We start from the raw sequence: 57,671 nt of genomic DNA on the forward strand, positions 1-57,671 counted from the left end.
GAATTGTTACGATGAGTAATTTGGATCTTTTCATATTGTTTTCCTAACGTTCACAAAGGTTATACGCCCGGCGGACGAAAATCACTCAAAATATTTCAGCGACTTTCCCAGCTTCTCGCGCAACTGCTGCCGCGCCCGGTAAATCCGCATCTCGACCGCCTTCGCAGAACAGTTCAGAATCAACGCGATTTCCGCCTGCGAACGCTCTTCATATTCTGCGAGGATGAGCGGCGCGCGTAATTCTTCCGACAACGAGGCCAACGCCTGCCGCACGGCAACAGCCCGCTCCTGGGCTTGCAACGCTTCCGCGGGTGTCGTTTGTGGCGTGGCGAGGGTATCTTTCAAACCAGCGCCCGTCTCCGCGCTTTCAGCATCGAGTGAAATGTGCGGATGCCGTGACCGCCAGCGAAGGTGGTCGCGCGCCAGGTTTGTCGCGATCGAGTAAAGCCAGGTGGAAAATTTCTGACGGGGGTTGAACTTCGCGCGGTTTTGATAAACGCGAACGAAGCTTTCCTGCGCTACGTCGGCCGCTTCGGTTTCGTTTTGCAAGGAACGGATGAGATAATGAAACAACCTTTCCGCATGACGCTGCATCAAATCATTCAGCGAAGCATCCTGACCAGCGGCCAAGCGATCCATATCGCGGGCGTCCTGCTCATCGCTGGTCGTGGCGGTCATGGGCGGGCGTCGGCGTTAGTGTTGTTCACTCATGGTGCTGTCCTGCAAGAAGGTCTTTTCCTGGACCCAGGCGAGATAACGTTTGCCCTGCTCGGGCGGCATCGTGTGGCTGACTTCAAAAAAATGCCTGAGCATTGCGCTCTCGCATTCCGCCCTCAGTTTCGCGCGTTCGGCCAGAACGTTCTCGATTTGTGGAGTCAGGTCTGCGGCCGATGCCAGCAATTTCCTGAGTTTCTCATCCTGCTCGGCAATGCGCCGGCACCGTTCCATGCAGTGTGGTCGGTAGGCCGCGTGCAACTGGGATATGCGGGCAAACTCCGCCTCGCTCAAATTGAATTCTTTTTTCAGCCAGAACAATTCCGGGGTCTGGCTGTGCAACACGCCCCGATACGGCGCGGTGCCGGCAAGATAAAAACCGCAATAAGCCACGACCGCCGCGAGAAGCCCGATCATCAACACGATCAGCGGTCGTTTCATAGACTCAGTGTGAGGAAGTCTGATAGGGGTCAATCGACTGGACATAGCGCAAGCCCAGCGTTTCGTCGAGATGCGCCGTCTCCTTGCGCACCTGCCAATAGCCGGCGCTCAACCCCAGCACCAGCAAAACGGACACGTAGGAAATGGCAAGTGCCGGTCGCGGCAAGGACGTTTCGAACCAATCCAGCAGCAGTATCCACAGCGTGGTTCTGGGTTGCGACTCCAGGCGCTCGATTCCTTGCCAGACGCGCTCCTGGAATCGTGGCGGCAAGGCTGGGGTCACGACCCAACCGTGCAATGCCTTGCGAAGCGCCTCGTCGTCGTTGTTCATTTTTGTATTCTTGGTATTCATGGCGCGAGGGGCGGCAATCGAGCCTTGCCGCCCGCGAATGTTCACACAACTGTCAAACGGTCGCCAGCCTATTTCAACGGGGCGACTTCAAATGTTTTTCCACGCAGGTCGCGCATGGGGTTCTTGCCGGCCAGGTAGGGAACTCCATGCACCAGATCCGGGTCGTTTTTCGAACTGCCCGCGATCATTGTCGGTCTCGCGGACTGTGCCTTGGCCGCCGCGCCAAGAAGCTGGCCGCGCACCAGATCGGGATCGGTGTTGATGCCTGGCACCCGGGTGATTTGATTTGCCTTGCCGCGAGGTGAGAGCAACGGTTCATCCGCTTTGGCTGCTTGCGCCAAGTTGAAGCCAACGGCCACTGCCGATACGAGTAATATTTTGTTGAAGGATTTCATATTTTTGTCTTTCCAGCGGTCTTGACCGCCCTTTGTTTACTGCTGCTCTTAATACGCCTGGGTGAGACGTATCCCTCAAAGTTTTTGAACGCGTTGGAAGATTGATGAAAGGAGCAGCCCTCCCGCGGGCAGGAGTGTTAAAGACTGCATCTGACTGGATCAAACCGTTGACTAATGCCCGACGCGCCGGTTTTCCAGAATCAACCGGCCACCCTTCGCATCGATGGTCACTCGCTCGAAGCGGGCCAGCAGACCAATGCCCAACAATCCGCTTTCACCGGCGAAGAGTTCGGTGTCATGCAGGCCCGTGGGCACCGCCTCGAACAGAGTATCGCCAAGTTGGACTGTCGTGGTAGCTTGTGTAATTTTGAGGTCAGCAAGACCAATTGAAACTTTTCCCCCAAGTTCTGCGGGGAGCGCGCCCGCCACAACCCATTGCAAGGCCGATGCGCAACCCGTGTCCAGCCGCGTCCATCGGGCCGGCGCGCCGTTGACGCGCACCATCGTTTGCAGCGAACGACGGCGGTTTTCTAACGGCAACACTTCGCCATCCGCCTTCAATTCGCCAGACTCCAACAATCGAATCTTCCGCGTCTCGAAATCAAGCTGCACAATGCGAGCTTGGAAAAAATCAGCTCCGATCAACCCATCCACGTGGCAAACACAGGCGTCCGACAATTTTTGCAGATCCACCGCCAGATATTTTTTCGGCAACACCACCTCATTGACGCGCGCGGCCAATTGCTGCGGCCAATAGCCGGTCGCCTGTGCGCTCACACCCCGAACTGCGACGCGTTCACCCAACCGGACCTTCAAACGGTGGGCCGTCTTCAGGTCGATCACGCTGACGCCTGCACCGGAATCCAACAGGAAATTGAGTGGCTCAGGTGAATTCGCAACGCTCACTCGGACCCAGATCAGACCGTCGCGAAATTCAAAGGGAAAGTCCTGGCCAGCCTGGGCCTTGAATTGGACCCCGGCGACAATCAAAAGAAACATCGCGTAACGGCAAAACCGCATCACGAGGTTCAAGCAATTGCCATACCCTGGAATTTCAAACCAGTGCGACTCGCTAAATCACAAGGCCATGCAAATTTCCCCTCTGAAACTATCCGCAATTGTATTGAGCGATTCTAGCCAGCGGGGTTAATTTTCGTCACTTCATCGCGCATTGCCTTTCCAAAAACTGTTCAAGGCAGTGTGTCCAGCTACCGTAACACTTTGAGCGATGGCTTGCGTGATGTATTGCTTGGCCCTTCTCACGGATTCGGACAGTTCGCAACCAAGCGCCAGATACCCGGCAATCGCCGCCGAGTACGTGCAGCCCGTACCGTGCAGGTGGAGGCCGCGAATGAACGTCGAGGTCAGAAGCAACTCTTGCTTTCCGTCATAATAAATGTCCACGGCTTCTCGCACCCCACCCAGATGACCGCCCTTGACCAACGCCGCGCAACCGTAACGTTTCTTGATTCCCTTCGCCGCTGCGCGCAGATCCTCGACCGACTTGATTTTCCGGCCAGTCAGAATCTCCGCTTCATCCACGTTGGGGGTCGCCAGGGTTGCCAGCGGCAGCAACTCCCGTTGCAAAATCCTCACGGCGGACGGTTTGAGCAGGCGCGCTCCGCTGGTGGCCACCATTACGGGATCAACGATCAGCGGCGGTCGGTGACCGCGTTCGAAAAATGCGACGACCACCCGGATGATTTCCGTGGAAAACAACATGCCGGTCTTGACCGCCGCCGGGCGCAGTTCCTCAAACACCTCTTCGAGCTGGCCGAGCACGATTGCCGGTTTGCAGGACTGGATGGCACGGACACCACGCGGAGTTTGCGCGGTGATGCAGGTGATGGCGCTCGCTCCGTGAACGCCCAGCGACGCGAACGTTTTCAAGTCCGCCTGAATCCCGGCCCCGCCGCCGCTGTCCGAGCCAGCGATGGTGAGCGCGCAAGAACACTTTTTTTTCATCTGGAGAACGCAAGCCCGAACATAACGGCGGCAAAACAAATTTAATTCGGCACCGTGGCGTGTTGACGTAGCCAGGCTAAATCCTGGTATGGCGAAAACGCAAAGTTAAGATGCGTGACAAATCCTGACTTGGCCATGTCGAACGTGTAAGCATCTACCCAGCGGTGCAAATCCACGTGTCCATCCGCAAAGGAGACAACTCCGGACGGGCCATGCTGCAGTGATGGGAATTGATAATACATCGAGGTCATCGCAATCCCAAACGCGGAGTGGCACAGCCAGTTCGGGGCCACGTCCACGAACAGCAAAAGCTCCGACGGTTTGGCCGCGGCGACATCTCCCGTCTTGTGGAAGTTGACGTAGTTGGTGGTCATCGAGAAATCGCCGCCGCCCTCAGGTGTTGCCCAATTCATCCAGGAGTTAAGAGCGTAGGTGCGGATGTTCGCGCTGCGGTCTGCCGGACACTTATAGACGCCACGGGCCTTGTGGTAAGATGCGAAGACCGCGTACTCAGGATTGATCAAACACTCCACGTTGTTGAAGACCGCTTGATCCGCGGCAAATGTCTTATGGGTCGAGCCAAGCACCCACAGCCTGTTGTCGCCAATGGAAGTAAAAGTGCCGTACCCGTTGGGGACCAAAACTCCGCTGCTGTCATCGGCGTAAAGTTGCCAGGTTAATCCGAGCTGCCGCAGGTTGTTCATACAGGCGACGCGGTGCGCTTTGGCCTTGGCCTGGAAAAACGCGGGCAACAGCAACGCCGCCAGAATGGCGATGATGGCAATGACCACCAGCAATTCAATCAACGTGAAGGCCGCGCGCGGTCGGCTCCGCATTTGAAACTGTCGCAGTCGCCATTCTGATGTTGAGAAGCGCATTCGTCTGGCTCGACTTTTTCCAAGAATAACATCGAAGTCACCTCGATGGAAACAGATGTTTTTGTTTTGCCTTTGCATCACGCGCGGGGACTGGTCGCGAGCCAACTTTGAACTTTGAACTTTGAACCCGGAACTTCATATTCCCGCCATGGATAAGGAAAAAGTCGCGGAAATCTTGTTGGAGATCGGCACGTTGCTCGAACTCAAGGGCGAGAATCCTTTCAAGACCCGCGCCTATTCCAATGCGGCGCGCGCGCTGGAAAGCCTCGCCGAACCACTCGCCAAAATCGTGGCCGAAGAACGCCTCAACGAAATCAAGGGCATCGGGGAAGGCATTGCCAAAAAAATCGCTGAGTTGGTCACGACCGGGAAACTGGCGTACTACGACGAGCTTAAAGCTTCCATCCCGCCCGGCTTGGTCGAAATGCTCTCGATTCCCGGGCTCGGTCCAAAAAAAATCCAGGCGTTGAATAAAAAACTCGGCGTGGACTCGGTCGAGAAACTCGAAGCCGCCTGTAAAGCCGGCCAGGTCGCCGAACTCGATGGCTTTGGCGAAAAGACGCAGACGAATCTGCTCGAAGGCATCGCCCGGCGGCGGATGTATGCGGAGAAACATCTTCTGGCCGAGGCATTGCGCGTGGCCGACCCGTTGTTGGAAAGTTTGCGTTCGCACCCTAACGTGATCCGTTGCAGCGCGGCAGGGAGTCTGCGGCGACACAAGGAAGTCATCGGCGACATTGACTTGCTCGCGTCCTCAAAAAAACCGGCGGAAGTCATTGAGTCATTCACTCGGCAACCCGGCATCATCAAAGTCACTGCGAAGGGCGACACCAAGGCGAGCGTGATTCTGGAAGGCGGCATCCAGTCGGACTTGCGCGTCGTGAGCGACAAGGAGTTTCCGTTCGCGCTGATGTATTTCACGGGCAACAAGGAACACAACATCATCATGCGCCAGCGGGCCATTGCTCGCGGACTGCGGCTCAACGAATACGGTTTGTTCAAGTCCAAGGAGGAAACGCGCGACCCAAAACTCCTCGTGTCGTGCAAGGACGAGGCGGAGATTTTCAGCAAACTCGACTTGCCATACATCGAGCCAGAGCTGCGTGAGGACCACGGCGAATTCGACGCCGCGGAGAAGGGTGAGCTACCGAAGCTCATCGAATGGACCGACCTGCGCGGCGCGTTGCACAATCACTCGACCTGGAGCGACGGCCACAATCGGACAGAGGAAATCGCGAAGTTCATGGAAAACCTCGGCCTTGAATACTGGGCCATCACCGACCATTCCAAGTCGTCGTTCCAGGCGAACGGCCTCGACGCGAAACGAGTTCGTGAGCAGCTCAAGGAAATCAAAAAGATCAACGACCGGCTCGCCGAACGCGGCAGCGACTTCCGCCTGCTCACCGGCTGCGAAGTGGACATTCTCAAGGACGGACTGGATTTCGACGACGACCTGCTCGCGGAACTGGACGTGGTCGTCGCCAGCCTCCATGTGCCGGCGAACAACGAAGCCGACAACACCAAGCGCCTGATCCGCGCCGCGCAGAACAAGTTTGTCCACATGCTCGGGCATCTGACGGGACGGCTGTTGCTGGAGCGCGAGCCGTATCCGGTGAATCAGCAGGCGGTCATCGACGCCTGCGCGGAAACCGGCACGTGGGTCGAGCTGAATTGCAATCCCTATCGCTTCGACCTGGATTGGCGGTTGTGGCCTTACGCGAAAAGCAAAGGCGTGAAGTGCGTCATTAACCCCGACGCGCACCGCAACGAACACGCGAAATTTTTGCGCCTCGGTGCCGGCATCGCGCGCAAAGGCTGGCTCACGAAGGCCGACGTGATCAACACGCTGCCGCTGGGGAAGCTTATGAAAGAGTTGAAGCGGAAACAGGCCGGGTGGAAAAAGTGATTGGACTGCGTTCGCTGGTGACGGGGGCTTGGGGGCGCCGGTTGGCGGCAAAAAAATCCTTAATCGATCCGCCGCACCCCCCCAAGCAGGAGCGCTCCCGGCCGTTTGCACGGACATTGATGATTCCGTACCAATCGCACCCAATCACCGGTGCGATAGCGGATAATCGGGCGGCCAATGCGTCCCAGCGTGGTGAGCACCAGTTCGCCGGCCTCGCCATCTTTCAGCGGTTGTTCCGTGTCGGGCTGAATCACTTCGGCGATGAATTCCGTTTCGAGCAGGTGCATCGCGCCGGTGTGCGCCAGGCACTCGCTTGCGACCGAACCCGCTTCGGTCAGGCCGTAACGATCAAAACACTGCGCGCCCCAGGTCGACTCGCTTTGTTCACGCAGAGCCGTCGCGCGCGAATTGGTCTGGCCGGGAGCGATGATTTTTCTGACGCTCATGGTTTTCAACGTGATGCCGGCTCGGCGGGCTGTGCCGGCGAGCGCGAGAATTGTCTCGGTTTTCCCAATCAGCACATCGGGATCAAATCGGCGCAGCAGTTGCAATTGTTCTTCATCACTGGCGTCACCGCCCGGAAAGCAACAGCAGCCAAGCCGGCACGCGCCTTCGAACATGATCGACGGGCCGGAGGCAGCGCCCGGCGTCAGAGCAAAAAAAATGCGCTGGCCCGGCTCAATGCCGGAAAGTAGATAGAGCCGCTGGCTGCAATCCATGACCCAGCGCCAGTTCAACGTCGTGTCCGCCCAGTAAATGGGCGCGTGCGTGGTGCCCGAGGAACGATGAATCCGTTTATAAGTGCCGGGGGGATAAGTCAGGTTGGTGCCCAGCGGCGGCGCGGCGGATTGATCGGAAACCAATTCGTCGCGCGTGGTGACAGGGAACGCAGAGAGTTGGCTGAGCGAGGAGAGCCGATGGACGGTCACGCCCGCCGCTTGCCATTTGCGGGTGTAGAATGGATTTTGCTCCCAGACCTCACTGAAAAGGCGATTCAGTTTGTCGAGCTGGAGGTGCTCGAGGTCGGGCGTTTGCATTTCATGTGTAGCGGACGCCCTGATGCGCCGGCAAATAAAAGTCCGGCAGCAACCAGTCCACCTCCAGCAGCCCTTCGCGCGTCAGCCGGACGGTGTCGCCTTCGATTTCCAGAAGGCCTTTGTTGAGCAGCGTCTCGAACTGCGGTTCCAAATGATCGACCAGATCCACGCCGAATTTGTCGCGGAAATAGCCCGCGTCCAACTGGCCGGTCTTCAAATGGAGAATCACTTCCCGGCGCAATTTTTCCTCGGGCGTCAGCCGGAGCGCGCGGCGCAGCGGCAGTTTGTCCTTTTGGAGCCACTCCGCGTAGCGTTCAAAGGTGTCGACGTTTTGATAGTGAACCCCGCGCAGATGGCCGAACGCGGTTTCGCCCAGCGCCAGCAAGTCCGCCCCGTGCCAGAAATGTTCGACGGTGTAAACGAAGCGCCAACGCTTCGGATTGCGGATCGCCATGTAACCGCTGCCGATGACGTAACCCGCCGCCTCGCACATGTGGAAGCCTTCGGCCACCATGGCGCGTTTGGCGGGCCAGGAGGGCAACGGCAGTTCCCGTCCCGACTTCAACGAGGCATAGAGGCGGGAGTTATAGGTCAGTTCCAGTTGATAAATGGTCACGCAATCCGGCATCAGTTCCAGCACCTGATCCATCGTGCGCTGCCACGTGCCTTCCGTTTCACCGGCCAACCCGGCGAGCAGGTCCACGTTGATTTCATCGAATCCCGCCTCCCGCGCCTGACGGAAAGCCCGCAGGCAATCTTCGACGCGGACATCGCGACCGCTGCGGCGTAAAATATCGTCATGGAGCGTTTGAAAGCCGAGGCTCAGGCGGGTGACGCCAAGGTCTTTCAGGGTTTGAAGTTTTTCCGGCGTCACGGTGCCCGGCTCGCATTCGAAGGTGCATTCCTCGACCGCATCCCAACGGCTGCGTTGCTGCAAGCCGCCGAGCAGCCGGCGAATCTGGTCCGACGTCGGATAAGAAGGCGAGCCGCCGCCGAAATAGACCGAACTGAAGGCGCGGTTCTGAAACGCCGGGAAATTCAGATAAAGTGAAAATTCCTTGAGCACGGAATCGATGTAAAGATTCACATCCTCCGCGCTGCGCCGGGGATAGACGCGAAAATAACAATAATGGCAGCGTTGCCGGCAAAACGGGAGGTGGACGTAAAGACCAAGCGGGCCAGGCGCAGCATCGGCTGAAAGCGCGTGAAGCAGCTTGGGAATTTCAGCCGGCTGCCAGCAGGAAAACGGCGGATAGTTGGAAATGAAGTAGTTGCCGACCTCGGTGCGGACCGGTGGCGATTCGAGAGTTGATTTCATGCTGGCAGCTTTTCGGATGATGATCAGGTGTAGCGCACTTCCTGAAATTGCGGATGGTAAAAAAGCGGCAGCAAGCGATCGACCTGCAACAATCCTTCGCCAGTCAGGAGCACGGAGGAATTGGAAAACTTGAGCAATCCCGCCGCCGCCAGCGCCTGGAGTTGCGTCCCGAAAACTTCGATGATGTCCTCGCCAAATTTGTTGCGGAAATCGGCGGCGTTAATGCTTCCGAATTTGAGTTGCAGAATGAATTCGCGCACGAACTGGTCGTGAGGGGATAGTCGATAGGCGCGTGTGAGCGGCAACGCGCCTTGTTCCACATGCGCCACGTAGGCTTCGAGGGTGACCGCGTTCTGGAAATGCACGCCGCCCAGGTAACCGAAGGAAGCCACTCCCAAACCGAGCATGTCTTCGCCCCGCCAGAGATGATCCTGATAGCGAAAACGATGGCGCACCGGGTCCTTGACGGCCGCATAGGCGTTGACCACGGTGTAGCCCGCCTGATCCAGTTTGCCGAAGGCGTAATTCAAGCGCTCCCGCTTTTCCGCCCATGAAACGACCGTCCCCGGCAGGCGGTTCGATTTCAAATCGGAATAAAGCCGCGTGTTGCAGGGAATCTCCGTCTGGTAGATGGTCACGCTGTCCGGCGACAGTCCGATCATCTGGCGGACAGAATCCTCCCACTGCGTCCGCGTCTCGCCGATCAGGCCGACCATCAAGTCCAGATTCACCCAATCAAACCCGGCCTGTTGAATCTGCGTGTAGGCGCGGCGCACATCTTCGGCGAGATGGATGCGGCCGTTCAGTTTCAACAGGGCGTTGTCGAAACTCTGCACGCCCATGCTCACCCGGGTGACGCCCAGTTCAATGAGCGCTTCCAGAAAGTCGCGGCGGACCGATCGAGGAGCGCACTCGAACGTTACTTCCTCGACGCTGTCCCAGGCAAGCGCGCTGCGTAGCCCGTTCCCCAATCGACGGACTTGGGACGATGTAAGTGTCGAAGGTGTACCGCCGCCAAAATAGACAAATGAAACCGGCCGGGTCTGCACGCCCGGCCGCCCGGCATAGAGCGCCATCTCCCGCAGGACGGCCTCGACGTATCGATCCACCACCTCGGGTTTCTGGCCGATGTAGGAAAGGTAATAACAGTAATCGCATTTCTTCTGGCAAAACGGAACGTGCACATAAATCCCCACCGGCGAACCGGACACTGCCCGATTCAATTCCTGTTCGACTTCCGAAACCTCTGCGGGACTCCACACCGAAAATGGCGGATAAGCCGCGACAAAGTAATTACCCACCACCGGTTCTTCCGCCGGAACGGGCAACGCAACCGAGGCTGTGGCTGTGGCAGTCATGCTAATGTATAAAACGTTGATACCTCAACGCGGATTCGCCCACCTTGACCGGCATCAAGGTATGATTCAATTGCGCCTGAAGCGCTTGCGTAAAATCGCGAGCAAAAGATGCAAAGCCTTTGCCAAGAAGCGTGTGGTTGCTGCTCCGCTTCGCGGGCAAACTGTCGCAAGTTATGAGAGCAACGGATCGAGTTGAGTTCAGTGGCAGCGAAAATGAATTGTGCGCGGTCTGCCCATTGAACCGCGTCAAGGCCGGCGTGGCCGTCCGCATCAAACGGCTTTGCGCTTCGCCGGAGGTCAGTCATCAGTTGCGTGAAATTGGTTTTTGCGAAGACCAGATCATCAAGTTGCTCACGAGCCAGAACAACATCATCTGCCTGGTTTGCAATGCCCGTCTCGCCATCAGTTCCCAACTCGCTCAAACCATCCTGGTCGAACCGTTGCTTCAGCCGCAGGCGGCTTGAAGCTCCGAGTGAGGCCGATGAGATTCGAGGGAAACGCTTTTCGAGTGCGTGAAATCGCCGATTTTGTTTTCCAATGCCTTCAGCCATAACGGGTGCTCGTTCAAACAGGGAATCAACTTGAGTTCCTGACCCCCGGCCTGAAGAAAAGTATCCCGACCGCGTATCCCGATTTCTTCGAGAGTTTCCAGACAGTCCGAGACGAAGGCCGGGCAGATCACGAGAATTTTCTTTGCTCCATTCTCCGCCAAACCTTGGATGACGTGATCGGTGTACGGTTTGAGCCAGGGATCACGTCCAAGGCGTGATTGAAAAGCGATCGAATATTTTTCCTTCGGCACGCGGGCTTTTTCGACGAAGGCTTTGACAGTCTTGAAACACTGCGCGCGGTAACAGGTCGCCTGCGCCGGACTGCTCACTTCGCAGCAGTTCGTCACACGCAAACAATGACCGCAGGTCGGATCGGCTTTGGTCAGATGCCGCTCCGGCAAGCCGTGAAAGCTGAACAGCAGATGATCGTAATCCCGCTTGAGATAATCCTCCGCGCTGCCGGCCAGCGCGGCGATATAATCCGGCTCGTTAAAACAAGGGGGCGTGACCTTCAGCGACATTTGCGGCGCGTGTTTCGTCATCACTTCCTTCACTCGCTCCACTGCGGTTTCAAAGCTCGACATGGCATAATGCGGGAACATCGGGATGAGCAGAAGCTCGCTCACGCCCTGCTGGTGGAGATTCCGAACGGCGCTTTCGATGGAAGGGTTCTGGTAGCGCATCGCCAGTTCGACCGGGACGCTCACGCGTCGTTGCAATTCCTGTTGAACTCTCCTGCTGGTGACGACGAGAGGTGAGCCTTCGTCCGTCCAGATTTTTCGATAGGCGTGCGCGGATGCTTTTGGACGATTGATGAGAATCATGCCGACGATGAAACGACGCAGCGGCCACGCGACATCGATCACGCGACCGTCCATCAGGAATTCATTCAAGTAACGGCGGACCGCTGGAACCGTGGGCGAATCCGGTGAACCGAGGTTGACCAACAGAACGCCTTGCTTGCTCATGCGGCCACGAGAGGCTGAAGGTTGGCGTCGGCCACCGGTTTTCCATTTGGAATCGTCGCGAAACACTTTTCGATTCGCTCCGCCGTTTGACAACCCGACACGATGGAATCTGCCAGCGAAATCCCGTCGCGATAATGGCCGGCGAGAAATAGGCCGGGCGCTTTGGCTTCAATCTCCGTCATCAGGCTCTTGAACCGGCCATAGCCAACCTCGTATTGCGGAATGGCGTGACGGAACAGGACGTGGTTGATGAACGTCGGTTTCCCGGTCACGCCCAGGATGGTGCGCAGGTCGGCGAGCGTCAGCTCCACAAGTGCATTCGTGTCCAGCGTCGCCAGTTCCGGCGCGCGCGTGCCGCCGACATAACTTGTCAACGTCACGTGCCCTTCTGGTGCTCGATTTGGAAAGAGCGTCGAGGAGAAAAGCGTTCCCAGAATCTTGAACCCTTCAACTTCGGGAATGAGCATTCCAAAACCGTCGAGCGGGTGCGCGACGTCTTCCCGCCGAAAACCCAACACCACACTGGCGACCGGCGGATAATGTATTTCAGAGAGTGGCGAGCAGTTAATGTAGCGCTCGGTCGTTAGTTGAATTTCCGGTAGTTTATAGGCCGGCCCGGCGAAAATCACCGCCGCATGTCGCTCTGATTGCTCACGGTTACTGACGCGAGTTGTCACCTCCCAGCCTTCCTCAGTCTGACGCAAGCGAATGACCGGCGAGTTGAGTTTGACGTCGTCGGCGAGACGATGGTGCAGCGCGGATGTGAGCACTTGCAGTCCGTTGTCGAACGAAATCTTCTTGGCGTTTTGCTTGGAGGTTTCAGCCCGCCGCTTTCGTTCGCGCGCGCCCAGAAACTGGCCGACGAGCAGCGAGCCGTAGCGTTGTTCCAACGCATGGAGTTTGGGGAAGGCGTGTTTAACGGAAAGATGGGCCGGGTCGCCCGCATAGACACCGGCCACAAACGGATTGATGGCGTAATCGAGAAATTCTTGACCGATCCGGCGTCGGACAAATTCCGCCAGGTTCTCCTCCTGCGATTCCTGGGCGCGTGGAATGAACGGCTCGGCTAGCAAGCGCAGTTTGGCCGCGGAGGAAAACAGTGGCGTGGTCAGAAACGCCAGCGTCGATGCCGGCAACTCAACCGGCTTGCCGTCGCGCACGATGTAGCGCTTTTCCGCGCGCGGGTCGGAGTAACGACGACGATGCTCCAGACCGAGATCGTGAATGAGCGCGCCGATTTTCGGCGACGTCTCCAGAATCGAGTTCGGCCCATATTCGGCGAGGTAGCCATCGCGGCTGATGGATTGGATGACGCCGCCGACCCGGCTGCCGGCCTCGTAAAGCATCACGGGAATGCTTTTTTGCCGAAGTTGAAAGGCCGCGGTCAGACCCGTGATGCCGCCACCGATGATGGCCACTGTTTTCATATTGTTTTGGAAAATCGTTTCTCCTGGTTGCTCGAATTGTAGGCGTCAAAGCGCATCGCGATGTTGCGAATGAACAATCGTCCGGTGTCGGTGACGACCAGACCGTCCTTGGTTTTCTGCACCAGGCCGTCCGCCTCAAAATCCGACAGCGAGTTCAGTTCGCGTTCAAAGTATCGTTGGAAATCGACACCCAGTTTCCGGGACATCGCGGCGTAGTCGAGCCCCAAATCGCACATCAACCGCATGATGGTTTGACGCCGGATTTTGTCTTCATCCGTTAGAATATAGCCTTTGGCCAGTGGACTCCGCCCTTCGTCGAGCGCGGCGTAATATTGCGGCAGTTCCTTCAGGTTCTGCCAATAGATGCCGTCCGCCTGTGAAATGGACGACAGGCCAAAGGCATAAATGTCCGCGCCGCCGCGCGTGCTGTAGCCTTGGAAATTCCGCTGCAATGTTTTCTGCCGCTGCGCCACTGCCAGTTCATCGTCCGCGCGCGCGAAGTGGTCCATGCCGATATACACGTAACCACCGGCCGTCAGCTTCTCGATGGTGAGCTTGAGCAATTGCAGTTTGACTTCGGCGCTCGGCAGGATTTTGTCTGCCAAAATCTTTTGCGCCGGTTTGATCCACGGCACGTGCGCGTAGCTGAACACGGCCAGGCGGTCAGGATTAAGCGCCAGGGTTTCGTCCAGCGTCTTTTCAAATGATGCGGCCGTTTGATGCGGCAGACCGTAAATCAGGTCGATGTTGAGCGACGTGAATCCTGCATTGCGAATCCAATCAACCACCATCTTGGTTTGCGCAAAGGGTTGAATGCGATGGACGGCTTTTTGGACGAGCGGATTGTGGTCCTGCACGCCGATGGACGCGCGGTTGAATCCAATTTCCCGCAAGGCTTGAACGTGATCGCGTGTCACGCGGCGCGGGTCGATCTCCACGCCGGCCTCTGCATCGACGGCCAGCTTAAAGTGAGTGTGGATCAGCTTGCCGAGTGCGCGAAGTTCGTCCGGGGAAAGAAACGTCGGCGTGCCACCGCCGAAATGCAATTGAACGACCTTCCGCTTTGGGTTCAGCCACGGCGACATCAGCGCGAGTTCCTTCTCGAGATAGTTCAGATAGGTCGCGCTCATGCGCCGATCAGTAGTAATGACGGTAGTGCAACCGCAGAACCAGCAGAGCGACTGGCAGAACGGGAGGTGAAAGTAAAGCGAGAGGTCGCGGTCGGTCTCGCTATTCGCGCGAATTTTTTCCAGCAATCTTTCAGCGGGCACGGTATCGGTGAACTGCGTGGCTGGCGGATAGGACGTGTAACGTGGGCCAGGCACGTTGTATTTCTGAACGAGATCCAGATTAACTTTGAGCGCGCTCATGAAAAATTTCGGACGGTGGCGACCAGGCTTTCGATGCACTCCAGCTTTGCGTTGGGCGGCACGCCGTGGCCGAGATTGAAGATGTGACCGTTGTGGCCGCGCAATGTTTCGAGGATTCGCGCCGTCTCCGCGGCCACAACGGCGGGGGTGGTGTTCAGCAAAAAGGGATCGAGGTTGCCCTGCAAGGCGATGTTCGCCGGCAGACACTTCCGCACCTCGGCCAGCGATACCGTCCAATCGACGCCGACCGCTTGCGCACCCGTCTGCGCGATGGTGTCCCAACAGCCATGCGTTCCCTTGCTGAATACGATGACGGGCACCTGGCCTTTCAATGCGGTGATGATTTGTTTGATCGAGCGGGCGGAGGCGGCTTCGTAAGCATTGGCTGCCAAAGCTCCACCGAGACTGTCGAACATCTGAATGGCGTCCACGCCAGAATCGATTTGGAGTTGCAAGAAGTCGGTGACCGCAACCGTGAGTTTCTTGATCAACCGTGAAAATAATTCCGGTTCTGAATAAAAGAGTGCTTTGGCTTTCGTGTACTCTTTGGCGCTGCCACCTTCCATCATGAAATTGGCGAGCGTCCACGGCGAGCCGGCAAAACCAAGCAGCGCGGTCCGGCTGCCGAGGGAACTTTTGATCATCGGCAACGCTTTGGCGACGTATTGCAACCGCTCGGTGACCGCCTGGGTTTCCAACCGGTCGATGTCCGCCGCCGACCGAAGCACAAATTCCATCTCGATGCCGCCTTGGTCGCGGAAGTGGTAGCCCTGGCCCAAAGCTTCCGCGACTACCAGGATGTCGCTGAACAGAATCGCGGCGTCGAAATCGAACCGGCGGATGGGTTGCAGCGTGACTTCCGCCGCCAGTTCGGGTGTTTGGACAAGTTGAAGGAAGGAATATTTTTCCTTCAGTTTGCGGTATTCCGGCAGCGCACGTCCCGCCTGACGCATCAGCCAGACCGGGGGACGATCCACGGGGCGGCAGCGGCAGGCGCTCAAAAAGCGCTGACGGCGGGTCCGTTCAATGGCCGGGTTTTTCACGGCAACAAAGCATTCTTCGCTTTGGGCTGCGACCGATTTAACCACGTTCGATTCGGTGAATTCCATACTGTTCTTGCAGAAGCATCCGTTCTTTCGCGCGAAGGAGCTAACCATTCCTTGCCTTCTTCCTCTCGGATTTTGGCAAGTCTGCTTTTGGGGAGGGGGCTGCCAAGCCAGCAATTCTCAATGGAAGCTATTCCCCGATTCATCGGTCAAGCCTGGAGCCATGGAAAACCCGACGAGTTGCGTTATCGGCTGGTTGGCCGCAATCAACGCACGAAAAGCTCTACGCAGTTGCCGCAAGAAATGTCCACTTATTAGCAACGGCTGTGTAGTGCATGAGGATTGTCTCTGTCAGATTTCAAACGAGAAAGCGGAGAAGCTGAAGCTATGGAAGCAAAGAAAAACATCGGGAATGGAAAACCAACGAAGGTTCTGAGCGGCGCAAGTCGTCGAACCTCTGCCCGGCGCGCAGCGGATGACGAGGTGATTGAGTTGGTGCCGTCCCTCCTGAAGTTGCAAACCATCCTGGTGCCGACGGATTTCTCCAAGGAATCAAAAAAGGCGCTGCTTTACGCCATCCCGTTCGCCCGACAGTTCAACGCCGGTATCATTTTGCTCCATGTGGTGCAGCCACATTACATCGGGGGTGAATTTGGGGTCGTGGATTTCCCGGTGATCGAGGCTGACCTGCAAACACGCAGCCAAAAGGAACTGGCGACCTTGGCCGCCAAAAGCGTGCGTGACCTGGTGCCGGTCAAAACCCTGGTCCGCGCCGGTTCGCCGGTGAACGAAATTGTCGAGGCCGCCAAAGAATCAAAGGCCGATCTGGTCATTCTGTCCACTCACGGGCGCACGGGCCTCAAGCACGTTCTGCTGGGCAGCGTGGCGGAGAATGTGGTGCGCCACGCTCCCTGTCCGGTGTTGATCGTTCGGGCACGTGAGCGCGAATTTGTGAATCCAGAACCAAGATTTTGAAGTGAAAAACACAGGAGGAAATATGATGGCAACTATCGAGTCCGAAACAAAAAAAAGAGCGCCGGTTAAACCTCTCCGACCGTTCAACACGGCGTTCGGCTGCCCGCGCGAGTTCCTCGACAATCAATTCGTTTACGTCGTCATTTCCCCGCGTGCCGGAGGTTTGTCCGTGGGAGTCAACATGAACCCGGACAAGAATTGCAACTTTGATTGCGGCTATTGTGAGGTGGATCGTAAGACGCCCGGGCGGAGTCAGGGATTGGACGTGGAGGTCATGGCGGCTGAATTGGTGCAGACACTGAACCGCGTCCAGCAAGGCCGCTTGCGGCAGTTGCCGCTCTATCGCAATCTGCCCGACGAATTGCTTCAGCTCCGGCACGTCGCCCTCAGTGGCGACGGCGAGCCGACACTGTGCCCCAACTTCGCCGAGGCGGTCCAAGCCGTCGTGCATGTGCGCGCCCTCGGCAGTTTTCCCTTCTTCAAGATCGTGCTCATCACCAATACCACCGGTTTGGATTTGCCCGAAGTCCGATACGGTCTGAAATTCCTCACCAAACGCGACGAGATCTGGGCCAAGCTCGATGCCGGCACACAGGCTTACATGGACAAGGTCAACAAATCTGAAATCCCTCTCGAAGTCATCCTGGCCAATATCCTGACGCTGGCGCGTGAACGCCCCGTCATCATCCAGAGCCTCTTTCCACAACTCAACGGCCAGGAGCCGCCCGAGGAGGAAATTCAGCATTACGCGCAACGGTTGTTGGAATTGAAAAACCGCGGCGCACAAATTCCGCTCGTGCAGATTTACTCCGCCACCCGACCCACTCCTCACTCCGAGTGCGGACACTTGCCGCTCAAAACCCTCTCGCGCATCGCCGCAACCGTCCGCAAAACCACAGGCTTGAAAGTCGAGGTCTTTTGATTCAAGAATGGAAGGCATGAAAATGGAAAATGCCATCCGCATCCTCGCCGGCACCATGGTTCTCATCAGCCTCAGTCTGGCCCATTGGGTCAACTCCTGGTGGTTGCTGCTGGCGGTCTTCGTCAGCGTAAACCTCATCCAATCCGCTCTCACCGGCTTCTGCCCGGCTGAAATTGTTTTGAAAAAGCTGGGTGTCGGGAGAGACGGCGCCCCGTGCTGCAAATAATCGTTGGCGTTGTTATCGGAGCGGTATTATTGACCGAGCCATGAAACTCCGATTACTGTTCCTTGCGCTTGGGGTGGCGTGGTGCGCGAACCTCCCGCTGGCGGCAGCCGAGCCGTGGACGCTCGAACGCGCCATCAGCGTGGCGCTGACGAATAATCCGGACGCCCGCATCGCGCAACATCGCATCGCCGCCGCCCGCGCCGGACTTGACGCGACTCGCGCGGCGTATTGGCCTCAGGCGCAATTTCAATCCAGCTACACCCGCACCGACAACCCCATCGGTGTTTTCGGCGCCGCCCTTAATCAACGATCGTACACTTCGTCGCTGAATTTCAACGACGTCCCCGATGCGGACAACCTCAATGTAAAGGGCCTTCTCACCGTGCCGCTTTACAACGGCGGTCGCACCAAAGCCGGGCGCGACGCGGCCAGGGCCAACACCGAAGCCGCCCGCCAAAACGCTCAAGCCGTCCGCAACACGCTCGAATTCGAAGTGGCCCGCGCTTTCCACACCGTGCTGAAAACCCGTGAGTTCGTTCGTGCCACCAAAAGTTCGGTCCACTCATTTGAAGGCAACCTCAACATTGCCAGCAACCGCTTCAATGCCAGTACGATCCTCAAAATCGAACTCCTCGATATGGAAGTGCGCCTGGCGCAAGCGCGCGAAGACCTTGTGCGCGCCCGCAACGCCAGCAATTTGGCGACGCGCTCATTGGGCAATCTGCTCGGCGTCGAGGACGCCGACTTCACGGTGGCGACCACAGCACCTGAGAGCGTCGTGCCCGACGGGAAGGATTTCTCTCAACGTTCCGAACTGGCAGCTAGTCGCGAACAACGGCGCGCAGCCGAGGCCGAAGTTCGCCGGGCGCACGGCGGCTATTTCCCGCGCCTGAACGCCTTCGGCAGTCTCGATTACGATCGCGGCTGGAAGTTCAATGGCGACGGCCACAGCTACACCGCCGGCGTCCTCGTGCAGTGGAACTTGTGGGACGGGCAGTTGACTCGCGCCAAAGTCAGCGGCGCCCGCGCGGACCTCGACACCGCGCGCGAAGATGAACGCAAGCTCCGCCTCGCGCTTGATCTCGAAGTTGAACAGGCGCGACTCAGTTTGCAAGAAGCCAGCGAACGTCTCGCGGTCACCGGCAAGTCCGTGGCTCAAGCCACCGAAAGCGCGGAACTGACGCGCGCCCGGTTTGAGCAAGGGCTGGCCATCGCGACTCAACTTATCGACTCTGAAACCGCCCTCGCCGTCGCGCGTGTCCGCCGTGCCGAAGCCGAGGCTTATCGGAGCATCGCCATCGCCGCCTTGCGAAAAGCCGTCGGCCTGTCACTACTCTCTCCGACGCAGATCAGCCGATGATATGAAGACCAACCGAACCCTCTTTGGAATGAGTCTCCTCATTGCAGCAGCGATGTTGACCGATGGCTGTGGCAAAAAGAAACAGGAGGGCGCGAACTCACAGAATCTTCCGACCGCCGCCGTTCGCGTGCAAACCGTCGAGAGCAAATCGAGCGCGGCGACGGACGAAGTCGTTGGCACAGTGCGCGCCAAACTGCGCGCCAGCATCGAAGCAAAGGCAAGCGGGCACATCGAGAAAATGCCCGTGGCGTTGGGTCAATTGGTCAAGACCGGCGATCTACTGGCGCAACTCGACACGCGCGAGATTCAAGCCCGGCTCGACCAGGCGCTCGCCGCGCGCCAACCGGCGGAGAATGATTTGAAACGGCTGACCGTGCTGTTGAAGCAGGGAGCAGTGACACAGGCGGAGTTTGATGCCGCGCAAGCGCGACAGCGCGCAGCATCAGCCGCGGTTACCGAAGCGGAATCGCAACTGGGCTACATGACGATTGTCGCGCCGTTTGACGGTGTCATCAGCCGCAAGTTCGCCGACGTGGGCGACCTTGCGTTGCCGGGCCGCCCGCTGCTCGAAATAGAAAAGCCTGACCAGCTTCGTTTCGAGGCCGACGTGCCCGAAGCCTTGATCGGATATATCCACCTTGGTGACAGGTTGACAGTGCGGACGGGCGCTCAAGACGCTGGCGTCCAGGGTGTCGTCAGTGAAATCTCGCCCATCGCCGACCCCGCGAGTCGCACGTCCGTTGCGAAGCTTGATTTGCCCGCCAACGCCGGATTGCGGGTCGGTCAATTTGCCCGCGCGCTCGTGGTGGTGGCCGAGAGGAAAGCTCTGATTGTGCCGGCGTCCGCTGTCGTTCAACGCGGCCAGATGGAGTTGGTGTTCGTCGTCGCGAACAAACTCGCGCAATTACGGATCGTGAAAACCGGCAGGCGGACCGGCAATGAGGTCGAACTGGTGTCCGGCGTCAGTGCGGGTGAACGGATCGCCGTCAAGGGCGCGGAACAATTGCGCGACGGCCAACCGGTCGCAGCGCAGCCATGAATGTGCCCGCGGAGAAATCAACCGCCGCCGGCATGGGCGTCGCCGGCCGCATCGCCCGCGCGTTCATCGACTCGCAGCTCACGCCGTTGATCATCATTTCGTCCGTGCTGCTTGGCGTGGCGGCCGTCTGGCTGTTGCCGCGCGAGGAAGAGCCGCAGATCAAGGTGCCGATGGTGGACGTGCTCGTTGCCATGCCCGGCTTCAGCGCCAAGGAGGTCGAGGAACGCGCCACGCGGCCGATGGAAAAACTCCTCTGGGAAGTTCCCGGTGTTGAATACATCTATTCCACGTCGCGACCCGGCGAGAGTCTCGTCATCGTGCGTTTCAAAGTGGGCGAGGACGTTGAGAAAAGTCTCGTCAAGCTCTCCGAAAAACTGCGTTCCAACTTCGACCGCATTCCGCACGGCGTTTCGTTTCCGCTCATCAAACCGCGCTCCATTGACGACGTGCCGATACTCGCGCTGACCTTTCACAGCGACCGTTACGATCATCTCACCCTCCGGCGTCTCGTCGCACAAGTGGACGATGCCGTGAAACAAGTCCCGCTCGTTGCCGAAACCGCCGTCATCGGCGGCGCGCGGCGTGAAGTGCGCGTGCTGCTCGATCCCGCTCGTCTGGCCTCGCGCAAACTCAGCCCGGTCGCGCTCGTGCCGATGTTGCGCCTGGCCAATCGCCAGTTCGGCTCCGGCAACCTGACGAGTGACAACCGCGAAGTCATTGTTGAAACCGGCGGATTTTTGACGAGCGCAAAAGAACTCGGCAATGTTGTCGTGGGCGTGTTCAGCGGCAAACCGGTCTATCTGCGCGAAGTCGCTGAAATCGTCGATGGCGCCGAGGAACCGTCGCAATACGTTTTCTTTGGAGAAGGCGCGGCACGATCCGTGAATGCGAATGAGCAACCCGCCGTGACGCTCAGCATCGCGAAACGGCCGGGCGCGAATGCCGTTTCAGTCGCCCGCCAGGTCCAGAAAAAAGTCGAGACGCTGAAAGGCACTTTGATTCCGGACGATGTTCACGTCTCCGTCACGCGCAATTATGGCGAGACGGCGTCGGAAAAGTCGAACGAACTTCTCTTTCACATGCTGCTCGCGGTACTGGGCGTTTCGATATTGATCTTGCTGACTCTGGGCTGGCGTGAATCGGGCATCGTAGGCATCGCCATTCCCTCGACGCTGGCGTTGACGTTGCTGATTTTTTATCTCTACGGCTACACACTGAACCGCATCACGCTTTTCGCGCTGATTTTTTCCATCGGCATTCTGGTGGACGATGCCATCGTGGTCATCGAAAACATCGTCCGCCATTTTCGACTGCCGCAGAACAAAAACCGCGCCTTGTCCAGCGTCGCCGTCGAGGCCGTCAACGAAGTTGGCAATCCAACCATCCTCGCTACGTTTGCGGTGATCGCAGCGGTGCTCCCGATGGCGTTTGTGGGCGGCTTGATGGGACCTTACATGCGACCGATTCCGATTGGTGCGGGCGCAGCCATGTTCTTCTCGCTGGCCATCGCCTTCATCGTCACGCCCTGGGCTGCGATCCGCCTTCTCAAACGGACCGATGGAGCGAAAGAAAATCCCCAAGACTCCACCACTCCATCACTCTATTCCGAAGACTTCTTCACGCGCATTTACCGGCGCATCATGGGGCCGCTGATTTCCCATCGGCGTTGGCGCTTTGTTTTCCTTGGGAGTATCATCGGCCTGTTGTTGCTGGCGTTCGCCCTAGTTGGTATCGGCTGGGTGAAGGTGAAAATGCTGCCGTTCGACAACAAGAGCGAGTTTCAGATCATCCTCAACATGCCCGAAGGTAGTTCGCTCGAACGCACCGCTCAAGCCGCGCGGGAAATTGCCGCGGCCATCCGCGTCGAACCGGAGGTGACGGATTACCAGATTTACGCCGGTGTGGCCGCGCCCTTTAATTTCAACGGGCTGGTGCGCCATTACTTTATGCGTCGGGGCGCGCACATCGCCGACCTTCAAATCAATCTGGTCAACAAGCACGACCGCAAGGCGCAGAGTCATGACATTGCCAAACGAGTGCGGCCAAGGGTAGCGCAGATTGCGGCGAAGTTTGACGCGCGCGTGGCTGTGGCCGAAGTGCCGCCCGGCCCACCGGTGTTGCAAACGCTGGTCGCCGAGATCTATGGACCGACTGAAGAATCACGACTAGCCCTCGCCGGCGCCGTGCGTGACATTTTCAAGAACACTGCGGGCGTGGTCGATGTTGATTGGTACGTCGAAGCGAACCAACCGAAGACAAAATTCATCATCGACAAGGAAAAGGCCGCGTTGCACGGCATCAGCGCCGAAACGATTTCCCAGACCCTCCGCATCGCCGTCGGCGGGGAATCCATCGACTTGCTGCACCAGCCGCGCGAGAAGGAAGATGTGAACATCGTGCTTCAACTTCCCCGCGCCAGCCGCACCACGCCGGAAGAACTTCTCGCGTTGCGTGTCCGTTCCGGTGACGCCAATGCCCTGCCGGAACCGGGAGCAGCGGTTGGAAGCGTTCCGCTGGTGCCGTTGCGTGAACTGGTGACTATCGAACACACGATCACCGACAAAAGCATTTATCACAAAAATCTTTTGCCGGTGACGTATGTCATCGGCGACGTGGCGGGTGTCGTCGAAAGTCCGGTCTATGCGATCCGCAAAATGAACCAGGCGATTGCAATGCTGGATGCGAGCGAGTTCATCAATGTTGGTAGCAGCGGACATGAGTCCGCTCCATCTGCACTCCGAAATCCGAAATCCGAAATCCGAAGTAGTCAGAGCCGACTGACGTCGGCTGCTACGGGGGTGAAAATCTACAACGCCAATCTTCCATTTACTGATGCGCAACCTGCCTTGAAGTGGGACGGCGAGTGGCATATCACCATCGAAGTCTTTCGCGACCTTGGCCTGGCTTTCGCCGCCGTGTTGGTGCTGATCTATGTGCTGATGGTTGGTTGGTTTCGCTCGTTGCTCACTCCATTGGTCGTCATGGCAGCCATCCCGTTTTCGCTCGTCGGCATTCTGCCGGCGCACGGCGTGCTCGGCGCTTTTTTCACCGCGACCTCAATGATTGGTTTCATGGCCGGCGCCGGCATCGTAGTTCGCAACTCCATCATCCTTGTTGATTTCATCGAGCAACGATTGAGCGAAGGGATGCCGCTGGCCGAGGCGGTGGTGGACGCGGGCGCGGTACGGTTCCGGCCCATGCTGTTGACTGCGCTCGCGGTCGTGGTCGGCGCCAGCGTTATTTTGTTTGACCCGATTTTTCAGGGACTGGCCATCGCCTTGATGGCCGGCGAAATCGCGTCCTTGCTCATCAGCCGCATGGCTGTGCCCGTGCTTTATTTCATGGCCTACGACAAACCATAGCTTGCCTTCCCAAAAATTCTGGATCGACTCTTGACCCGGTTGAGCTAACCTCACCGTGTTGGTTTCAATCGCCGGTTGCGTCGGTAGCTCAATTGGATAGAGCTTCTGACTTCGGATCAGAAGGTTACAGGTTCAAGTCCTGTCCGACGCACCACCTCGACAAATAATCTCTGTCCTCCGGATATTGCGTCGATTGACGCGAACGAATGCTGGACGGATTGAATTGCAAAATCACCCGGCTTTGTGTCTCGAATCGCAAGGACCAGTATCAAGGACTCCACTGTTCTTTGTCCGCATCATCACCCGCAATACGATGTGCCGGCGCTCCGTATTATTTCTTCGATGACTTGTTTCTGGTCGTTGCGTTAAGGGACACGAAGCATGGCAGGAACCAGTCGAGCGATTCCTCTAGGAGCGAAAGTTGTTCAACCTCCTATCCCATTTCAGGACGATCGAGTCGGAAACGGTCGTGCCCTCAGTCTCATTTCCATCCGATGGGTCAAGTTTTGGAACTGCTTATCGCAATGGCACATGTGCTGCTAAAATCGCCTTGCCATTTGATTACGCGATGGAAAAAAGAGGAAATGATTGCCACGAAAAGTCGGATTTCGGAGGTGCACGTTTACTGAAAGAGTCTTTCACAGTGGCCCTGGCTGTTGCTTTGAACGTGATGCCTGTGCTGCGACTTCGCGGTGAGAACCACTTCGACTACAAGTTCGAGAATTACCAGGAGGAGAACGGGCGCATCCACGTGCAGACGCAAGGAGCGTTGTTTGGTTACCAGGTTCATCCATCGGTCTCGCTCGAAGGGGAATTCGTTTACGATTCGATTTCCGGCGCGACTCCGAATGGCGTGCTGCCTCCGCCCGGCACCGACCAGGTTGTGCTCCAACAGATGGAAGACACGCGTTGGGCTGGCAATTTGCAGGCCGGGTTGCATTGGGGTCGGAACACGACGACGCCACAATTCGCCTACAGCTTGGAGAGTGACTACGAATCCATAGGTCTGGCGTTAAACCATACGATCGATTTCAACGAGAAGAATACCACAGTGGCGTTCGGGGTCGCCTACACGCATGACACCATCATGCCAATATTTTGGGGTGGCGACAGGAAGTACAAAAACGGCGCTGACTTCCTAATCGGGCTGACGCAATTGCTGGGATCGAAGACCATCTTGACGGCAAATCTCACCTATGGCACCGCGCACGGCTTTCTGAGCGATCCTTACAAAGTGGTTCATGTGCCTTACTACCCCGACCCGCTCAACCCGGACCCTTTCGCGTATAGAAATGAACAACGACCAAATTACCGCAACAAGTACATTGGGTTTCTTGCATTGACGCAATTCGTGACGCCGCTCAACGGCAGCGCGGAGTTGGGTTATCGCCTCTACCACGACTCGTACGGCATCCTGAGTCATACGGCGTCGCTGACCTGGTATCAGAAAATAGGAAAAAACATCATCGTCTCCCCGACGTTCCGATTCACGGACCAGAGCGCGGCCGACTTTTACATTTTGCAGCTTCCCGGTGATCCGGCGGGCGATCCTCCTTTTTTTGCTCCCCTTCCTAAACATTTCTCGGCGGACTACCGCTTGTCCGCACTGCAAACTTTCACCTACGGAATTGGTGTCACTTGGAAAATCAAGGACCGCGTCTCCCTCGACCTTGCCTATAAGCGCTACGAAATGGTGGGCAAGGACAACAAGACCTCGGCGAGCGCTTATCCTTCCGCAAACGTTTTCTCCGCAGGATTGCGCGTATGGTTATAACCGCAAACAGTGTTTTCGATCGCATCAACGCTTCGGTGCATGAGCTGCCCGTGGTCAACGCGCGAAAATTTGCATTCCGCGCAATGGGCACGTTGTGCCAGATCACTTTTTCAACAGGGGCTCGGGTCGCGGGCGAGCAATTCAAGCTGGCCGCCGTCCGTTGGGTCGCCGACTTCGAGGCGCGTTATTCCCGATTCATTCCTGAAAGCCTGATTGGACGGATCAATCGAAGTGCTGGCCGAGATTGGGTCGAAGTGGACGAAGAGACGGAACGAATGTTCGCGCTTTGCAACGAGCTATATTTCTGTACGCGGGGCGCATTTGATCCCACGGCATTGCCTTTGATCAAGTTGTGGGATTGGAAGGCTGAGCCGCCGGTCATTCCGGATGCAACTGCCATAAACGCTGCGCGCGAGTTGGTCGGTTGGCCGAAAGTGCAACGGAAGAAGGGCGCGATTTTTCTTCCGCGCGCCGGCATGAGCATTGACCTGGGTGGGATTGGCAAGGAGTACGCGGTGGACCGCGTCGTGCAATTGGCCGCAGAGCACGGCATCGAAAATGTGCTGGTGGATTTCGGTCAGGACCTGCGCGTGCAGGGCCAGCCATCCGGAAAGAAGGCCTGGCACATCGGTCTGGAAGATCCGATGAATCCCGGCAAATGTTGGACAGGCGTGGCCGTCAAAGACAAGGCGGTCGCCACGTCGGGCGATTACTTGCGCAACTTTCAAGCGGGCGGCCGGCGCTACGGGCACATTTTGGATCCGCGATCCGGCTACCCAGTGGACAACAGTTGTCGGGCCGTTTCGGTGGTGGCTCCCACTTGCACGATTGCCGGCATTCTTTCCACCACGGCTTTCATTTTAGGTCCAACGGAGGGCTTGAACCTCATCAGCACGTATATGGGTGCCGATGGGTGCATCATCACTGAACATAACCGTTATCAAACCAGGAGATTCCATGAATATGTCACACGTTAAGAAATCGCTATTGGTCGGCGCGCTCGCGCTGAGTTTTTGCAACCTGTCAGTTGTCGCAGGCGACAAAGGCATCAAGGTCGGGGATGCGTTCCCTGATCTCGGCAGCTTTTCGCTCGAAGGCAAAATGCCGGAGACGACGAAAGGCAAGGTCGTGCTCGTGGACTTTTGGGCTTCGTGGTGCGGACCCTGCAAGGAATCGTTTCCCGTAATGGAGGAGTTGCAAAAACAATACGGGCCAAAAGGCTTAATCATCCTGGCGGTCAACTTGGATGATGACGCGGCCGCGATGCAGGACTTTCTCAAGTCACATCCGGTCAGCTTCACGGTCGTGCGCGACGCCAAGAAGAAAATGGTCAGCACGGTGAACATCGCTTCGATGCCCAGTTCATTTGTGCTCGGACCGGACGGCAAAGTGGCGGCGATTCACAAAGGTTTTTACGGCAAGGAAACCAGCAAACAGTACGCGAAGGAGATCGAAGGTCTTTTGAGCGGCGGTCTGGCCAGTAAGTAGTCATGAATAAGAAACACTTCATCGCAGCCAGCCTGGGTTGTCTCTTGTTGGGCGCCGGCTGCGCCCACGTGAAACCGTGGGAGCGCAACACCCTGGCCGATTACACCATGCGCTCCGACCGCGATCCATTGGCAAACGCGTTCGCGGAGCACATGTGGTTTTCGCGGGAGGCAGCTTCGGGCGGGCGCGGTGTAGGTGGCGGGGGTTGCGGTTGTAACTGAAAAATAGTTGTTGTCTTGTCGTATGAAAAAACTGGCAAAGGTTTTATTGGCCTGTCTTCCGGGGATATTTGCATTGGTGGTTCACGCGCAAAGTCCGTTCTCGGTCTTGCCGCGCGCGGAATTCAATAACGGTGGAGTGGTGGTGCAGGTTGCGTTTGATTTTCCGACCAACCACGTTCTGTACGCGGACAAACTTCACCTGGAACTTTCCGGCCAGGAGTCGCCGGCCACGTTCAATCTGGCCGAACCACGACTCGTTCAGGACAAGTTCAGTGGCAAACAGAAGCGCGTGTTCACTCAGCCGTTCAAGGCGAGTTGCGAATTGGCTGCAGTGCCGTCAGCCAATCTCATGCTGAAGGTTCATTTACAAGGTTGCGACGAGGCGAATTGTTTCTTCCCGGAAGATAAGATGTTTACGATCACTCCGGGCGGTTCGATTACCGAGGTTGACTTGCCCCGTGGAGTAGCGGTGGGTTCATCGCCGAGAGTGGGTGGTGGCTTTACTCCACGGGGCGAGCCGGCAGAAGCAAGTTTCTCGGCGGCACCACGCGAATGGCGTGCATTGGCGGAAGGTTTCACCGTGGCGGATCGCGGCAGCGGTTACATGAACGAAAAGGAGTTCCTCGGATTTCTCAACAAGGCCCAATCCGGCCAGGTGGTGGCAGAGACGCAACAAACTCGGAGCGGATTCCTGGGTGTGCTGCTGACCATGTCGCTGATCTTGCTCGGCGGCGTGGCGCTGAATCTTACGCCGTGCATTCTGCCGATGATCCCGATCAATCTCGCCATCATCGGGGCGGGCGCGCAGGCGGGATCGAAGCGGCGCGGATTTGCCTTGGGCGCCACGTACGCCGCGGGTATGGCCATCGCTTACGGTGTGCTGGGTCTGTTCGTTGTCCTGACCGGCTCGAAGTTCGGCACGCTGAATTCGTCGCCCTGGTTCAATCTCGGCATCGCCATAGTTTTCGTGCTCTTGGCACTCGCCATGTTCGACGTGGTTTCGATTGATCTTTCCCGTTTTCAAAGTGGATCAACGCGCAACTCCGCCGCGTCCAGAAGCAAATTTGTCGTGGCTTACACCATGGGAACCGTCGCTGCGTTGCTGGCCGGCGCGTGCGTGGCGCCGGTCGTGATTTCCGTGTTGCTTCAAGCGACGGCGTTGCACGCCAAAGGTCTTACCATTGGTCTGCTGCTGCCGTTTCTCCTCGGCGTCGGCATGGGTTTGCCCTGGCCGTTTGCCGGTGCGGGACTTTCATTCTTACCCAAGCCGGGCAAATGGATGATGCGGGTGAAATACGGGTTTGGCGTAATGATTGTTCTTTTTGCCGCGTACTATGGTCATCTGGCATTCGGTCTTTTCCAATCCGAATCAATGATCCTGGCTCGCGCAGCCGGCAAGTCTGCGGATGAGACCGAAGTCTTCAGCGAACGGTTAACTCAGGCGTTGCGCGAGTCCCGCACCGATGGTCGGCCGGTGTTCATCGATTTCTGGGCGAGTTGGTGCAAGAACTGTTCCGCGATGGAGCATACGACATTTGCCTCGGCGGCCGTGAAACGTCGTCTCGCTGATTTCCATGAAGTGCGTCTGCAAACCGAGAGGCCCAATCAAGCTCCTGCCAAAGAGGTGCTCGACCACTTCAAGGTGATGGGATTGCCGTCCTTTGTCGTATTGACGCCAAAGAATTCCAACTCGTCACCTGTGGCTAAATCCGCAGTCACCGCAGTTGTATCGCGGCGTGCCGATGATTAATTCAAATATTTTCAGGACGTACCATGAAGATTATCAAGCTTCCCTCTTTGTTATTGACGGCTGCACTGCAAGTTCTGCCAATTACTCGCGTGTTTGTCGCCACGAGTCCGGCGACTGGATCGAGCTTTGCCATCGTTTCGACCTGGATCGCCGGTGCTGTCGCGCTGCTGGGCAGTTACGATGCGATGTCCGGAGCTTCAACTGTCATCACCAGTCCCAAGACTGCAACCGCAACAAACGGTGTGCCGTTTTCTTACCGGATCACCACGGGGCCGGAAGTGGCAAATACTTTTGCCGCGACTCCGTTGCCTCCTGCTCTCACCGTCAGCAGCACCTCTGGAAGAATTACCGGAACACCGACGGTGGATGGAGTGTTTGTCATCCATCTGACAGCTTCCGACAACAACATGCCGAGTCGGACGGTCACAGCCGACCTCTCTTTGACAATCCTTCCGCCGGTCACAAGTGGAACCGCACCATCAATCACTTCGCAACCGACTAGCCAGACGGTGACGGCGGGTGGCAACGCAACTTTTAGCGTCACTGCTACAGGGACCGCGCCGTTGAGCTATCAATGGCGGTGGAACGGAACAAGTCTTGGTGGTGCCAATGGTGCGACGCTGAATCTCACCAGTGTTACCACCAACCAAGCCGGCACATATACCGTGTTGATCAGCAACTCAGTTGGCTCGGTCACCAGCAGCTCGGCCATCCTGACCGTAAGCCCGGCCGCCGTTGCTCCCGCGATCGCGACGCAGCCGGCGAGTCAGACGATAACCGAAGGCGGCAACGCAAGTTTCAGCGTCACTGCCACTGCCACGGCGCCTTTGAGCTATCAATGGCGGTTGAATGGGGCAAATCTTGGAGGAGCCAACGGCGCGACGCTGAACTTGACCAGCGTCACCACCAACCAAGCAGGCACTTACACTGTGTTGATCAGTAGCTCAGCCGGCTCGGTCACCAGCAGCCCGGCCATCCTGACGGTAATCCCGTTGACTGTAGCTCCGACGATCACAACGCAACCGGCCAGTCAGATGGTCACGGCGGGTGGGACCGCAACTTTCAGTGTCGCCGCCACCGGCACGGCACCATTGAGTTATCAATGGCGGTGGAATGGGTCGAATCTCGGCGGTGCAACCGGTTCGACATTGAACCTGACTGGTGTGACCACCAATCAAGCCGGTAATTATACGGTGATCGTCAGCAACATGGTCGGATCGGTCACCAGCACTCCGGCCATCCTCACCGTGAATCTGGCGGCGGTGGCCCCGACCATCATGACTCCTCCGGCGAATCAGACCGTAAACGCGGGTGGGAACGCAACTTTCAGTGTCACCGCCGCGGGCACCGCGCCGTTGAGCTATCAATGGCGGTTAAATGGATCGAATCTTGGCGGTGCAACGAGTTCGACAGTGAATCTGAACGGCGTGACCACCAACCAAGCCGGCGCTTACACCGTAGTGGTGAGTAATCCAGCCGGCTCGGTCACTAGCAGTCCAGCCATCCTAACCGTAAACTTGGTGGCCCCGACCATCACGACCCAACCAGCCAATCAGAACGTGACGGCAGGCGGTAACGCAACTTTCAGCATTACCGCCGCGGGCACCGCGCCGTTGAGTTATCAATGGCGGTTAAATGGATCGAATCTTGGCGGTGCAACGAGTTCGACAGTGAATCTGAGCGGCGTGACCACCAACCAAGCCGGCAGCTACGCGGTGCTCGTCAGCAACCCGGCCGGTTCGGTGACCAGCAGTCCGGCCGTGCTCTCCGTCACCGTCGTTGTGGTAAATCACGCGCCGACAATCTCAGCGATCGCGAACCAGACTGTCTTGATGGACATGGTAACCGCACCAATCGCATTCACGATCAGTGACCTCGAGACGCCGGCGGCGAATCTCTCGCTTGCCGCCAGTTCAACCAACGAAAGCCTTTTGCCAGCGACAAGCGTCGTCTTCGGCGGAAGCAGCAGCAATCGCACGGTGACGCTAACACCGTCGGCCGGCCAGTTTGGTAACACGGAGATCACGATTGTGGTGAGTGATGGCAGCGCCACCGCAGCCATCAAATTCCTGTTGAGTGTGCAACCGCCGGTCATTTCGACCAATCAACTGACCCTCATCAAGAATGGATTGGGAAGCGTGACACCGGACTTGACCAAAACGCTCCTGACCCTCGGTCGAGTTTACACCATCACCGCCATTCCTGACGCCGGTCAGTTGTTCGCCAATTGGAGCGGGAGTCTCGCCTCATCCTCACCGACGATCAGTTTTCTCCTGACTTCAAATCTTGTGCTCCAGGCCAACTTCATCCCAAGTCCCTATCCTTCCGCCCAAGGCGACTACGCCGGTTTGTTCTATGAAAATGATGCGGTGCGACAGTCGAGCGCCGGCTTCTTCACGGCATCGTTGACGTCGCGCGGCACATATTCCGGCAGTCTGCAGATGGGCGCAAACCGTTACTCCTTCAACGGCCAATTCAATCTTCCGGGTCAGGCCACCAGCGTCATCGCCCGTTCCGGCGACAACCCTTTGACCATGGACTTCCAGATCGGTGTCGGATCTCAGTCCGATCAAATCACCGGCCGCGTCACTGACGGCAAGTGGGTTTCACCATTGCTTGGCCATCGGGCCGTGTTTAATTCCAAAACCAGACCGTCACCGTACGCGGGCCAATACACACTGGTCATCCCTGGACGCGCCAACGATCCGTCCGTTCCGGCTGGCGATGGTTTCGGCAGCGTGCGCGTTGACAGCAGCGGCAAACTGAAGTTTACCGGCTTGCTGGCTGATGGTACCAAAATCAGCCAGGGCGTTGGCCTCTCGAAAAATGGTCTCTGGCCGCTGTACGTCCCGCTCTACTCTGGTCAAGGCTCGCTGGTAAGTTGGCTCACTTTCACCAACCAGCCCAAGAGTGATCTGAAAGGCACCGTTAGTTGGATCAAGCCCGCCAATCGGAACTCGCGGCTTTATCCGAATGGCTTTAACCACGGCTGCGAAGTGCTCGGCTCGGTTTACACCGCGCCGGTCGGCGGCAGAGGCCACGTGTTGAACCTCGCCAATGCCTCGGTGATGTTCAGCGGTGGAAACCTGGCTTCGAGCTTCACCAATGCCGTGACGATGGCGTCGAACAATCGGGTCGCCAATCTGAGCGCCAATCGTCTGTCACTGATTTTCTCCAGTGCGACGGGGACGTTCAAGGGCAGCGTGGAAGATCCAGCGAGCAGGGCCACGTGGACCTTCAGCGGTACCGTATTGCAGAAACTCAACGTCGGCTGTGGCTTCCTGCTCGGCAACAACCAGAGTAGTCAAGTCGGCATCGCGCCGTAATCACTCACCGCGGCTTGGCTTCTTTTTCACCGCGCCGAAGGAACTTCTCCATTACCTCCGGGTCGTCCAGTTGGAAATGGTAACGGCCGGGCTTTTAATTCTGCGATGGCGATGCCGGATTCGCCGGCCACCGAATAGAGCAGATAGACGCGGCCTTGCTCGACGAAGATGGCGGGATCCCGCAGCGCGTTCTCCTGGCCTTTCACCGCGCCGGCAGCCGACTTCTTCAGCGGCAGACGCGCGCCTTCCCATTCGGTTTCGGGTCGCAAAACTTCTTCCGGCACCGAGGTCCTCCAGGTCTTCCAGTCGCCGGTCATTTCGAGGTGGCAACGCACGAGGTGTTCGGGTTCATCGCCGATGTTCGAGTAATAAATCCACAGGCGATTGCCTGACCGGTGCAGCGCAACGTGGCGGGGTCCGGGACTGTTATATTCTTTGTCCCGCAGTTCGCTGCCGGGAAATGGATTCGGACCTTCCTCAAAATCCTTCAGTCCATCACGCGAACGGTAGAGCAGTCCACCCTTGCCCATGGCGTACCACCAGCCGTTCCATCGGAAAACGCGCCAGTAGAAAATCCCCAGGATCTCATCAGTTGCTTTGAAGCGGAGACCATCAGGGGAAACGGCGACAAATGTTTTCTGACCCCGGGCGGCTTTGGCCGGGCCGTGGAAATACATCCGAATTTCCCTCCGCTGCTCGTCCACATGAACATCGGGTGAAGCAATGTGACCCTTGCAACCAGGCGCTTCCTCCAGTCGCAGTGTGCCCGGCTCGTAAATCTTCCACGGCCCTTCAAGCGTGTCGGCACAGGCGAGCCGAATGTACTTGCCGCTGTGGTGGGCGAAGTAGAGATAGTAATTTCCCAACCGGTTGGTGACCCACAAGGGCACGCGAATGAGCGAGGGACCGTTGATGTTATTGCCATCACCGCCCGGCAGCATTTCCGGCCGGATGATGGGGTTGTGGTCGAAGCGGCGAACTTGCAAGGGTTCGCCACTCGCGGCCGGGAAAATGACGGCCAAGACAAACAAAAGCGCCAGCGCCAGCCGCGCAGCATTGCAGTGGGTGGCGGAGCCGACTTCCTCGAAGCGCACAGTTACAGGATACAAGTCATTGCCGGAATGCATTCGAGGGAGAATTGAATATTCTCTAATCCTGATCCAGGCAAAAGGGAGGTGGGTTCACATCCAAGGCAACACATTCAAGGCATTCGTGCTAAACTTAAAATCCACCGCTTCCGAGTGGCCGTCGGCGAAGTTGGCATTGCCTTTTTTATTGTGCCGGATCGATAGATTGTTATTCCCTGAGTAAAGCGAGATCGGGAACCCACCTGCCAACTCGGGTATCCACCGGCCATCGTCCGCCGTCTTGTTCCTTGCTGGAGGGAAGTCATTCGGACCAGTAACTTCTTCGACCAGCATGATTTTACCTGACGGTTTGAGGACAGTACCCAGCTTGCTTGGCTCAAATACATTGCCATTATACTGGGACGCGATCCACGTATTGAGCGTATAGCTGTAGGGATAGCTGGTTCGGCCAGTGCCGTCTCGATCCATTGGGCAGCGGAAGAGCGGCGCAGGATCTTTCATGCCCAGGAGTCGAACCACGGAGCTTTCCGAGACCGGATGGGCCGGTTCATTTCGGAAATAGATCCAATCCTCGGAATGCCAGCCCTGGCTTCCGGAAGCGTAACCCGGCATGACATCGTTGTATTCGCCCACATAAAGCATCATCCCCAGTCCCAGTTGTTTGAGATTGCTCAAGCATTTTATCTGGTAGGCTTTGGCTTTCGCCTTGCTAAGTGCGGGCAAAAGCAATCCAGCCAGGATGGCGATGATCGCAATGACCACCAGCAGTTCGATGAGTGTGAAGGCCCGCTGCAAGAGGAGCGTGGCGCGAGTTTCGTTTCGTTTCACGACATAACGCCGATCCGCCACTGTCTCGCTCCTCTGCCGGACCGATGGGTCCAAGACCGTTGCTTTGGTTGTTCCCGCGGCTAAGTATTTCATGTGAGTGTCCTGGAAGCGCGGGCAGTGACCACGCTTCAGAGGATACCCCCAGGTCATGGATAAACTTTTTGTACCCGGTAGAACAGCGCACTGTCCGAAGATGCGGTGTTCGTGTAACTGGTGGTAAAGCCGCCGGTCGTGTTGGTGGAAATGGAGGTCCAAGTATTGAAGTCGGTGGAGGTTTGCACCACGTATTCGCAAACATCAACCGCGGTCGATTCCCACGTAATGATGTTGTCCCCCGTGGAGTTGTCTCGTTCGAAACCGGTAATGTTAAATCCGTAATAGGCCTTCAAATTGGAGACAGTAAAACTGCCCGGATTGTAACCAAAGAAGTGCTCATTAGCTCCCGTTCCGAACAGACAAAAGCCAAAGACGTTGACATTGGTCCAAGGTGAAGTACCGACCGGTGAGATTCCGCCATTATGGTCGTCGCCAGTGCCTCCTGGAACTGGTGCGAAAGCGGCGTGATTGATGGCCGGGCCGGCGCTATTGCTCCAAACAGAGTCCACCTGAAGGCCCGAAGGAGTTCGTTCTACAGAAAATCTGATGTGTTGCACGGTTGTTGTGTCCACTCCCATGCCAACGCCGTTTGGAGCGCTGCCCCCACCTACGCTGGAGCCATTGAAGTCGCCGAAACTGCCAAAGCTGTAGTTCGTTGGATTGTTCGGATTTGTCAGGTCGGGGGGCATGAATAAGTAGAAGCCCGTTCCCGAATCGACCCAGTTGGTATCCTGCGTCATCGTCGAATCATAGCGAAAGGTCGAGCCACTCGTTGTCCCCATACCCAAAAACTCGCCCCATGCGTTATTGCAATTGGTGTCGCCCATCGAGAATCGGAATGAACCGACGTTGGTTGAATCGGCCAGGTCATTGAATTTCACGTCGAAGGAAAAGGTGACCCGCTGACCGTTGTTGGTAATCGGCTGTCCGGCAAAAATTGTATAGAGGCGCGGCAGGTATTGGCTTTTGGACGGATACCCGGTGTAAGCGGGATAGTCCGGCCCAACAGCAATTCCGTTACTGCTAACCGTTGCGGTAAAGCCACTCGAGCTCTCCCCAGTGAGAGAGAGCAACCCGGCGGAAAAGCCTTGTTGTTCTTGCAGGTCATATTGGCCCCAAGTGCTGGACAAGGAGATCGGCTGAGCCTGAGTGGGTGTGGGCAGGAGAGCCGCCAGCAACAGACTGGCAGCGATGAGCAAAGGGAATCTTTTCATGGTTTTGGGTTTTTGTTTTTTTTGGACTTATTGGAGCAAGATTAGCATGGCGATGGCGGTCCCGCACAATACCTCAATTGAGGTATGAGTCGGTGCACCCCTTCGGAGGCGGGCAAGGGGTTGGTCGGCGGTTTCCGTCCAGTGGATAATGGAATTTACAACGGCAGGATGCAGTCGAAACGGATCGTGGCATTGGCGCCGCCGAACACCAACACAACCGCGGAGAATGAAAGCTCATACTGTTTGCCAAAATTAATTTTCGGATTGCCCCTCACCCCTTCCCTCTCCCCATCCGATGGGGAGAGGGTGGTCGAAGACCGGGTGAGGGGTCTGCGTGTTTCTATCCGGAAATTTATTTTGGCAACCGATCTATTCGTAACGCCTTTGAGCGACGCCTTGGTCGTGGGTTCCTCGCCAAAAGGCCAGGCGATTCACAATCTCCAACCTTTACGATAGGCGGGGTGAATATAGGTATTGGCGGCCTCGTGGTTGGTGAATCGGGTCCGTTTGTCATCCCACTTCAGTGTCTGACCCGGGAAACGAATGGCGATCAGCCCGAGCAAAGCCAGTTGCGTGAGGGGGCCGCCGTAATCGAAATTAGACCCGGCTTGACGGCCCGTGCGAATCGCTTCCGCCCAATCCCAATGATGGTTTTTGACACGGGTGAGTTGTTGTGCCGGCGCATTTTTTCCGGAGTACTGCGCCATGAGGTTGTCCGGGATAATATAGCAACCACCGGCGCCGTGCGAACCGTGAACGATCATTCCCTTGTCGCCAAAAAGAATTGCGCCGGTGCCGGGAAGTTTGTCATCCGGCGTAAAATCCTTGGGTCTGGGAATCGTGCTGTTGCCATCAAACCAGACCAATTTGACCGGGCCGCGCGCTTTTTTTGCTGGAAACTCAAAGGTGATCTTCGTGGCCGGCGGGTACGTCAGACCCTGTTTCGCGGGATCATAGTCCGTCACCTCCGCCTGCACGGTTGTGGGCGCGTCGAGATTCAAAGCCCAGAAGGACGGGTCCACGACATGGCAAATCCAATCCCCAACCGCGCCACCGCCGAATGGCATCCAGCCGCGCCAATTCCACGGCACCCAGAGCGGTGAGTAGGGCCGGAATGGCACCGGACCGATCCAGAGATCGTAATCGAGTCCTGTAGGCACGTCGTGGTGCTCCTCCACTTTGGCTAGGTTGGGAATCTGGCAATACACATTCTTGAACGCATCGCAGCCAGCATGAATGGTGTGGACCTGGCCAATGGCACCCGCCCAGACCCACTCGCAAAGCCGGCGGATGGTATCAGTGGAGTGCCCCTGATTGCCGAGTTGGGTGATAACCTTATACTTGTGGGTGGCCGCCATCAGGCCGCGCACTTCATGGATGGAGTGGGCCAGCGGCTTTTCGCAATAGACATGTTTGCCGCGCCGCATGGCCTCCATTGCAATGACGGCGTGGGTATGATCCGGTGTGCCGATGATTACTCCATCAATCCCCTTGCTCATTTTGTCGAGCATCACGCGGTAGTCCGTGAATCGCCTGGCGTCCGGATATTTCGCGAATTCCTTCGCGGCGTAATGTTCGTCCACATCGCACAAGGCCACTAGGTTATGGCCCAGCTTGGCCAGTTCACCCACATCGGCTCCGCCGCGGCTGCCGATGCCGATGCCGGCCAGGTTGAGCTTCTCGTTTGGTGAAAGACGTTCCGCGCCGCGCAGCACGCTGCCGGGAAGAATGTTGAACAGGGCCACACCCGCGCCCGCGCCACGAATAAACTGTCTGCGGTTGATCGAACTGGATTTGTGTTTTTTCATAGTGCGATTTTAGTCCCGCATTCCGATTTCTTACTGACAACCTTTCCGTTCGCCTGTTCCCATCGAAACCGGGATCACTCCCAATACCAGAGGAAGCTCTCCCATTTTGCAAGCCCCACGTTGCACGTTGCGCCAGGAGGAAGAGATCCAGGCTTATGGGCTGGCCCGGCTTGGCCAGGTTCGGACTTTGTCGGCCAATGCAATCAAACCGGGATCATCGTACTTCAGACCGTAGTAACAAAGCGCGAGCGCAACCTCGCCGTAGTTCACCTTCTTGATTCCACCGCCAAAGGATTTTTCCTGACCAAGGCCCGTGCGGGTATTGCCGGTGAGGAGCACCTCGCCCGTGGGCAGAATCCGTGTGCGCTGCCAGACCATGGAGCGTTCGAGGGCCTCCTCCAGTTTCGGCGCCGGCTGATGCAGGGCCAGCACCTGCCCCATCAGCAGCGAGACGGCGTTGTAGCTGGAGTCCCGGCCACCGCGTTCAATGAACACCCCGTCGGTATCGCGCCGCTGCAGCGCGGCGGCCACCAGTTTCCGCGACGACGCCTTAAGTCCCTCGTCCTTGAGCACCACGCCGCAAAGTCCAAAGGCCTTGGCCGCGATAAGCAGACGATTGGCCGTGTGACCCGCCTTGGGAATAATGCCATCGTAACCAGCCTGCAGGAAGGCACACGCGCGGCGCAGCCGCGGTTCCAAAGCGATGAGGCGCTCGTGAAAATGCGGTTCCAGTGGCGAAGCCCGCACGACCAGAATCGCGTGGCCGAGTTCCTGCAAATAAAAAAAGGCGGTCTCCACCCGCTCCGGTTGCGTGGGTTCGTGGGTGTCCCCGGGTTTGCGCACGGAACGAAACCCACCGTCTTCGAGCTGATGCGCGAACGTCGTCTCAATGGATTTCCAGGCCGCATCGGCTCGCGGCACATCGCCGGCGACCACTGCGCCGATCAACATCCAGCAGCCGCCGCGTTGCATACCGGCTTCATACCACGAGCTGTTGCGTTTATGGAAACCAATGAAGCCCTGGGCGTCGGGTTCACCGCCCGTCAAGGTGGCCAGAATGTTGGTCGGAAACTGCCGGAGCAGTTCATACTCCGAGGCGAACGTGGCGGCGGTCAGGTTCGATCCGAAACCGGACGTCAGCCAACAAATCAACAGGAAGGAGATCAACTTCATAGGGGTGATGGTATTGGGAATTAATCAAATCGAAGGTGGTCGGTTTGGCGCGCCGCCCGGCAACCCGCTTTTGTCGGCCATGAATTTCAACACGGCCTCGGAGCGGGAACGCACATGCAGCTTCTCGTAAATGTGTTTGGTGTGAACCCGGACGGTGTGGTAACTGATCGCAAGCTGGTCGGCGATCTCCTTGCTCACCTTGCCTTGGGAAAGCAGCTCGAGGATTTCTTGTTCCCGTGCGGAAAGTGTCGCCCCATCACCTGCGCCAGGAGTTGGAGACTGAAAGGTCATCACAATCTTGCGGGCAATCTCACTGGTCATCGGCGCGCCCCCGGTTTGCACGGTGGTCAGTGCCTCCAGGATTTCGCCGGGCGAAGCGCGTTTCAGAAGATAGCCACAGGCTCCGGCCTTCAGGGCGCTGAAGATGTTGGCCGTGTCTTCGTAAACGGTCAGCATGATGACCTGCATGGCGGGCATCCGCAACTTGAGGCGGGCGGTGCATTCGATGCCCGATGCGCCGGGAAGGTTGATGTCCATCAAAACCACGTCGGGCTGGGCGCGGGGAATTTGTTCCAGCGCTTCTTCCGCCGTGCCGCAGGCGCAAACACAGCGGACGCCGCGCGCCCGGCGCAACATGCGTTCCAGATTGCGGCGCATCGACGCGCTGTCTTCAACCAAGGCGACCGTGATCATACCATCCTCCTGAGCGGCCAGCGCCGGCCCTTGAGCTTCCTGAGCATCCGCGTTCATAGATGATAAGCGATTGAGACGAGAAATTATTTTCGCCCCGATGCTCACGGTGTGCTGCTTTCATTAGGTTCACAATACCTCAATTGAGGTATCCGGTTATCTGATTGCGGACGCCTGCAGCGGAATTTTGAAAGTGACCATCGTGCCCTTTTCCACGTTGCCGGTCAGCTCACAACAACCTCCAAGCTGCTGCAACCGCCGCTGCATATTGTCCAATCCGTCCGCCCCGTTCCGCTGGCGCGGAGCGTCTGGAGTCAGTCCGCAGCCGTTGTCGCTGACCGTTACCGCGAGCGTTCCGTCGTTGGCGGCAATGCCAAGCCACAAATCCGTCGCACCGGAATGTTGCACGACGTTGCTGAGCGCTTCCTTGAACGCGAGGAACAGGCTGTGGCGTTGTTCGGCGTTCAGCGGCGCAGCCGGGAGGTCCCTGGCCACGTCCAGATGGCACCGCACGGACGTCGCCTTCATAAAATGCTGCGCAAACTGGCAAAAGTAGCTGGCCAGCGACGACACATTGTCGTGCTTGGGATTGACGGCCCAGACAATTTCGTCCAGCGCGGTCACCATCTCGCGCGCCCGCGTGCCGATCTCCCGTGTGTGTTCGCGCACTTCGTCCGGGCCGAGCGCCGCGTCTTGCGCCAATTCGCTGCCAAAGTTGATTTCGACAAGTCCCGCGCCCAAATCGTCATGCAGGTCCTGCGCGATGCGCGTCCGCTCGCGCTCTAAGACCTGCTGCTGTTCCAGCCGCTCGAGCTTGCGCCGATACCGCCGCCGCATGCCCAGCAACACTCCGCCGCCCAACAGGCCAGCGGCGGATGCGGCCGCGGTCACACGGAACCAAACCGCCTCCCACAGATGCGGCACGACCGTGAGTGCGACCGAGGCACCGACTTCATTCCAAATTCCGTTTTGGTTGCAAGCGGTCACGCGGAAGCGGTAGTCCCCGGGAGGAATGTGGGGGTAACGCGCGATCCGCACAGCGCCGGCATCCACCCAGTCCTGATCCAAGCCCACCAGTTGGTAACGGAAAGTCACGTTCTCCGGCGACGCCAGACTCAACGCCGTGAATTCAAATCCCATGCGGTTGACTCCGGGACCGAGACGCAACGGAGTCGGAAGCTCGCCCCGTGGGATGACAGCGCCGGCCTCCGGCTCGGTACTGCGTGCGCCTATCCCACGGGGCAAGCGCAAGCTGGCTGGAGCCGGCTCATTGGTCAGGCCGGGTCGACCCAGGGTATCATAAGTGGCGGCAATCTGACCGTTGACCGTCAGGCGTTCGATGATGACCGGTGGTGGCAGCGGGTTTTTGCGAAGGGAATGTGGTTCGACTATTGCCAAGCCGGTCAGCATGGGCATCAGTAAGCGACCATCCCGGGTGCGACTGGCAACGGGACAGATTCCAAAAGCGGCCTGCAAGTTGGGCACGCCTTCCCCGCGTCCCAAGATCACGGACTTCACGCGCGAAGCGCGGCCCTCGGCCACGGCTGCCAGCTCGGACCGAGCGATCCGAAAAATGCCCCGATTGCCGGCGATCCATAGCCGACCAAGATCATCGGAAAGAATTTGCGAGACGTATTCGTCCCACAAACCGTGCTCGGTGCGGAACTGAAAATAACGTCCGTTCTTCAGCCAGCCCAATCCTTGTCCGACAAAACCAAACCAGAGGCTGCCATCGCTGGTTGCCTGCAAACAACGGATGTGTTGCGGGCCGCTCATGATATTCGTGGTCTCATCGATGATTGCATCCTGGTGAACGCGTAGCAGCAGGCCATCAGAAGTAGTGCCCATCCACAAATCGCCGCTGGCGTCCTCGGCCATGGTGCGAACATCGCTGGCCCCGTCGGGCAATGGAAAATACCTCAGACTGCCGTCGTACAAACGGAGGCGGGCCACGCCGGCATTGACGGCGATCCACAGATCCCCGTTGGTGCTGATGTAAAGGGCGCGGATGGAGAGATCCGTCAATTGATGATTGAGGGCCAGAGGGACAAAAGCGCCGTTCTGATGCCGAAAAACTCCCTTCTCCCGCGTGCCGACGAGAACGTCGCCGTGGAGATCGGCGGCCACGCAGGCAACTCGTCCGCCACGCCAACCGCCGTTGTTCGAAACCAGATGCCAGACGCTGTTGCTCCGACACGCCAGCGCTCCGTTTTGCCCCGCCGCCCAGAGCGTGCCCGTCGCATCCTCACAAGCGGACTGGACGGCGGCGAACGGCAGACCGGCCGCCGGGCCCACGAGTTGCACCGCGCGAGGACTCAGACGATTGAGGCCGCCGCCGCGGGTGCCGACCCAGAGATCGCCTTCGGAGTCCTCAGAAATGTTTGTGATGATCGGATTCGAAGTGCCCACACTTTGGATGCCTTGCGAATCATATCGAAAGAGTCCGTCCGACGCGGTGCCCATCCATAAGCCGCGAGCCTTATCTTCATACAACGCGGTCACATCCGCCTCCGTGCGCCCGGGTTCAAGCTTCAGTTCTGCGACTGCCGCCAATTTGCTCCCCTCGTGATACCGATACAATTTCAAGCCCGAGCAAAGCCAGATGCCGCCTTGCCGCGCCGCGGCCAGGCGGGTGGATTGCCGCCCCAAGGTTAACAAAGTCACGAAGCGGCCGTTCCGAAATACGCCCACGCTGCCGGATTGAGAAAACCAGAGCTGGCCCTGGACGTCGGTCGTCAGCCAACAGAAACCTTGTTCAGCCAGTCCATCGGCCGTTCCAAAGCCCTGCACTTTTCCCGCTTGAATCCGGAAAACGGCACCGGCGCTGACACTGACCCAAATGCTCCCGTTTCCATCCTCGGCCATGGCCCGGGCTTGCGACCCTGGTAATGTCCCCGTCAAAGCAAAAACCTGTGTAACCCTGCCCTCATCCACGCAGATGACCGCTCCGCCGTCCTTTGCCAGCCACAATCGACCGCGCCGATCCAGCAGCATGGCGCGGATCTGCGCCGCGGTCCCGGCGGGCATGGCCGGGGCGAATTCCTGGAACCGCACCCCATCAAACCGGGCCAGCGCCCGATGCGTGGCGACCCACAAATAACCGTCGGGTGTTTGCTCCAAACCAACAATCGTGTGCTCCGGCAAGCCGTCCTCCGTCTGCCAGACGCGGGCGAACCATGCCGGATCCGTAGCCGCGCCCAGTGGGAGGGAGAAGAAAATCAAAATCAGACCTGCAAATCGCCACCAAGGGAAATGGCAAATCATCGGCTTGAACACAGCAACAGTTTAATCCCTTGAATATTCAGCAGCAAGACGCAAGCGAATCAACTTTGGTTTCACGATAGAAATTCCCTGGCCGCGCGTCGCCGTGAGCGTTGATGGTGGACAACCGGAGAAACGTGCACCTGGATTTTAAGCGCAATGGCGCAACCCCGCAAAGGTTGCATGGTAAACCAATCGAGAAAACCAACGGGGCAAGAACCAATAGCCGCAAGTGGACCTGCGGTATGCGAAAGCAAGCACCTCCGCTTCGGCATCCTGTGTGCAACGCTGAAAACCAGTACCGTCCTGAAAATACAGTCGGAATGGTCCGACCGTGTTCAATCGTTGCGAAGCGACGTGATTCCCCCGACGATAAAGCCGCTTTGCCCGTTCAACCAGACCCCCGAGTTGCGCCCGGTGTTGTTTTTACTTTTTGACAGAGGTGGCGTGCCGCTTATATCTTCACGCGCCTTTGACGACCCTATGGTCTAGCGGTTAGGACACCACCCTTTCACGGTGGTAGCCCGGGTTCGATTCCCGGTAGGGTCGCCATAATTTGTTAATCTTCATCTTGATCTTTCTCTTAATCGGTCTTCGCAGCTCAAGCGCGAAAACGCTTTTCCTCGGCGCTGCCGGGTGGCAAGCTGCGCCGCAATCATGGCAAGATCATCCGAACGCGGCAAAAAGCCCATCGAGCAATACGATCACAAGGGCAAGAAGCGCGCGAACAATCCGCTTGCCCACGAAGCCGAAGGCGTGGGCAGCGGTTTCCGTTACAAGACCGTCCCGCACGTCACGCTCAAGAGCATCGCCAACAATGAAGCGGCGGATCAGGAGACGCTTTACGACCAGCCGCTCGTGGACAATTCCAAGACCCGCGTGACCGGGCCGTTCACGGTGGAAGCCGTCCCCGCGCCGATGGTGAAGTCGCTGGATGAGGTGGCGGGGGAGAGCGCCGCTTCCCCTGAACCTCGTAGCAGCGGACGTGAGTCCGCTCCATCTTCCGCCGGAAAAAGTCAGAGCCGACTCACGTCGGCTGCTACGAATCAAGAGTTCACCGCCGATGCCTCGGTCGCGCGCAGCGGCGAGACGGTGCGGCAGGACGAGTGGCGCAGCGAGTTGCTCCGCGCCGGCATCCGCGGCAAGGGCGGGCAGATGATTCGTTTCTCCCGCGTCGAACCGCTCTCCGGCACACGCTGGCTTCATGCCGACGCCGAAACCAAAGTGAACGATGACGGGGTGGACAAGTTGCGTGAAGGAGCGGCGACCGAGCGTCAGCGCGTCGTGATTTCCTTCGGGCCGGAGCACGCGCCGCTGGAGCAAAAGCAGGTCGAACGCGCTTACGAGGAGTCGAAGACGCTCGTGCCCCGCCCGCAGATTCTCATCTTCGCCGCGTTTCAATTCGACCCGGAAGCGGCCAAGGACATTGACGAGACGAGGATTCCCGGCATCACGCTGTTGAAGCCGCAGATGAACGCGGATTTGCTCACGGAAGATTTGAAGAAGAAGCGCACGAGCAACGAAAGTTTCTGGCTCATCGGCCAGCCGGACGTGCGGCTGCGCCAATGCAAAATTAAAAATGAAAAATTAAAAAAGACGAAAGCCGGTGCGGAGCAACTGTGGGAAGTCGAGGTGGCTGGGTTTGATTACTACGACACGAAGACCGGGCAGATCGTGTCGGGCGGCGCGGCGCAAATCGCGGTCTGGATGCTCGACACAGATTATGACGGGCGGAGTCTGTTTGCGCGGCAGGTGTTCTTCCCGATGGCCGGGGACAAGGAGGGCTGGTCAAAACTGGCGAAGAATCTCAAAGCGGAGATTGACGAGACGGCGATTGAAGCCTACCGCGGCACCGTGTCGTTGCCGTTCGCGCCGGGCAAGCATGGCCGCGTGGCGGTGAAAATCGTGGACGACCGGGGGATTGAGAGTTTGAAGATTCTGGAACTGGCGTGAGTTATGGCCGGAAAACCCCAACCAAATTCTGAAATCATCCTTTATCAAACGGAGGACGGGCGGACGCGTGTCCAGTGCCGATTCGAGAATGAGAATGTCTGGATGACGCAGGCGCTGATGGCGGAACTCTTCCAGACGACTCCGCAGAACATCACGCTGCATTTGAAAACCATTTACGAGGAGGGCGAACTGGCGGAGGCGGCAACTTGTAAGGATTACTTACAAGTTCGGGAGGAAGGCGCGCGACAGGTGCAACGGGCGTTACGGCATTACAACCTCGAAGCGATTCTGGCCGTCGGCTACCGCGTCCGTTCGCCGCGCGGAACGGCCTTTCGCCAGTGGGCGACGGCGCGGCTGAAGGAATATCTCGTGAAAGGTTTCACGATGGATGACGAGCGGTTGAAGAATCCGCCGGGCAAGGGGCACAAGGATTATTTCGACGAACTGCTGGAGCGCATCCGGGACATCCGCTCCTCGGAACGGCGTTTCTACCAGAAGGTGCTGGATATTTACGCGACGAGCGTGGACTACGATCCGTCGGCGGAGGCGTCGCAATTGTTCTTTGCCACGGTGCAGAACAAGATGCACTGGGCGACGCACGGCCACACGGCGGCGGAACTGATCCATGAGCGGGCCGACGCCGGGAAACCGTTCATGGGGATGCTCACCACGCGCCCCGGCGGACGCGTGCGGAAAGAGGACGCGGCGATTGCCAAGAATTACCTCACCGAGGACGAGTTGAAGGTGCTCAACCGCATCGTGAACCTCTACCTCGAATACGCGGAGTTGCAGGCGCTGGAGCGGAAACCGATGACGATGCGCGACTGGATTGCGAAACTGGACGAGTTTTTGAAAATGTCCGGGCGCAAGCTGCTGGATCACTCCGGGAAGATTTCCAACGAGGAGGCGGTGAAGAAGGCGCAAATGGAATACGCAAAATTCCGCGCCATTGAGGACACCAAACCCACCGCCGTTGACAAGGCATTCGAGGAAGCAGCGAAGAAATTAAAACCGCCCGGCAAAAGGCGGAAGAAAGCCTGACTGCATGGCGACGAAAGGCATCACCCACCTCATCGTCAATTCGCCCTACGACGAGCCGAAGCATCACTGGCAGTATCACCGGGAGACGCAGAAGTTTTCGCTCAAGGCCGGGCGTCGCCCGGCGGGTTACGTCATCGCGTCGGAAAGTTCCAAGGCGTTCGACGACCCTACAGTTTAGCGGTTAGGACACCACCCTTTCACGGTGGTAGCCCGGGTTCGATTCCCGGTAGGGTCGCCAATGTCTTCAATGGTTTTCGATCAGAATATAGATTTTCCGAACAGTTTTCTTGGTAATTCCTCCCATGACGACCCAGACTTTACAAAGCTTATCAAAACGCGGCAATGCCCTAGTCAAAGGTTTGGTGGCGGACGAGGGGGAATTCAACGCCGCGTGAACAAGGTCCGAATTTAGCGAGTGGCTGCGAGACCTGGAAACCATGCTCGCTGCAAAGAATTGATCGGATTGTAAGAGATTAAGCTGCCCTGCCGAAAGGTTGGGGCGCTTTTTGTGCTTAGTGCGCTTCTACAAGACGTTTGAAAAGCAGTGTCAGCACAATTCCAACTGCTGTTGATATTATTGCGACAGTGATTTTGTCGGAGTTTCGCTTCCAAAAGTTCGGGGCGTCGATTCGGTATCTTGGGATGATAACAGAATACCTGTTGAATCGCTCATGAAATGCCCACCTGCCCCACCAAACACATCCAAGCCAAAGGATTGCCGTTACGGTCAAGCCCATCCAGTCTACAAAAGCTGCCATGGAAACAAAAGCTCCGAAACAAATGCCGCTAGCGACCGCTGGCGTCGATAGGTTCATAAGCTTTGCAGTCGGAGGCGGGTGATCTGTCAGAATGCGTTTAACCTTTTCGAAAACGCCACGAGATTCAGCGGTATCTTTGCCAATGTAGAGCCATATCTGGTTCTTCTCCAGTTTCAGCGAGACGAATGGACTTTTTGCCGAGATTTGCATATTGGTAAAATAGTCCCTTTTCATTTCCGCCCATTCTTTCAAGTCCTCAAATCGCTGCTCTTCAGTGGACAACTCAACATCGGATGAAACTTCTCGCATTGCCTCGACGATCTTCTCGATATCATCTCGGTAAAGTAGCACTGGCTTGAGATGTTCACCGTGTGATTGGATAATACGTTCCATTCGCTAATTGGAGTGCCACGTAAAATATTGACAGGGATTTGAATGTGTTTCAAGGGAAACTGACGCCAAAACACACCTTGGGACAAGTCTAGCTTTTTCGGGCAACGCCGGTTTTCCTTTCAATCAGGTTCGATTCCCGTAGGATCGCCGCTTCCTTGGCATGGAATGGTTCGAGGCAACGAATGAGAATTCTCTGCATCCACGCGCACTTTGACGACTTTGAGTTCGTGGCGTCCGGGACGTTCGAAATGTGGCGACGAAAACTGGGGAATGGGCTGCGGGCACGCGTCATTGTCTGCACCGATGGCAAGGCCGGACATCAGTTTCGCACGCGGGAGGAAACGGGCAGACTCCGACTACAGGAACAACTGACTTCCGCCAAAATCGGCGGATACGAGTTTGAACAACTGAAGTTGCCGGACGGCCAGGTGCCGCGCGAGGCGTGCTTGCAGGTCACGATGCCCTTGCTCGCGGCTTTGTGGAAGGCGATCCGCGAGTTCGAACCGGACTATCTTTTTTGTCCACCCATTGGCGCTGATCCGCTGGCGGGAATTCATGTTGACCATGTCGGCGTGGCGGAAGCGGTGCGGCAGGTGGCTTACATGATCAATGTGCCGCACGCCTTCACGCCGGAGTATCCGGCGGATGAAACGGCTTCGATGCCGTGCAAAGTGCCGGTCATCCTCAACGTTTACGATGGTTACATGGCCGGCGCGAACAGTTACGATCTGGCTGTGGACGTGGAGGAGGCGTTTCCAAGAATCTGCGAGATGACGTGGTGCCATCAATCGCAAATCGCCGAATGGCTGCCGTGGGTTGGCCGACACAATCTGACACCGCCGGCATCGCAGGCTGATTGGTCGCGGACTTTGCGGCGCAGGCTGGCCAACCGGAACCAGGAACTCGGCATCAGGTCCGAACGGGCTTTTGAAGTGTTTACTGTGACGGCGTGGGGCGCGGTGCCGACGTTTGAACAATTGTTGAAGGACTTTCCCGGCATCGAAGCGGAAGCATCCAACCTCGAATCCTTACAGCAACGTCTGGCGCGCTGGCAGGGGAAGTAATTGTAAACTAAGCGGTCAGCAATTTCTGGCAGGCGGCTCGCAACTTTTTCAAGTGCGTTGCCGACTTCGCCTCGAGGTAGCAGCGGATGAGCGGTTCGGTGCCACTGGCGCGGAAGGCGACCCATTCGCGATTGGGCAATAAAAACTTGAAACCATCCGTCGTGATGAACTTCTCCACTTTGAATTCCCCAATGTAGTCCAAACCTGCGCCAAGTTTGGCCAGGATCGTCGCCTTGCTCTCGGGTTGGATGGGAATGTTGATGCGGTCCGTGTGAAACGCACCGGTCTGCTTTTCAAGCTGGTTGAGGATTTGGCCGAGCGATTTTTTTTCGGTGGCGACAAGCTCAGCCATCAGCAAACAGGCGAGGATGCCGTCCTTCTCCGGCACGTGACCTTTGACACTTAGCCCGCCCGATTCCTCACCGCCGACGATGATCGGTTCGCTTTCCATCAACGCGCCGATGTATTTGAAGCCGACCGGCGTCTCGTGCACTTTCACGCCGAGCAATTCGGCCACGGCATCGACCTGATGACTGGTCGGCACCGTGCGCACCACGGCGCCGGTCCAACCGCGATTCTTTTTCAGGTGATAGAGCGTCAAGGCCAGAATCTGGTTAGGCGTGAGCCACGTGCCGTTCTTGTCCACTATGCCGAAGCGGTCGGCGTCGCCGTCCAGTCCCAGCCCGATCTGCACCTTGCCGCTGCGCACCAACCGGCTGACCTCCGCCATGCCTTCGGCGTTGGGTTCGGGATGGTGACCGCCAAAAAGCGGATTCGGCTCGTCATGAAAGCGCGTAACGCTTGCGCCGGCTTCGGCCAGCAGCGTGTCGAGATAACCGCGGCCCGTCCCATACATCAGTTCCACCGCCACTTTCAGCCGGGCTTTCTTGATGACGGAGAAATCCACGAGCTTGCGCAGTTGTTTGAAGTAGGCGGGTTGCGGGTCAAAGGTCTTGCATTGAAATGTTCCGATCACCGATGCCTTGAAGCTCCAGTTTTGGGACTGGAGCCGGGCGACGTTTGCTTCAATCTGTTTGGTCACTTCGGGGGTCGCAGGAGCGCCATTGCTGGTGGAGAATTTCAGACCTTGATACTCCGCCGGATTGTGGCTGGCGGTCATGTTGATGCCGCCGATGGCTTGGCGACTGCGGATGTTGTGAGCGATCACCGGTGTCGGCGCGTCGCGCTCGCAGAGCAAGGGAGTGAGCCCGTGGGCGGCCAGGACTTCAGCGGCGGCCAGCGAAAACTCCCGACCAAGAAAGCGCGTGTCGTGGCCCAGGATGACGACGGGTTTGCGATTGAAGATGCCGGAATTCGGGTTCTGGATTTCGGATTTAAGGAAGTCAGCGATGCTCTGAGTCACCAGCCGGACGTTATCAAAAGTGAAATCGCGCGCGATCAATCCACGCCAGCCGCTCGTTCCGAATTTGATCGTGTTGAGGTTCAAGCGTCAGCTTGTTTTAAGTTTCTTGGGCATGAGTGTTCGGATTACAACCGTTGGCAAGCTAAAGCCTGAACTGCAGCTCAGCTCTTCCAATCGAGCGCCCTTTTCTTCAGCGCGTAGAAGTAGCCGACGAACAGGATGCCGAGGAACGAAACCATCGCGCCGAGAATCACGTTGCGCGTCGCGGCGTCCTGCAACATCTCCTTGTAAACGACGGCCCACGGATAGAGGAAGACCACTTCAATGTCGAAGAGGATGAACAGCATGGCCACCAAATAAAACTTGACCGACATGCGCGTGTTGCCCTCGCCAACGGGCAACATGCCGCATTCATAGGCTGTGTCCTTGATCGGCTCACGCTTGCCGCGTTTGCCAACGAGCACTGAAAAGACCAGCATGCCGAAAGAAAACGCAATGGCCACCAAGCCGAGAAGCAACACCGGCAAGTACTGACTTAACTGAGATTGTTCCATGACGCGAAGTTAGAAATCGGCATCTGTTTTGGCAAGTGGAATCAGGTTTAAGGGTTCCTCGCGTCCAGTGGCTACTCAGCCGAGCCTCACTTTGAACGCGCTGGCGGAAATAATCTTTTGCAGGTCTCCATCATAAAACGTGTCGCAATAATCCTCGGTTTCCAGAAGGTGCTGGTGGACGTCCTTGTTCTCGCGCTGGACGATGTATTTGAGCTCATCGAAGTGGTTGCTCCAGCGGAAGCCGTTGAAAAACTCGGCGCCGGCGAACTGGGTTTTATACAGCGCGTTCCTCGAGTAGCAGGTGCCGAGGTAGAGATGGCGAAAGCCCTTTTCCGCGAAGAACGATACCGCCGACGTCATCATGAACATGCCGAGGTTGCGGCTGTAATAGTTGATGTCGTAAAAGGCGTAGTAGTAGTAAACGAGTTCCTTGCCTTGGAGGTACAACGTGGCGGTGCCAATTTCCGCCTCAGTCTTCGTGTCAGTAAACACCAGCAAGTGCGAGATGATCTTTGAATTGAACAACGAGTCCAGCCGCTCAAACGTCATCACGTCCTTGCCAAATTTGATGTCGGCATACGTCTTGTAAAACTGTCGCTTCGCCGGCGTGTAGTCGAATTGCACGCGCGGCACCAGCTCGACGCGGATCCCATCGCCTTTGCGCAAAATGCGGCGGTTCTCCGAGGAAGGGCGGAATTTCTTCAAGTCAACGCGGACGTGGCGGCACAAGTAAAAACGATCCAGATTGCGTGACGATGGAAGAAAACCCTGGTTGAAGAGGTCCGCCGGCGTTTCGCCCGGTTCAGGAAAGGCCCAGACCGCGTAGGGAAACGAGTAGTGCGCGTAGTCGGACTTGTGCTCGGAGAACAACAGCTTCATTCGCTCTGGGCCGCGTTGACATAAATTCGCGGGAGGCGCTGTCGCCAGCCGGCGAGGACATCGTATGAAACGGAATTCTTCAACCGGGCAACGTCGTGCACGGAAATCTCCTCATTGCCCTGTCTGCCCATCAGCACCGCTTCGTCCCAGATCTGCGCCTGAGGAATGTCGGTGATGTCCACCGTGATCGCGTCCATGGCGACTCCACCGACCAAGGGAGCGCGACAGCCGTGAAGCAATGCGAACCCCGCATTGCGGACGCGCGGAAAACCGTCGCCGTAGCCGATGGGCAATACCGCGATGCGTCGTGGCGACGGTGCGGTGTAACGCATGCCGTAGCCGACATGGTCGCCGGGCTGGAGTTGTTGAATGGCCGCGATGCGCGCCTTGACGGTCATCACAGGCTCGAGGCCGGGGATGCGCCGGCAAACCGAAGAGGGGTAAACGCCAAAGGTAATGATCCCAAGCCGAACCATGTCAAAGTGCGCCTGGGGCAGATCGAGAAAACCGCCGCTGTTGCAAAGGTGACGGTATTTCACCGAAACGCCGCGCTCGGTCATGGCGCGCAGAACCTGACTAAACCGCTCCAGTTGCAGCAGCGCGTAGGTCTTATCGGTTTCATCCGATTGTGCGAAATGACTCATGACGCCTTCGAGCACGAGCGACTTTTGCGAACAGATTTGTTGCATGACTGGCACGGCTTCATCCCAATGGACGCCATAGCGGTTCATGCCCGTGTTTATCTTGAGATGGACGGGGACGCGATGACCGATGGCCGCAGCCAACCGCGCGAGACTGATGGCCGCCTCCGAATCATTCACACAGCAGGTCAGTTTGCGCGCAATACACCATGGCAACTCCGATTCCTGCCGCTGGCCCAGCAACAGGATCGGCGCACGGATACCGAGGTCGCGCAGACTCACTGCCTCCTCCAAGGTGCTCAACGCCACCGCCACCGCTCCTTCCGCCAGCGCGACGTTCAGCACTTGCAACGCTCCATGACCGTAGGCGTCGTCCTTGACCACGGAGAGAAACTGCACCTCGCGAGGCAAGTCCTGTCTGATGATTTGAAAATTGCGGCGAAGTCGGCCCAGGTCGATTTCCACCCACGCCGGGCGATGCGGTCGTTCGCGATGGGTTTTCACCGGTGCGTCTTCCTCAACCGCGCCTCGTTGAAGTGAGTCGCCACTTTCAGTCACCGGTTCCGTTTGTATTCCAACCATGTCGTGCGTCATCGCGTTGCGCTCCGTGTCCGTGATCATTGAGCACTCGAGTTGAGGTTCTCGTCCACTAGATATTTCCCGGCGGCCAAAGGCTTTGACCAATGTCAGTCCGGTAATAGCTGGCGAGGCTGCGAATCTTCCGGATGTTCGCATAAGCCTTGTCGATTGCTTCGTTGAGCGAAGTTCCGAGCGCGATGACGTCGGCAATCCGGTGACCAGTGGCCATGAATCGTCCGTCATTGTCGCGCGTGAGTTCGTTCCACCAAACGTCGCAGTCGAATGGCTCGACGACTTCCACCGGCAGGCGCGGGCCTCGCAATTGCACGTAAGGATAACCGTACCCAGCAAGCGTCAATGAACAACCAAATTGCAGCCGTTCCCGAAACTCGACGTTCAACTTCTTGTTTCGCGCGGTGTTCAAGACGATTTCCATTGGATGCTTCAGCATCCGGAGGATCATCGGGCCGGAGGTGACGCCGATCCGGATATTGTACTCGATGGGAAACCATTCGCCTCCCCGGCGCACGGCGGTTGCTTGAATCGGCCCGTGGTATTTCACTTTGCGAAACCAGGGCAGCAGTGGGTGAATCAACTGCCGCGCCAGTCCGTACTTGTCCTCGGAGTCGCGCTCAACCAATCCACCGAGCGGCGCGCCAGCCACCACTCCCATGTCGCCGACGAATGCCCGCTTGTATTCCTGATTGGTGACGAGCGAATAAATTTCACCGCCGCTGATAAGCGCGATGTGGCCCGCTTCGGCCCGGCCCATGTATTCCTGCAAGAAAACGCCCTCCGCATAGTCGATGTTCTTGAGCCATGAGCGTGTGTCCTCCAACGTTTCGCAAAGAATCGTGTGAATGGGGCTGGTGGGTGAACACAACGGATTCTTGATAACGTATGGCAGCGGATGCCGCCGGAGAAATTCCTCGGCTTCGAGCCGGTTGCGCGCCACCGAAGCTTTCGGACAAGGCACACCAACCTGCGTGCAGAGCTTGCGCGCGAAATCGCGATCACGTTCGATCATCATCGCTTCGCCGGTCGGACTGAAGATTGGAATTTTTGAGCGGAGCAACTCGCCAGCCCATGTTGCTTGCGCCCAATCGATCGACATCGGCACCACCATGTCGATTTTTTCACGCGTGAGCAACGCGCAAGGATTGGGAAAAGCTTCTTGAGTGTAAACCCGGCCGGCGAGTGAAGGCGGGAAATGCCCGTAATTGCGCGTCAAATAAGTCGAAACCGCGGCGCCATCCTCGTTGAGAATTTGCGCCACGCTGTGCGCAAACGAGCCAACGCCGAAGACCATCGCTGAGAAGGACCGCTTTCGGGAAATGCCTTTTCGTCTCGTCATCGTGAGGACACACCGGGTTCGAGGTGCGGAATTGTTTGTTCGTCCACCATACTTCAACCGCATTATGAGTTGGTCGAAAACAAACTCAAGCGGGGACTGAAAAATCCAACGCAATGAGGTGTTCTCAAGCCATCGACAGCTTCTCGAAGCTCTCTTCGATGAACGTCGTGTTCTGAATGCGCGCCAGCTTGGCGTAAAGGCCGTCCAGACGCAGCAGTTCATCGTGCGTGCCGCGTTCGATAATCTGCCCGTGGCGCATCACCAGAATCTGGTCGGCCTTGCGAATGGTGCTGAGACGATGCGCGATGACAAAGCTGGTGCGGTTGGCCATCAAGCGTTCCAAGGCTTCCTGAATCAGCCGTTCCGTGGCCGTATCAACGCTGGCGGTCGCCTCGTCGAGGATAAGGATTGGCGCGTTCTTCAGGAGGGCGCGCGCGACGCTGACGCGCTGTTTCTCGCCGACGCTCAGTTTTACACCGCGTTCGCCGACGCGGGAATCGTAACCGTTCGGCAACTTGGAAATGAATTCGTGGCAGTTCGCCGCTTGTGAAGCTGCGATGAGTTCGGCTTCGGTGGCGTCGAGTTTCCCGTAAAGAATATTCTCGCGGACCGTGCCGTTGAAAAGAAAGGCCTCCTGGCTCACGACGCTGATTTGCGCGCGCAGTGAGTCCAATGAGATGCCGCTGATGTCCGCGTCATCAATGGTGATGCGGCCCGAAGTTACTTCGTAAAACGCGGGGAGGAGATTTACCAACGTTGATTTTCCCGCGCCCGTCGGCCCGACCAGCGCAATCATTTCGCCGGGGCACGCGTGCAACGAAATATTTCGCAACACAATTTTTTCCGGTCCGTAACTGAACCCGACGTTTTCATAAACCACCTCTCCGCGCGCGCGCCAGCCTAGCGTAACGTCCGACGTGAGGAGGCGGTTTGACTCTTCGACTGATCCCGACCGCCTCCTCACGTCGGCGGCTACATCTCTTTCCACGGCCGTGTCTAAAATATCAAAAACCCGCTCCCCGGCGGCGCGGGCGGCCTGCATCATCTGGTTCAATCCATGCAGCCGGGCAACCGGTTCGTAAAACAGGGCGAGGTAAAAAATAAAACCGACCAACTCACCGAGAGTCATCGTGCTCGCCAGCACCATTCTGCCGCCGACCCAGAACACCAGTCCCGAACCCAGGGCGGCGGCGAAACTCATCGCCGGCGAATACATCGCCCAGACGCGCATCACGCCGAGTGTTCCTTCCCGCAAATCATCTGCGCGTTTGGCAAAGCGCGTGTCCTCGTGCGGTTCGCGACCGAACGCCTTGATCTGGCGGACGCCTTGGAGATTGTCCATGAGCAACGCGTTCATGGCGCTGGCGGCGCGGCGCTGAGCGCGATACCGGCGATGCGCTGTCAAGGTGTACCAAAGCGCGCCGCCGGCAAGAATAGGCAAGGGAATCAACGCCACCGCTGCAAGTGTGGCGTTGGTCGAGAACAAAATGATCAACACACCAACCACGCTGAGAACCGCGACCGTGCCCTGTTCCGTACCGTCAATCAACACGCGCTCCACGGAATTCACATCCTCGATGACGCGGGTCATCAAGTCGCCAGAAGCACGCTGATCAAAGTAATTGACGGGCAGCCGCTGCAGCTTCGCATAAACTTCGCGTCGCATGTCGAAGATGACATTTTGCTCGAACGTATTGTTGATGCGAATGCGGAGGCTGTTGAACAAATCGCGCAGCAGGAATGCGCCGAGCAACCCGAGCATCACCGGCGCGAGCAATTCACTCCGGCGATTCGTGATGATCTCGTCAATGACGAATTGGGTGAGCTTGGGATAGGCAAACGAAAACGCCAGCGAGAGCAGGGCACAGGCGAACGTGCCGAAGGCCATCAGTTTGTAGGGTCGCAGATAAACCGCGACCCGACGCACAATTTCCCAGGTGGAACGGGACTTGGCCGTGAGCGTAGGATCGTCGTCGGCAGAGAGTTGAGGATGATGCGCCATGCTAAGTGCGGAGTGCGGAGCGCGGCGTGCGGGATAAAAAGCGCGACGGGTGGAAGGGCACGAGGATGGCCGGCGTTATGACCCATCCAATGTGTGCAACGGCGCAAGCCAACTCTCCCGGAGAGATTGTTGCGTGTATCAGCAATTTGTCTTCCATATGTTCATTATGGCAGAAATCTCGCATTTTGAAAACCTTTACTGGACTGAAAGCAGTCTGGCACCAGTAAAATTGTTGGAGGCGCAACTTGACATCCGCATTGAATTTGACCCCTATCCCGCGGAGAAGCGCGGGGAGAGAGTTAGGGAGCGGGGCGGGAATCCTGCGGAGGCAACAAGCCTCCAGCAACACGGCTTCCGTGCCCCGTTCCCACTCCGCCTGCCTTCATCAGACGGACAGGGAGGTCCTCTGCGTTCCTTCTACTGATCATCACCAGGGTTGGGTATCCTGTTTCGCAGCGATTATTTTTTCCGTGCTTGTTTTGTGCGTCGATAGTTAATTTGCGGCGTTGCGCGCGGCGCTCGAGTTGTTATGGACCCTGACAAGCTGAACCAACTGCACATTCAAACGGAAGCCAAGAGCCGGCCGAAAAGTTTTTTCTGGGCGACTCTGCTCCTCGTCATTCTGGTCAGCGGTGCTGCCGTTTACTATGCCTGGCCCAAAAAGGACGAAGGCCGGCGCATCATCGGCGGGGCCACCAACAAGACAGCCACTGGTTCAGCAGCAAAAATGTCAGAAGCGAAATCGACGGAAACCCGAAGCCTCTCCAAAAACGATTCCGTCCTCACGGTCAGCGGTTACATCGTAAACCGCGAACGCATTGAACTGAGTCCGCGTTTCATGGGCGTCGTGAAATGGATCGGCGTCAAGAAAGGCGACGCCGTCACGAACGGGCAGGTGGTTGTGCTGCTGGACGACGCCGAGCAAAAAGCCCGGTTGCACGAAACGGAAGGAAGATTGGCCAACGCAAAGGTCGCCATCAACAAAGCGGAACTGGATTACGCGCGCGTCATCGAACTGGCCAAGACCAAAATCGAAACTAAAAAAGCCGAGGACGATGCACGCTTGCAACTCGAATCCGCCCGCGCCGCGCTGAAGGAAACTGAAGGCAGTTACGAACTGGCCAAGACCTATCTCGATTGGACCGTGATTCGCGCGCCGATTGATGGCGTGGTCCTGGAGAAACTGGTTGATCCCAATGAATTGGTCGTGCCGCAAAGTTTTGGTGGCTTGCGCGGGCCGAGCACCGCCTTGATTGCCTTGGCCGACCCTAAAGATTTACAGGTTGAGATCGAATTGAACGAGGCGGACTTGTCCAAAATTTTCCTGAATCAATCGTGCCGCGTCAGCCCCGAGGCTTATCCCGACAAAGTGTATGGCGGTCATGTGGCCGAAATGGCGCCGGAAGCCAATCGACAGAAAGGGACGTTGCAAATCAAGGTGCAGATTCACGACCCGGACCATTTCCTCACGCCCGAACTGAGCGCGAAGGTGGATTTTCTTGGCGGCAAGACCAACGTCAGCGAAGCGCTGAGGAAGTGAGCGGAAACCATGGTCGATTTGCCGACCCTGCTCCTCCTAACCCACCCCTGACTCTCCCAAGAGGGCAACAATCCACTGTGCGCCGCTCCCCTCCTTGGAGGGGTTGGGGGGTGGGTTCAGGTTAACAACTCAAACTGAACTGTTCACGCTCGATCTATCGCGGTTGGCTGACTCAGTGAGAAAACGCTTTGGCGGGAACCACTTCCTTGACGATGCCCTCGGCTTTCCACGACAACACGCAGCCCGCGCCGCCATCGTTTTCATTTTCGTAATAGTCGATCTTGATGTCGTGATCGCCGGCCTTCAGTTCCACGCTGCCGGAAGTTTCCTGCATCTCATGCAAGCCGCCGTTCTCCACCACTTGCTTCCCGTCGATGAGCAACCGCGAGCCATCATCGGATTCAAGGTAGAAAGTGTATTTGCCGTCCTTGGGTATTTTGATTTTGCCCGTCCAGCGGATGGCGAAATGCGACTGCAACTTCGTGCCCGGAAACGTCATCTCGGTGCTGCGAAAGTTGATGTTTTTATCCACGCGCTTGAGCGTTGGCTTCTTGTCGGCGGGAATCGTCGGGAAATCTTCCACCGCTACACCCAAGTCGAAATATTCGCCGTTCAATCCCGGCTGCGGCTCATCCGCGGCGAATGTTTTCGTGACGTTCAACAGGCATAGCGCGAATAACAGTGTGAGAATTTTTTTCATAGGTTCTTTGGTTTGGTTGGCGATTTAATCAAATTGATCTACGGCAGGATAGTTCCAAGCGGAGAGCCGTCAATATGCAAGTGGATTGGTTTCTCCCGCCCGCTCGAAGTATTCTGATTTGGCGACAAGGTTTCGTTAAACCTGAAATTCGAAATATAAAAGGGAGCGCGCCCGCCTCGGGCGCTGTTTTCCGCGCCCTCGCGGAAAACGTCTGGCGCAGGGGGTCTTCCAACATCTCGATGAGCGGCCACACGGCGGATGCCGGACGCGGGGGCGCGTCCAGCGACGCCCGGGGCGGGCGTGATCCCCAGCGTCGAACTTCGGGTTAAATCTACCTCCACCGCCGCGTAACCCACGCTTGCGTTAGGCGCAAATCTTTCCACCATCCTGTCACACTGATAGAATTCAGAAAAAACGTTGTCGGAATTCGGCGTCGGTGGACGTTTAATAGATGAGATGCAGGAAAAATCAGATGTCGAACTGCTGCGGGAATACACCGCCGGGGCCAACGAGGCCGCGTTCC

Annotated in this window: 48 protein-coding genes, 3 tRNA genes and 1 pseudogene (1 of these 52 running past the window's edge); 23 read left to right on the forward strand and 29 right to left on the reverse strand. The window is 57.4% G+C overall.

Going from position 1 to position 57,671, the window contains the following annotated elements; genetic code table 11:
• Positions 1 to 81: 81 nt before the first annotated feature.
• From HY298_22285 to HY298_22315, 7 genes are all read right to left on the reverse strand, one after another.
• Entirely contained in the window at positions 82 to 678 is a 597-nt protein-coding gene (locus tag HY298_22285; GenBank protein MBI3852991.1) for a sigma-70 family RNA polymerase sigma factor, read from the reverse strand.
• A gap of 15 nt (positions 679 to 693) precedes the next feature.
• Positions 694 to 1,155 (reverse strand): hypothetical protein, encoded by a 462-nt coding sequence (locus tag HY298_22290; GenBank protein MBI3852992.1) that lies wholly within the window; start codon positions 1,153 to 1,155, stop codon positions 694 to 696.
• 4 nt (positions 1,156 to 1,159) lie between these two features.
• Positions 1,160 to 1,507: a hypothetical protein gene (locus HY298_22295; GenBank protein MBI3852993.1), complete on the reverse strand. Its 348-nt coding sequence runs from the start codon at positions 1,505 to 1,507 to the stop codon at positions 1,160 to 1,162.
• A gap of 68 nt (positions 1,508 to 1,575) precedes the next feature.
• A complete protein-coding gene (locus tag HY298_22300) occupies positions 1,576 to 1,902 on the reverse strand; it encodes a hypothetical protein (protein ID MBI3852994.1) in 327 nt (108 codons plus the stop codon).
• Between the two features lie 171 nt (positions 1,903 to 2,073).
• Positions 2,074 to 2,934, reverse strand: a complete 861-nt coding sequence (locus HY298_22305) for a hypothetical protein (protein MBI3852995.1) — start codon at positions 2,932 to 2,934, stop codon at positions 2,074 to 2,076.
• A gap of 129 nt (positions 2,935 to 3,063) precedes the next feature.
• The gene (gene thiD, locus HY298_22310; GenBank protein ID MBI3852996.1) at positions 3,064 to 3,867 is read right to left on the reverse strand and encodes a bifunctional hydroxymethylpyrimidine kinase/phosphomethylpyrimidine kinase; all 804 of its coding nucleotides are present in this window, start codon (positions 3,865 to 3,867) and stop codon (positions 3,064 to 3,066) included.
• 41 nt (positions 3,868 to 3,908) lie between these two features.
• Positions 3,909 to 4,703 (reverse strand): prepilin-type N-terminal cleavage/methylation domain-containing protein, encoded by a 795-nt coding sequence (locus HY298_22315; protein MBI3852997.1) that lies wholly within the window; start codon positions 4,701 to 4,703, stop codon positions 3,909 to 3,911.
• Between the two features lie 190 nt (positions 4,704 to 4,893).
• Here HY298_22315 and polX point away from each other — a divergent pair, with 190 nt between their 5' ends.
• Entirely contained in the window at positions 4,894 to 6,651 is a 1,758-nt protein-coding gene (polX, locus tag HY298_22320; GenBank protein MBI3852998.1) for a DNA polymerase/3'-5' exonuclease PolX, read from the forward strand.
• A gap of 59 nt (positions 6,652 to 6,710) precedes the next feature.
• Here the strand turns inward: polX and HY298_22325 are convergent, their stop codons facing one another.
• The 3 genes from HY298_22325 to HY298_22335 are packed head-to-tail and all read right to left on the reverse strand — an operon-like array spanning position 6,711 to position 10,364.
• The gene (locus tag HY298_22325) at positions 6,711 to 7,688 is read right to left on the reverse strand and encodes a phenylacetate--CoA ligase family protein (protein MBI3852999.1); all 978 of its coding nucleotides are present in this window, start codon (positions 7,686 to 7,688) and stop codon (positions 6,711 to 6,713) included.
• 1 nt (position 7,689) lies between these two features.
• On the reverse strand, positions 7,690 to 9,006 hold the full coding sequence (locus HY298_22330; protein MBI3853000.1) for a coproporphyrinogen III oxidase family protein: 1,317 nt from the start codon (positions 9,004 to 9,006) through the stop codon (positions 7,690 to 7,692).
• Between the two features lie 23 nt (positions 9,007 to 9,029).
• Positions 9,030 to 10,364 carry a coproporphyrinogen III oxidase family protein gene (locus HY298_22335; protein ID MBI3853001.1) on the reverse strand — a complete coding sequence of 445 codons (1,335 nt, stop codon included), beginning with the start codon at positions 10,362 to 10,364 and terminating at the stop codon, positions 9,030 to 9,032.
• 173 nt (positions 10,365 to 10,537) lie between these two features.
• On the opposite strand from HY298_22335, the gene HY298_22340 reads away from it, so the two are divergent.
• Positions 10,538 to 10,828, forward strand: a complete 291-nt coding sequence (locus HY298_22340; protein ID MBI3853002.1) for a ferrous iron transport protein A — start codon at positions 10,538 to 10,540, stop codon at positions 10,826 to 10,828.
• Here HY298_22340 and hemH read toward each other — a convergent pair.
• Genes hemH through hemE form a run of 4 tightly spaced genes read right to left on the reverse strand, consistent with a single transcriptional unit; the run spans position 10,810 to position 15,789 of the window.
• The gene (gene hemH, locus HY298_22345) at positions 10,810 to 11,883 is read right to left on the reverse strand and encodes a ferrochelatase (GenBank protein MBI3853003.1); all 1,074 of its coding nucleotides are present in this window, start codon (positions 11,881 to 11,883) and stop codon (positions 10,810 to 10,812) included. The two genes, HY298_22340 and hemH, sit on opposite strands and share 19 nt — an antisense overlap.
• Positions 11,880 to 13,310 (reverse strand): protoporphyrinogen oxidase, encoded by a 1,431-nt coding sequence (hemG, locus tag HY298_22350; protein ID MBI3853004.1) that lies wholly within the window; start codon positions 13,308 to 13,310, stop codon positions 11,880 to 11,882. Before hemG ends, hemH begins: the two co-directional genes overlap by 4 nt.
• Positions 13,307 to 14,680, reverse strand: a complete 1,374-nt coding sequence (hemN, locus tag HY298_22355) for an oxygen-independent coproporphyrinogen III oxidase (protein ID MBI3853005.1) — start codon at positions 14,678 to 14,680, stop codon at positions 13,307 to 13,309. Before hemN ends, hemG begins: the two co-directional genes overlap by 4 nt.
• The gene (gene hemE / locus HY298_22360; GenBank protein ID MBI3853006.1) at positions 14,677 to 15,789 is read right to left on the reverse strand and encodes a uroporphyrinogen decarboxylase; all 1,113 of its coding nucleotides are present in this window, start codon (positions 15,787 to 15,789) and stop codon (positions 14,677 to 14,679) included. Before hemE ends, hemN begins: the two co-directional genes overlap by 4 nt.
• Positions 15,790 to 16,113: 324 nt before the next feature.
• On the opposite strand from hemE, the gene HY298_22365 reads away from it, so the two are divergent.
• The 13 genes from HY298_22365 to HY298_22425 all read left to right on the forward strand — a co-directional run bounded on the left by HY298_22365 (position 16,114) and on the right by HY298_22425 (position 32,169).
• A complete protein-coding gene (locus tag HY298_22365) occupies positions 16,114 to 16,701 on the forward strand; it encodes a universal stress protein (GenBank protein MBI3853007.1) in 588 nt (195 codons plus the stop codon).
• Between the two features lie 22 nt (positions 16,702 to 16,723).
• Positions 16,724 to 17,623, forward strand: coding sequence for a radical SAM protein (locus HY298_22370; protein ID MBI3853008.1), 900 nt, complete (start codon positions 16,724 to 16,726; stop codon positions 17,621 to 17,623).
• 16 nt (positions 17,624 to 17,639) lie between these two features.
• On the forward strand, positions 17,640 to 17,849 hold the full coding sequence (locus HY298_22375) for a DUF2892 domain-containing protein (GenBank protein MBI3853009.1): 210 nt from the start codon (positions 17,640 to 17,642) through the stop codon (positions 17,847 to 17,849).
• A 40-nt stretch (positions 17,850 to 17,889) separates the two neighbouring features.
• The gene (locus HY298_22380) at positions 17,890 to 19,209 is read left to right on the forward strand and encodes a TolC family protein (GenBank protein ID MBI3853010.1); all 1,320 of its coding nucleotides are present in this window, start codon (positions 17,890 to 17,892) and stop codon (positions 19,207 to 19,209) included.
• A gap of 28 nt (positions 19,210 to 19,237) precedes the next feature.
• On the forward strand, positions 19,238 to 20,248 hold the full coding sequence (locus HY298_22385; protein ID MBI3853011.1) for an efflux RND transporter periplasmic adaptor subunit: 1,011 nt from the start codon (positions 19,238 to 19,240) through the stop codon (positions 20,246 to 20,248).
• Entirely contained in the window at positions 20,245 to 23,610 is a 3,366-nt protein-coding gene (locus HY298_22390; protein ID MBI3853012.1) for an efflux RND transporter permease subunit, read from the forward strand. The genes HY298_22385 and HY298_22390 overlap by 4 nt, the downstream gene beginning before the upstream one ends.
• A 77-nt stretch (positions 23,611 to 23,687) precedes the next feature.
• Positions 23,688 to 23,764, forward strand: a tRNA-Arg gene (locus tag HY298_22395).
• Between the two features lie 516 nt (positions 23,765 to 24,280).
• The gene (locus HY298_22400) at positions 24,281 to 25,384 is read left to right on the forward strand and encodes a DUF3570 domain-containing protein (protein MBI3853013.1); all 1,104 of its coding nucleotides are present in this window, start codon (positions 24,281 to 24,283) and stop codon (positions 25,382 to 25,384) included.
• On the forward strand, positions 25,375 to 26,361 hold the full coding sequence (locus HY298_22405) for an FAD:protein FMN transferase (GenBank protein ID MBI3853014.1): 987 nt from the start codon (positions 25,375 to 25,377) through the stop codon (positions 26,359 to 26,361). Before HY298_22400 ends, HY298_22405 begins: the two co-directional genes overlap by 10 nt.
• Positions 26,342 to 26,872, forward strand: a complete 531-nt coding sequence (locus tag HY298_22410) for a TlpA family protein disulfide reductase (protein ID MBI3853015.1) — start codon at positions 26,342 to 26,344, stop codon at positions 26,870 to 26,872. Before HY298_22405 ends, HY298_22410 begins: the two co-directional genes overlap by 20 nt.
• 2 nt (positions 26,873 to 26,874) lie before the next feature.
• Positions 26,875 to 27,093 (forward strand): DUF4266 domain-containing protein, encoded by a 219-nt coding sequence (locus HY298_22415; GenBank protein MBI3853016.1) that lies wholly within the window; start codon positions 26,875 to 26,877, stop codon positions 27,091 to 27,093.
• A gap of 22 nt (positions 27,094 to 27,115) precedes the next feature.
• A complete protein-coding gene (locus HY298_22420; GenBank protein ID MBI3853017.1) occupies positions 27,116 to 28,843 on the forward strand; it encodes a thioredoxin family protein in 1,728 nt (575 codons plus the stop codon).
• A 23-nt stretch (positions 28,844 to 28,866) separates the two neighbouring features.
• Positions 28,867 to 32,169, forward strand: coding sequence for an immunoglobulin domain-containing protein (locus HY298_22425; GenBank protein MBI3853018.1), 3,303 nt, complete (start codon positions 28,867 to 28,869; stop codon positions 32,167 to 32,169).
• A 26-nt stretch (positions 32,170 to 32,195) separates the two neighbouring features.
• Here the strand turns inward: HY298_22425 and HY298_22430 are convergent, their stop codons facing one another.
• The 7 genes from HY298_22430 to HY298_22460 all read right to left on the reverse strand — a co-directional run bounded on the left by HY298_22430 (position 32,196) and on the right by HY298_22460 (position 42,288).
• A complete protein-coding gene (locus HY298_22430; protein MBI3853019.1) occupies positions 32,196 to 33,296 on the reverse strand; it encodes a hypothetical protein in 1,101 nt (366 codons plus the stop codon).
• 54 nt (positions 33,297 to 33,350) lie between these two features.
• Positions 33,351 to 34,178 carry a prepilin-type N-terminal cleavage/methylation domain-containing protein gene (locus HY298_22435; protein MBI3853020.1) on the reverse strand — a complete coding sequence of 276 codons (828 nt, stop codon included), beginning with the start codon at positions 34,176 to 34,178 and terminating at the stop codon, positions 33,351 to 33,353.
• A gap of 53 nt (positions 34,179 to 34,231) precedes the next feature.
• Positions 34,232 to 35,395, reverse strand: coding sequence for a hypothetical protein (locus HY298_22440; protein MBI3853021.1), 1,164 nt, complete (start codon positions 35,393 to 35,395; stop codon positions 34,232 to 34,234).
• Positions 35,396 to 35,826: 431 nt separating this feature from the next.
• On the reverse strand, positions 35,827 to 37,203 hold the full coding sequence (locus tag HY298_22445; GenBank protein ID MBI3853022.1) for a Gfo/Idh/MocA family oxidoreductase: 1,377 nt from the start codon (positions 37,201 to 37,203) through the stop codon (positions 35,827 to 35,829).
• A 153-nt stretch (positions 37,204 to 37,356) separates the two neighbouring features.
• Entirely contained in the window at positions 37,357 to 38,376 is a 1,020-nt protein-coding gene (locus tag HY298_22450; protein MBI3853023.1) for a hypothetical protein, read from the reverse strand.
• 24 nt (positions 38,377 to 38,400) lie between these two features.
• On the reverse strand, positions 38,401 to 39,069 hold the full coding sequence (locus HY298_22455) for a response regulator transcription factor (protein ID MBI3853024.1): 669 nt from the start codon (positions 39,067 to 39,069) through the stop codon (positions 38,401 to 38,403).
• Positions 39,070 to 39,222: 153 nt separating this feature from the next.
• Positions 39,223 to 42,288 carry a hypothetical protein gene (locus tag HY298_22460; protein ID MBI3853025.1) on the reverse strand — a complete coding sequence of 1,022 codons (3,066 nt, stop codon included), beginning with the start codon at positions 42,286 to 42,288 and terminating at the stop codon, positions 39,223 to 39,225.
• Positions 42,289 to 42,804: 516 nt separating this feature from the next.
• On the opposite strand from HY298_22460, the gene HY298_22465 reads away from it, so the two are divergent.
• The 5 genes and pseudogenes from HY298_22465 (at position 42,805) to HY298_22485 (ending at position 45,559) form a co-directional block, all read left to right on the forward strand.
• Positions 42,805 to 42,879, forward strand: a tRNA-Glu gene (locus HY298_22465).
• 183 nt (positions 42,880 to 43,062) lie between these two features.
• Positions 43,063 to 44,280, forward strand: a pseudogene (locus HY298_22470) (hypothetical protein).
• Positions 44,281 to 44,283: 3 nt separating this feature from the next.
• Positions 44,284 to 45,321, forward strand: a complete 1,038-nt coding sequence (locus HY298_22475) for a virulence RhuM family protein (protein ID MBI3853026.1) — start codon at positions 44,284 to 44,286, stop codon at positions 45,319 to 45,321.
• Between the two features lie 4 nt (positions 45,322 to 45,325).
• Positions 45,326 to 45,499 (forward strand): hypothetical protein, encoded by a 174-nt coding sequence (locus HY298_22480; protein MBI3853027.1) that lies wholly within the window; start codon positions 45,326 to 45,328, stop codon positions 45,497 to 45,499.
• A tRNA-Glu gene (locus tag HY298_22485) sits at positions 45,485 to 45,559 on the forward strand. Before HY298_22480 ends, HY298_22485 begins: the two co-directional genes overlap by 15 nt.
• Before the next feature lie 274 nt (positions 45,560 to 45,833).
• Here the strand turns inward: HY298_22485 and HY298_22490 are convergent.
• The gene (locus HY298_22490; GenBank protein MBI3853028.1) at positions 45,834 to 46,472 is read right to left on the reverse strand and encodes a hypothetical protein; all 639 of its coding nucleotides are present in this window, start codon (positions 46,470 to 46,472) and stop codon (positions 45,834 to 45,836) included.
• A gap of 182 nt (positions 46,473 to 46,654) precedes the next feature.
• Between HY298_22490 and HY298_22495 the strand changes: the two genes are divergently transcribed.
• Positions 46,655 to 47,536 carry a PIG-L family deacetylase gene (locus HY298_22495; GenBank protein MBI3853029.1) on the forward strand — a complete coding sequence of 294 codons (882 nt, stop codon included), beginning with the start codon at positions 46,655 to 46,657 and terminating at the stop codon, positions 47,534 to 47,536.
• A 7-nt stretch (positions 47,537 to 47,543) separates the two neighbouring features.
• On the opposite strand, the gene HY298_22500 is transcribed toward HY298_22495, so the two are convergent.
• From HY298_22500 to HY298_22525, 6 genes are all read right to left on the reverse strand, one after another.
• Positions 47,544 to 48,983, reverse strand: coding sequence for a phosphoglucomutase/phosphomannomutase family protein (locus tag HY298_22500; protein MBI3853030.1), 1,440 nt, complete (start codon positions 48,981 to 48,983; stop codon positions 47,544 to 47,546).
• A gap of 77 nt (positions 48,984 to 49,060) precedes the next feature.
• Positions 49,061 to 49,453, reverse strand: coding sequence for an NADH-quinone oxidoreductase subunit A (locus tag HY298_22505; GenBank protein MBI3853031.1), 393 nt, complete (start codon positions 49,451 to 49,453; stop codon positions 49,061 to 49,063).
• A gap of 75 nt (positions 49,454 to 49,528) precedes the next feature.
• Positions 49,529 to 50,332 carry a hypothetical protein gene (locus HY298_22510; protein ID MBI3853032.1) on the reverse strand — a complete coding sequence of 268 codons (804 nt, stop codon included), beginning with the start codon at positions 50,330 to 50,332 and terminating at the stop codon, positions 49,529 to 49,531.
• On the reverse strand, positions 50,329 to 51,555 hold the full coding sequence (gene alr / locus HY298_22515; GenBank protein MBI3853033.1) for an alanine racemase: 1,227 nt from the start codon (positions 51,553 to 51,555) through the stop codon (positions 50,329 to 50,331). Before alr ends, HY298_22510 begins: the two co-directional genes overlap by 4 nt.
• Before the next feature lie 67 nt (positions 51,556 to 51,622).
• A complete protein-coding gene (locus HY298_22520; protein ID MBI3853034.1) occupies positions 51,623 to 52,906 on the reverse strand; it encodes a phosphoribosylamine--glycine ligase in 1,284 nt (427 codons plus the stop codon).
• 124 nt (positions 52,907 to 53,030) lie between these two features.
• Positions 53,031 to 54,908, reverse strand: a complete 1,878-nt coding sequence (locus HY298_22525) for an ABC transporter ATP-binding protein (protein MBI3853035.1) — start codon at positions 54,906 to 54,908, stop codon at positions 53,031 to 53,033.
• A gap of 529 nt (positions 54,909 to 55,437) precedes the next feature.
• Between HY298_22525 and HY298_22530 the strand changes: the two genes are divergently transcribed.
• A complete protein-coding gene (locus tag HY298_22530) occupies positions 55,438 to 56,448 on the forward strand; it encodes an efflux RND transporter periplasmic adaptor subunit (GenBank protein ID MBI3853036.1) in 1,011 nt (336 codons plus the stop codon).
• Between the two features lie 172 nt (positions 56,449 to 56,620).
• Here the strand turns inward: HY298_22530 and HY298_22535 are convergent, their stop codons facing one another.
• Positions 56,621 to 57,148 carry a hypothetical protein gene (locus HY298_22535; GenBank protein MBI3853037.1) on the reverse strand — a complete coding sequence of 176 codons (528 nt, stop codon included), beginning with the start codon at positions 57,146 to 57,148 and terminating at the stop codon, positions 56,621 to 56,623.
• A gap of 456 nt (positions 57,149 to 57,604) precedes the next feature.
• Between HY298_22535 and HY298_22540 the strand changes: the two genes are divergently transcribed.
• A protein-coding gene (locus HY298_22540) for a sigma-70 family RNA polymerase sigma factor (protein MBI3853038.1) crosses the window boundary here: on the forward strand, positions 57,605 to 57,671 show its 5' end (the start). Its footprint extends 1,244 nt past the window's final position; only the first 67 of its 1,311 coding nucleotides appear in the window; its start codon is at positions 57,605 to 57,607; the stop codon falls past the right edge of the window.

This window comes from Verrucomicrobiota bacterium (genome assembly GCA_016200005.1).
Taxonomy (GTDB): Bacteria; Verrucomicrobiota; Verrucomicrobiia; order Limisphaerales; family PALSA-1396; genus PALSA-1396.

Bases quoted from the DNA above. Each gene is read 5' to 3' on its own strand.
- HY298_22285 (MBI3852991.1), bottom strand. From the start codon at position 678: ATGACCGCCACGACCAGCGATGAGCAGGACGCCCGCGATATGGATCGC.
- HY298_22290 (MBI3852992.1), bottom strand. From the start codon at position 1,155: ATGAAACGACCGCTGATCGTGTTGATGATCGGGCTTCTCGCGGCGGTC.
- HY298_22295 (MBI3852993.1), bottom strand. From the start codon at position 1,507: ATGAATACCAAGAATACAAAAATGAACAACGACGACGAGGCGCTTCGC.
- HY298_22300 (MBI3852994.1), bottom strand. From the start codon at position 1,902: ATGAAATCCTTCAACAAAATATTACTCGTATCGGCAGTGGCCGTTGGC.
- thiD (MBI3852996.1), bottom strand. From the start codon at position 3,867: ATGAAAAAAAAGTGTTCTTGCGCGCTCACCATCGCTGGCTCGGACAGC.
- HY298_22315 (MBI3852997.1), bottom strand. From the start codon at position 4,703: ATGCGGAGCCGACCGCGCGCGGCCTTCACGTTGATTGAATTGCTGGTG.
- polX (MBI3852998.1), top strand. From the start codon at position 4,894: ATGGATAAGGAAAAAGTCGCGGAAATCTTGTTGGAGATCGGCACGTTG.
- HY298_22325 (MBI3852999.1), bottom strand. From the start codon at position 7,688: ATGCAAACGCCCGACCTCGAGCACCTCCAGCTCGACAAACTGAATCGC.
- HY298_22330 (MBI3853000.1), bottom strand. From the start codon at position 9,006: ATGAAATCAACTCTCGAATCGCCACCGGTCCGCACCGAGGTCGGCAAC.
- HY298_22335 (MBI3853001.1), bottom strand. From the start codon at position 10,364: ATGACTGCCACAGCCACAGCCTCGGTTGCGTTGCCCGTTCCGGCGGAA.
- HY298_22340 (MBI3853002.1), top strand. From the start codon at position 10,538: ATGAGAGCAACGGATCGAGTTGAGTTCAGTGGCAGCGAAAATGAATTG.
- hemH (MBI3853003.1), bottom strand. From the start codon at position 11,883: ATGAGCAAGCAAGGCGTTCTGTTGGTCAACCTCGGTTCACCGGATTCG.
- hemG (MBI3853004.1), bottom strand. From the start codon at position 13,310: ATGAAAACAGTGGCCATCATCGGTGGCGGCATCACGGGTCTGACCGCG.
- hemN (MBI3853005.1), bottom strand. From the start codon at position 14,680: ATGAGCGCGCTCAAAGTTAATCTGGATCTCGTTCAGAAATACAACGTG.
- hemE (MBI3853006.1), bottom strand. From the start codon at position 15,789: ATGGAATTCACCGAATCGAACGTGGTTAAATCGGTCGCAGCCCAAAGC.
- HY298_22365 (MBI3853007.1), top strand. From the start codon at position 16,114: ATGGAAGCAAAGAAAAACATCGGGAATGGAAAACCAACGAAGGTTCTG.
- HY298_22370 (MBI3853008.1), top strand. From the start codon at position 16,724: ATGATGGCAACTATCGAGTCCGAAACAAAAAAAAGAGCGCCGGTTAAA.
- HY298_22375 (MBI3853009.1), top strand. From the start codon at position 17,640: ATGAAAATGGAAAATGCCATCCGCATCCTCGCCGGCACCATGGTTCTC.
- HY298_22380 (MBI3853010.1), top strand. From the start codon at position 17,890: ATGAAACTCCGATTACTGTTCCTTGCGCTTGGGGTGGCGTGGTGCGCG.
- HY298_22385 (MBI3853011.1), top strand. From the start codon at position 19,238: ATGAGTCTCCTCATTGCAGCAGCGATGTTGACCGATGGCTGTGGCAAA.
- HY298_22390 (MBI3853012.1), top strand. From the start codon at position 20,245: ATGAATGTGCCCGCGGAGAAATCAACCGCCGCCGGCATGGGCGTCGCC.
- HY298_22400 (MBI3853013.1), top strand. From the start codon at position 24,281: ATGCCTGTGCTGCGACTTCGCGGTGAGAACCACTTCGACTACAAGTTC.
- HY298_22405 (MBI3853014.1), top strand. From the start codon at position 25,375: ATGGTTATAACCGCAAACAGTGTTTTCGATCGCATCAACGCTTCGGTG.
- HY298_22410 (MBI3853015.1), top strand. From the start codon at position 26,342: ATGAATATGTCACACGTTAAGAAATCGCTATTGGTCGGCGCGCTCGCG.
- HY298_22415 (MBI3853016.1), top strand. From the start codon at position 26,875: ATGAATAAGAAACACTTCATCGCAGCCAGCCTGGGTTGTCTCTTGTTG.
- HY298_22420 (MBI3853017.1), top strand. From the start codon at position 27,116: ATGAAAAAACTGGCAAAGGTTTTATTGGCCTGTCTTCCGGGGATATTT.
- HY298_22425 (MBI3853018.1), top strand. From the start codon at position 28,867: ATGAAGATTATCAAGCTTCCCTCTTTGTTATTGACGGCTGCACTGCAA.
- HY298_22430 (MBI3853019.1), bottom strand. From the start codon at position 33,296: ATGCATTCCGGCAATGACTTGTATCCTGTAACTGTGCGCTTCGAGGAA.
- HY298_22435 (MBI3853020.1), bottom strand. From the start codon at position 34,178: ATGAAATACTTAGCCGCGGGAACAACCAAAGCAACGGTCTTGGACCCA.
- HY298_22440 (MBI3853021.1), bottom strand. From the start codon at position 35,395: ATGAAAAGATTCCCTTTGCTCATCGCTGCCAGTCTGTTGCTGGCGGCT.
- HY298_22445 (MBI3853022.1), bottom strand. From the start codon at position 37,203: ATGAAAAAACACAAATCCAGTTCGATCAACCGCAGACAGTTTATTCGT.
- HY298_22450 (MBI3853023.1), bottom strand. From the start codon at position 38,376: ATGAAGTTGATCTCCTTCCTGTTGATTTGTTGGCTGACGTCCGGTTTC.
- HY298_22455 (MBI3853024.1), bottom strand. From the start codon at position 39,069: ATGATCACGGTCGCCTTGGTTGAAGACAGCGCGTCGATGCGCCGCAAT.
- HY298_22475 (MBI3853026.1), top strand. From the start codon at position 44,284: ATGGCCGGAAAACCCCAACCAAATTCTGAAATCATCCTTTATCAAACG.
- HY298_22480 (MBI3853027.1), top strand. From the start codon at position 45,326: ATGGCGACGAAAGGCATCACCCACCTCATCGTCAATTCGCCCTACGAC.
- HY298_22490 (MBI3853028.1), bottom strand. From the start codon at position 46,472: ATGGAACGTATTATCCAATCACACGGTGAACATCTCAAGCCAGTGCTA.
- HY298_22495 (MBI3853029.1), top strand. From the start codon at position 46,655: ATGAGAATTCTCTGCATCCACGCGCACTTTGACGACTTTGAGTTCGTG.
- HY298_22505 (MBI3853031.1), bottom strand. From the start codon at position 49,453: ATGGAACAATCTCAGTTAAGTCAGTACTTGCCGGTGTTGCTTCTCGGC.
- HY298_22510 (MBI3853032.1), bottom strand. From the start codon at position 50,332: ATGAAGCTGTTGTTCTCCGAGCACAAGTCCGACTACGCGCACTACTCG.
- alr (MBI3853033.1), bottom strand. From the start codon at position 51,555: ATGGTTGGAATACAAACGGAACCGGTGACTGAAAGTGGCGACTCACTT.
- HY298_22520 (MBI3853034.1), bottom strand. From the start codon at position 52,906: ATGACGAGACGAAAAGGCATTTCCCGAAAGCGGTCCTTCTCAGCGATG.
- HY298_22525 (MBI3853035.1), bottom strand. From the start codon at position 54,908: ATGGCGCATCATCCTCAACTCTCTGCCGACGACGATCCTACGCTCACG.
- HY298_22530 (MBI3853036.1), top strand. From the start codon at position 55,438: ATGGACCCTGACAAGCTGAACCAACTGCACATTCAAACGGAAGCCAAG.
- HY298_22535 (MBI3853037.1), bottom strand. From the start codon at position 57,148: ATGAAAAAAATTCTCACACTGTTATTCGCGCTATGCCTGTTGAACGTC.